Raw genomic sequence first — 57671 nt, forward strand, 5'->3', positions numbered from 1 at the left:
AACATCATCAATGAGTTAAACGATACGTATGGAAACGTTGGTTTTGATACCACGACTAATCAATTCTTCTACTATGATGCCGATGGAAATCCAGTAATACTCGATGGTATGGGATTTGCAGATACGAAAATCAGTAGTTTTGAAGTTGATGAAGCGGCCAATGCGTTGGTAATTACCGATACCAATAACACGCGTTTTACCGTGGGAATCGATGAATTGGGAACGATTATCGCCAAGAACGATGTCTTTGTTACGCAATTGGTAGAAAACCAGGAGTTCATTACCCAGTTGGGGGATAATATAGATTTTATCAATCAAATCACGACCAATGAAGAGTTTATCACCAACATCATCAATGAGTTAAACGATACGTATGGAAACGTTGGTTTTGATACCACGACTAATCAATTCTTCTACTATGATGCCGATGGAAATCCAGTAATACTCGATGGTATGGGATTTGCAGATACGAAAATCAGTAGTTTTGAAGTTGATGAAGCGGCCAATGCGTTGGTAATTACCGATACCAATAACACGCGTTTTACCGTGGGAATCGATGAATTGGGAACGATTATCGCCAAGAACGATGTCTTTGTTACGCAATTGGTAGAAAATCAGGAGTTCATTACCCAGTTGGGAGAGAATATAGATTTTATCAATCAAATCACGACCAATGAAGAGTTTATCACCAACATCATCAATGAGTTAAATGATGTCTACGGAAATGTTGTATATGAAAATAACAATTTCTATGCGATTAAAGAGGTAAACGGCGTGATTCAAAAAGAAATCATAGACTTAACAGTGGTAATTCAGAATAGCGGATCATCGTTAGTAACAGATGGCGTAATTGGAGTTACTGTAGATGGTACATTAGGAATAGAAGCACAGAAAGCAGTACTACAATCCCTCACGTTATCTTTAAATAATGATAAGGTAACGACTACCCATATTAAAGATGGAACAATTTTGCCTATTGATATGGCAGATGGTGAAGCAAATCAAGTTTTGGTAACAGGAGCAAATAAAAAAGCCATGTGGAAAGACCAAGCTAAAGTAGCCCCGAACTTCTTTTATATGCCTGCGGTTATTTTTGACACCTCTAGTTCAGGTACAGCAATGCGAGATTTATATCAGGATTATGTCAATCAATTTACAGGAGGGACTGCAACATCTGCCGCTGCAGTTTCCTATCCGATTTCTCATGGCCCTGCAGGAACAACACCTTTGCTATACCATGGTGGGATTGTTGGAAGTACAGGAGCACCAGAAGACATTGCTGTTTTCTCGAGAGATGAATTGTACTACTATATTACATACTATGATGAAAATGTATTTGAGAACCTCTCGATTACCTCGGAAGGGAAGTTGTCTTATACTGTAAAAACAAGTGCTGAATCAAGCGCTTATATGAATATTGTATTTGTAATTAAATAGGGGATTTTCACTACAAAACAGCAAAAATATGATACATAAAAAATACAATATAGGTCGTATGTTATCGGCGCTAATTGGAGTACTATTTAGTCTTCTTTTGGGGATAGGTACTGCATGGGCCGAAGGATCTAAAGATTTGTTCCCAGCTAATGCAAGGGGGGCACGATCATTACTCTATTTAGGTGAACGAAATGGGGCTGTAGGAAGTATTACAAATCAAATGTATCCTGCGGTTTTCCCCAATACTCGAGGGACTCATTATGTCTATGCGGAAGAAGGGGAGCAAATAGCTCTTGCTACCGATGTTAATTCCATTAATGCTCAACGAATTTTTTTATTTGCACCAGATGGTAGGGAGGTAACCCTCAATGTAATTGCAGGAGCAGGAACTATCTCAAATCGCACCGAGGAGTTAGCAGGGCCAAGACTGCCAGGCCAACCAGAAGGCGACGGAAAGTATTTACCAATTTATTATAGGGTTCCCATGGGGGAAGGAGGAATTTATAAAGTTGAAATGATTGGTTCGATTACTGCGCCTTTTATTCCAGCAACTGCTGTTACCACCACTACAAATGCTCAGGTATGGCCTTCTACTAAAATTATGCAAACGATTATTGCATGGGACATTTCTGTTGCAAAGCAAACGGCGGGAAACTGGAACTGGATTAATGGACGAGTTTTTACAACAGCATTGAATCTTTTTACACCTTATAATACAATGAATGTTTATCCGCCTTTAGATTTCTATGGTACATTTAAAATACTAACTTATGATGGATACGTGTATAATATGGAAAGTAACGGACATTCGGGAACGGTATTTCCTATCACGGCAAATAATTTTGGATTGTCAACAGAAGAAAAGCCCGATGAGCCTCGTTATTCAAGCTATTTTGATGGAAACAAAGCTACAATGGAGCGGCTTTATGGCGACCCTCATGCACCAGACACGAGATATAAAGTATTCTATAAGGTATTCTATACGATGCCAGATAGTGCGATGCCAGAAAAAGCACGCTATGCATTGACAGGTAGAGAAACATGGCTAAGAGTGAAAGAAAAAAATTCGTCAAACGTTATTGTTGACTTTACAATTAAAGAGATTACTTTGACTGAGGGGACACCTGGGATGAATGGAGCTTATATTGTCTATGATAATCCGATGAACAGCACCTATAAAATTGTAATTAAACCGAATGAAAATGCTCCAAGTAATTTTCAAGAACGCGTTTTAGAAGGAACAAGTCATGTTGGGCTAAATCAAATCTATTGGGATGGGAAAGATGGTCTAGGAACTCCCGTTTCTCTTGGAAGTATCACTATAAAATTGGACTTAAATTTTCACTTTGGTGAAATACATATTCCGAGTTTCTGTATTGGGAAAAATCTGAATGGTACCATTATAGAATTGTTGTCAACAGACTTGCAAGCTGTTCGATCTGACAAAGTTTATTGGGAGGATATTCATATGTCGTCAACGTCGATGTCTCCCGCTTACAATGTTTACAAAGGATTGCCCTTAGATGCAAGTCATATCACTATACCTGAAGGTACTTCAAGTCGATTGAATGGACATATTTTTGGACGTACCGCGGGGAATGAAAGAACAATTAATAATAATACAGCATATGATACCTGGGCATTCGCCGAAAGAAGTAGTACGTCAATTGATAAAAGTTATCTAGTTGCTGATTTAGAGGTTGTTTCAATAACTGCAGATAAGGAGAATTTGAGTGTAAATGAGGAGGTAACCTATACAATAAAAACAAAGAACAATGGTCCTAATGATGCGCAAGGTGCTTTGTTTACGTTTTTAATTCCTGAAGGTTTTGAATCAGTACAGACTCAATTTGTGGATAATAGCTGTGGAACAGAATCGAGCGCAATTACTTTTAACAGTGTGAATCACAGCTACGTTTCTAAGTTAGATTTACCGAATGGTTGTGAGGTTGTGTACACCATCAAACTCAAGGCAATTGCACCCGCTTCTGGAGCAATAAAAGTAGAAGCTACCATATTGAGACCTCGTGATATTTACGATCCAGATGCTACGAATACGTTGGGACTTGCCCCTATAGATGCGCATTTTGAGTGTGAAAATAGTGGAGTAAGTATCCCTTGTAACAATATCAAAGAAAACGAAGAGGTAATCTTTAGCAATGCGGGATTTACATTAGTGAAAGACGGTATTTTTAACGACCTCAACCATGATGGGCAGGCACAAGTAGGAGAGACCATAATCTATACCTTACGCCTTACAAATGTTGGAGAAACACCACTGTCAGATATTGTACTGATAGATCCGCTATTCGGAGGAGTAATTTCAGCTGTACCTGTAAAAAGTATAAATTCAGATTCCGTACTGGATATTAATGAAGTGTGGGTCTATACCTTAACCTATGTATTAGAACAAACAGATCTCGAAAGAAAGGGTGTTTATAATCAGGCAAGTGCGACAGGAATGACAAGTATTCGTACAATCGAAACAAAATCTAAACCAACCATACCCATGTTGCCAACGGATCCAGGATATGATCCAACCCGACAGGAACATACATACGTTCCACTACGTGTAAATACGTTACTGATTACTAATCCAATGGTTCGCCAAAGCGTAAAAAAATAGAAAAATGATGAGAGAGAAACAAGTATATAAGGCAATATTGCTTGGTATAGGAATAATTGGGGTTTCTACAACAGCATTTTGTCAAGAGACACCATCGTCAATAGTCAATGAAGGCATTTTATCGGTATCAACAGGGGATTTAGTATCTTTTGAAGGAACGTTTGAAAATACAAGTCAAGGAGAAGTAAGTAATGATGGAACAACAATTTATTACCATGATTTTATTAACCATGGGTATTATGGCTTAACTCCTGGGCAAAACAGTGCAAAGGCAATTTTTTCAAACCTTCACCCCAATCAAATAAAACATATACATGGCGATGCGTTATCCTCTTTTTATGATGTAGAATTTACGAGTGATACGAAAACAGTTGCTTTTGATTTGGGACATACTATTGATGTGTATGGAACCGTAGATTTTCAAAATGGTATAGTTAAGGTAGATTCTACCCTTAATGTAAACACAGGAGTTTCTAAGGGAATGCTTAGCTTTCAACAAGGAGCGAAAGCCAGTAATGTTCGGGATGATTCTCATATAGAAGGAGAGGTAGAAAAAATAGGAAAAGAAGCATTTAACTTTCCTATTGGAGACCAAGGCTTTTATCGTCCTGCTCGTATTTCAGCGCCAAACGACAGTAAAGATACCTTTACAAGTCAATATGTGTTCAATGATCAGGCTTTTTTCGAAGGCCACGCTCGAATTGAATCGAATGAAATAATAGGTATGAATAAGCGAGAGTACTGGATAATAACGAAGGGAAATGATACAAAAAGTGATATTTTATTGACGTTAAGTTGGAATGATATCATTTCTCCCATTCATACAATGCCGCCGGGGGCTGATTTGCAAATTGTTCGTTGGGATATGGTTAAAGAGATGTGGGTTAGTGAAGGAGGTGTCATGGATATGGAGGCAAATGAGATTACGACAATTGTTCCTGTTACAGGTTATGGCTATTTTGCTTTAGCCGCTAGGGTAAGTATGGATCCAGAAAATGAGGAAATGATCATCTATAATTTGGTTACTCCCAACGGCGATGGTAAAAATGATTATTTTCGTATTCAAAACCTTCATTTGTATTTCAATAACAAGGTGGAGATATACAATCGCTGGGGTACGCGTGTTTATGAAATGCGTAATTATGATCCCTATGGCGATGGTAGTACCCAAGTGTTTACGGGCTATAGTGACGGAAATACAACACTTGCTAAAGGAAGTAAACTTCCCAGTGGGACGTATTATTACGTTATTACCTATGAATATATCGATGAAAATGGTAGCCGTATGATTAAAAAGGCAGCCAATTTACATCTGGAAACCGAGTAGTTTTTAATGAAATAAATAATTTTTTCATAATTTCCCTGCTCTTTTTGAGGAGTTAGTAAGACAAAAGAGGCCCGATAAGCCTCTTTTGTTTTTTGAATAGGACGTGTTTTCATTCGGGCTTATTTGGAGAAGGAATACCACTAGTTGAATCAGTTGCTCAACCTTGGATTTACCTATATTAAAACCTTTCAGTCGGATGAGGTTTTACATGTTAGAGTTGATTAGATTAAGAGACATTTGAAACTAGAAAAGAGAAGGAAAAAAGAGCGATAATCCCAAGATTATTGCTCTTTTTTGATGATGTCCGTAAAATAAACCGTAAATTTAAGGTTGCATATATTGAAGACACCTTATTATGATTGACCCTGCTATTTTATTGCGCTATCGCGGTTTTATTAAAGAATTTGACAAGAATGAAACCGTATTCTTACAGGGAGAAGAACCACGCTATTACTATCAAATTGTTCAAGGAAAAGTCAAAATGAACAATTACAATGAAGATGGCAAAGAATTTATTCAAGGCTTATTTGGGGATGGCGAAAGTTTTGGTGAACCCCCGCTATTTTGTGCAGTGAATTATCCTGCTAATGCAGTAACCTTACAAGCCACCCGTATTTTACTAATTAGTAAAAGCGATTTTTATACCCTGTTAGAGCATGAAACATCTAGCTGTTTTACCGTTTTGCAAGCACTGTCTTCTCGTTTGTATTATAAATCGATTATGGCGCCTGATATTTCTTCCAACGATTCAGAAAAGCGTATCTTAACGCTGTTACACTTTATTAAAGAACAAAATCAAGTTGGACAACAGGAATTTTTAGTGGAGCTCACCCGTCAACAAATAGCGGATATGACGGGGTTGCGCGTAGAAACTGTTATTCGAACCATCAAGGAGATGGAGTCCAAAAAACAGATTCGAATCGAGAGAGGGAAGTTGTTTATTTAAAAATTCTTTTTCTTTCCTGTTCTGTATAGCAAGAGAATGGGAAGTAAGGTCCATATTAGTAAAAGGAAAAAGGAGAGGACGCTTCCTGAACTACTGCCAAAAAACTTTTTGAATACCGCCCCCGTATAGCCCAATAAGGCTGAAATATCTAGCTTAAGTAAAATCAAGATGCGCGATAAATCAATGGGGTTTAACAGGGTTCCGATCAGGGAAATGTTTTCCAGCGGATAATCCCCAAAGACCAGTAAAATACTCAGAAAAATACCGTCGTAAATAACAGCAAGAAACAACCAAAGTAAAATAGCCAATCCAAATCCTTTGATTTTATTTTCATTGCGCAAGCCAATATTATAGGCTAAGGCACTAAAAATAAAGGTCAAGAAGCAACCGATGGCTAAGAGCAAGAGGAAGTCAAAGATAATATCAGATTCAAAGAGACCATAACAAATAAATGGAATACCTAAGCCCAAGAGTAAACTCATAGACAAGGATAAAGCAACTCCTAAATATTGGCCAATAAAAATAGAAGAACGCTTGATAGGTAAAGCCAATAGTAGTTCTGTAAATTCTTTGGAGTCATAGTAATACATAATACCAAAAATGGTACTAATTAGAGGGACAAGTACAATGATTATATTCATTAAAGTAATAATGGCTTTACCAATATCGTGATTCAAAAAGAGTAAGACGAATCCCAAAATTAAGTAAAATCCCAAGTAGAAGTAGCTCCATCTACTGCGCATTAAGTCGTAGCAACTATATTTTAGAATTTTAAGCATATCAATCGATTAAAAGATTAGCAATGGCGTGTTCAAATGTGGTTTGTTTCGTGGTTTCTTTGAGTTGATCCACGGTTCCTTTGAAGTATATTTTTCCTTCCAAAATAAAAATAAGTTCATCAGATACTTCCTCGACAAAACTCATAATATGAGAGGTCACCAGAATTGTTTTTCCCTTTTTCTTCTCGTTGAGGATGAGTTGTTTTAGGGTAATCATTGCTGCAGGATCAAGTCCTGTTGTCGGCTCATCGAGAATGAGGATGGGATTGTCAAACATAAAGGTCAGTAAGAGATTGACTTTTTGTTTGGTTCCTCCTGATAATTTATTGAGTTTTTTATGTAAAAATGGAGTGAGTTTAAATAGATTAACCAAGGGTTGGTGGTCTTTGGCTTGATCATGACGTAAATCCTTAATCATTTGAATCAGCTCAATGACAGTTATATTGTTTGGGAAATTGGCTATTTGAGGTAAATAGTCAATATTTTCTCTATATTTCCATTGATTTTTGATGTTTTGTCCCTTAATTTCAATGCTTCCTTGATCTGGGTATACCATAGACAAAATGCATTTGTTTAACGTCGTTTTTCCACTTCCGTTAGGACCTAAAATAGCCAATACGCCTTGGTTAATGGTTAGATTAACCCCTTGAAGGACTTGGTTATCTCCAAATTTCTTGTGTAAATTAGTTATTGTTATCATGTTGAATCGGTTTGATGAATGGTTTTGCATCTACTAAGTTATCAGGCGTAAAAACAGGAGCAACTTTTTCGGAGAAATCGATGATATCGACAAATAAACTGCGCAGAAAAATAATAGATTCAGGCGTTTTATTCACGATATAGGAGAAGAGCTTAATGGGGCGATAAGGAATATCGCCAATGCCATCTTTATCAAGGTCATATCCGGTGTAATTACTCCAATAATTTGAATCAAAATTGTTCTGATTGAGTTGTCCTTGATAGAGTAAATCAAAGGAATTCTGCAAAAAGTTATTGTAGTTAATTTGATTTTGATAATTTGCTCCTCTGGAGTTTACTGCCCAACCATTGCTGATAAAGTCATTATGGGTATAGGTGACGCGATTAGATCCTTCAATATTGATGGCTGTTGTATTATTTTTAAAAATATTAAAGCTGATTTCCGTATCATTTACTTCTTTGAGTAATACCCCATAAGCCGCAGATCCCCAGTTATCGCTGAATAGGTTATGGCTCATTTTCATGGATTTAGAAAACATAATGGCAACACCCGCGCCGTTATTGGTATACGAACAATTGGTGACTATATCGTGGTTAGAAAACATAAAATGTAAACCGTAACGCACATTGTTCTTGCTTATGTTCCGATCAATGGTACAATAGTTGGAAAATTCCAAATAAATACCATCTCTTACTTTTTCTACATAGTTATCTTTAATTTCGATGTTGTTGCAGTACCACAATTGGATGCCATTACCTGAATTAAATTCACTCTTTGCTTTCCCGTAGATTTTATTGGACAATACTTTGCCTTCCTTTGATTTTTCCAGATAAATACCAAAAAAAAGATTTTTGATCGTATTATTTTCAATGATAAAGTGCTTGCTTTCGCGAACTCGAATAGCTGCATAATCTTTAATATAACTACTGCCGACGTTGATAATCGTAAAATCCTTAAGGGTTACATAGTCCGACTGAATACTAAAAATCTCTCCTTTGTTTTCCCCATCAACGATGGCATTTTTACTCAGTAGGGTGAGGGGTTTTGTGATGTGAATCTCCGTTTCTTTATAGGTTCCGGCTTCTACGACAATTAAATCATAATCTTCCGCTAAGGCAATTGCTTGCTTAATGGTAGAAATAGCGGATTGGGGGCGTACCGTAATGGTCTTGGCCTGTATCGATCCAGATAGGAGTAAAATAATAGCGCATAAAAGTTGAAGCGTGTCTTTCATAGGAAGGAGGGATTAGTAGCCCTTGTTGCGTATTAAGGATTAGACAATTGTTGACGGAGAGCAGAAAAAGTGTAGTACGATCCAGTATATTCGGCGATTAATTGTTGAATCTGTGTTTCCGTTTGTGTAGCAGATAGAAAGGCGCCCATGGGGCTTGGAATATTTTTAGAAATGATAAAATGAGCCTGATCTGCAGGGATTAGAGTACCAGGGTTGAGTAAATCGGCCACTAAAACATGTTGATACACTCCAAGAGGTTGATCCGCTTGTTGAAGATAGTGTATCATACACTCTATTGCATCAAATTTATAATTTTTGCCTTTAGTCGTGACTAACTGGGCGGCATGTTTGGCATCCACAATGCCCATTTTACAAAAATCACAATCATCTGTACCGTATTCAATCGGTTGAATTTTAACCGTACAGGAGCTAAACAAGAGGAGTAGCAAAAGATAAGAAATCGGTTTCATATTAATTTTTTTTAGCTGTTCTACCTACTAAATAGGCAATAAAAGTTAGTACTAGCCCCAAGGCCATCAAATAAGCACCGATATGAGGGTACGAATAGGCGTCAAAGTTTAGTATTTTTCGGTGCCCAAATAGAGGAGGTTCGTAAGTTAAAGGGTTTCCTTGTGGATCGACCATCTTCATGATGGCATGTGGATCTAAATCACTGCCGTAATCGAGTAACCATAAATTAAAATCATACATCCCTGCAAGACCTAAGAGTGCCATAACAATCAACCAACCCAAAAAATAAGAGGGTTTAACCTTATTAAAATAGCCCCCAATTCCCAACGCTATTCCGAGAATAGCCATAGAAGCAATGACAAGAGGGAAAACAGTAAATTCCCACATTTGTTCTGGTTTAGGAATAGTTTTCATTCCAATATAATGATTTAGACCGTCAATATTTTGCAGGTCAAATTCTCCTACACCCTTAATCCCATCAATATAAATATTCATTCCCAGGGGAATTGGATATTGTGGAGCTCCAAGTTCAATGTTCCATAGCGGAAAATAGAATAAGGAGAGGAGTAAACAAGAGCCCACTATCATTAAAATAGAGGATTTTTTCATGTTCTTTTTTTTAAAAAGGACAGAATTTTGATCTTCTGTCCTTTTGTGAATTAAGATTAAAAAGCGACTTTAGTGTGTGTATTATTCATCATCGAGTGACCAAGAGAGAGGTAGGGTTGAATCTGCGGGAGATACGCGTACATATCCTTGCATTTCTTGGTGTAAAGCAGAGCAGAAGTCGGTACAATAGAACGGCCAAACACCAACTTGTTTGGGTTCCCAAACAAAGGTTTCTGTTTTACCTGGTGTAACCAGTAATTCAGAAGTATTCGCGCCTAGCATACTGATTCCATGAGGAACGTCAAAATCTTGTTCTAAGTTGGTCACGTGGAAGTATACCTTATCACCTACTTTTATTCCTTCAATATTATCAGGTGTAAAGTGACTTCGGATCATCGTCATGTAAATATGCACTTCTTTTCCATTTCGCGTTACTTTGGTCTCCCCAGGTGATTTTACCGCATAAGGGTGTTTATTCTCCTCTAATTTGTAGATCTGTCTTGATTTATCCTTGATCTTATCTGCCTTGATAGCCGCGGCATAGTGAGGCTCCCCAATGGTTGGAAAATCGAGTAAAAGCTCCATCTTATCACCTGAAATATCATACAGCTGTGCTGAGTGATTTAAGTCAGGACCTACAGGTAAATAGCGGTCTTTGGTAATTTTGTTCATGGCTACCAAATATTTGCCATCTGGTTTTCTGGAGTTACCACCAGGAATCATTAAGTGTCCTACAGAGTAGTACGTTGGTTTGCGGTCGATGATTTCCCAAGTTCCCAATTTCCATTTTACAACTTCTGACGAAATAAAGAAAGTGGTATACGCATTCCCTTTTCCATCAAATTCCGTATGTAGCGGACCTAATCCTGGTTGTTCTACAACACCTGCCAATACATCCTCAAACTTTAGGATAGGTAAGCCATAGGCTTCTCCATCAAACTTTTTATTTTCAATAGCCTCTAACATCTTTGTAAAAGAATGCACGGTTAGATTAGCCGAAAGCTTTCCGTTTCCAATGATGTACTCTCCTGAAGGGTCTACATCACAGCCATGAGGAGATTTGGGTGTTGGTAATAAGTACACTAAATCAGGAAATTCACTAGCATCTAAAATAAGCACCTCTTCTTTCATAGTATGTGTAGCCATATGCGTGGCATTATCAAATTTGTTATGTGCATATTTGACGGGCATTTTCTTCCCTTTTCCTGCTTTGATGTATTCTTCCGCTTTTTTCCAGTTTACGGCGGCAATAAAATCCTTGTCGTTTTGTGAGGCATTTACCTCTAATAAGCTATGGGCTTCCTCCGTATTATAGGTAGTAAAGAAGAACCATCCATGTGATTTTCCTCGTCCAGGATGTGATAAATCGTAGTTAAATCCAGGCATCTGAATTTGAAAAGATAGGTCCATTTCTCCAGACTTCTGATCCACTTTAATAAAGGATAAAGACCCTTTAAAGTTACCTTTGTATTCTTTAATCGGAATATCGCGTTGCGGAATTGGCACGGAGAAGCGCGTTCCTGCTACTACATACTCTGTATTTTCTGTAACAAAAGAAGAACTGTGGTTACCAGCACTATTGGGAATTTCAATAATCTCCGCTGTACTAAAGTCTTCCAAGTCAATACGCGCAATACGCGGGGTATTATTTCCATTGATAAAAATCCATCGACCATCTAATTCTCCATTGGTTTGAGAAATATCGGGGTGATGGGAATCATCCCAAGGAATAAACCCGTGGGAGGTCATTAGCATGGGTTTAGTTTCTTCACTATAACCATATCCTTTTTCGGGATCTTGGGAAAAGACAGGAATCACTTTAAACAAGCGTCCAGAAGGTAATCCATATACCGATAATTGACCACTAAATCCCCCAGAAAAGAATCCATAATATTCGTCGTATTCTCCTGGTGCTACATACACTTTCTCCGCGGCATTGGAAGAAATGGCTCCTTTGTTGTTTTGCTTGGCTTTCCCACAACCAACCAAGGTCAGTCCAGCGAGGCAGCTGAGCAAGGTTAGATTCATATACTTTTTCATACGTTTTATTTTTTTAAGTTATAAGGTTCTAAAATATTCGAGAACCGCACGAGCCTCTTCTTCCGTCAGGTTTTGATTGGCCATGGGAGCTCCATTAAATTCTTTGAGTAGTTCTTGAGCCAATGGATCATTTTCCAACATATTCTCTGGATTTAAGATCATGTTCATCACCCATTCAGGCGTACGTCGTTCTAAGATACCTTTTGGTGCAGGACCAATGAAGCGTTTATCTGTTTTATGGCAAGCAGTACACATGTTTTTGAACACCTCTTGTCCTTTGACAGCCATGGCTTGATCGATATCTCCTAACAGTAAGGTTTTGATAGGACCTTTGCCTTTATTTACTAAATCAATGCGTTCAGAAGCTGGTGCTTTTGCAGCATCGGTTGTGGCTGAACTCGATGGAGTGGGAGCTGTGGTTTCCACTTTTCTCTCATTTGTTGTTACACCACTGTCTGGAGCAGGTTTAGCTTTGTCCCCACAGGATACAAGTGTTAAACAACCTGCAAGTAGCATAATTGATAGCGCTTTTGATTTCATTTTCTTATAGTTTTAGATATTATTTTAACCCAAAGTTACCGCCTTCCTTACCCTGTATTTTATGATTCAAATCACAAAATGCGAAATAAAGATATTTTTGTCCTTTTTATATAAAAAAGAATAGGTTACCTGTATTTTCAAAGGGTTGAGTACTAAAAAAAGGAGGTTTTGTTCAGTTTTACTCGCTTTTCAGTGTATTTTGTTGTTTCCACATATGTTAAAAAAAGTTAATTTTGCTATTTTTTAAAATTTACTTCCTACTTTTTATGTTAAAATAAATGTATTCAGCTATGAGAAGTAAAATAATATTCTTGATTTTGTTGTTGATTCAATTGAATGTAAACGCCCAAAAAGGCATGTTTAAGAAAGGAACGATTCAACCCAGCGTGTACAAAGAACAACTTGCTTATACCTTAGTGAATCAATTAATTTATGTCACAGTAGAAATTGAAGGAAAAGAGTATATTTTTTTAGTAGATACGGGAGCTCCATCAACTATCAGAAAGAATCTAGATGTTGATTTTGTGTTTCTTAAAAAAGAATCGATTATGGATGCTATGCAAAATACACAGGAAGTTGACTATGTTACCTTACCTTCCATAAAAATAGGAAATCTGACGTTTGACAATTTTGTGTTTATGCAAGAGGATTTGACGGTGTTTGAGGATTTGGGTATTGATGGTATTATAGGAGGAAATATAACTGCTAGAGGTGCTTGGGACTTTGATCTTCAGAAAAACAGCATTACAGTTTCCAATACATTGGATCAAGCTTGGTTAAAAGAAGCTAATTTTTCCGCTTTCAAAATGAAAAAGACGGATATAGGAACGCCTTTACTTAGCCTGACTTACTTTGATAGGATTAAAGAAAAAGGAATTTTTTTTGATACAGGGTATTCGGGATTATTTTATTTGAGTGCTTCCATGTTTGATAAGGTAAAGCCCTACGTTTCAGATTATATTACAGGTGAAGGGATATTGAGTAAGAATGCCTTTGGGAATAGTGTTGGAGAAACTGCTCTTTTGCCTTTGAAAATGAAGTTAGGACAACAACATATTCCGATTTTCTTTTCGGACGTTGAAGAAGATGAGGAAAGTAATTTAGGGGTAGAGTGGTTGTCTCACTATCGCGTGATTATTTATAAAAATACATTTTATTTTTCCAATGAAGGACAACGAGGTTTTGAAACAAAATTTGTTGGAAAAGGAATAAAAACAGCCGTTGAAAATGGTGAACTACTTGTCACCTTTGTTTGGCACAATAGTCCAGCGCATAAACAAGGCATTCAGTTAGGGGATAAGATTCAGGCCGTTAATGGACAGCAAGTTGCTGATTTAACTTTGAACGAACAGTTAGAGTTAAAGAAAACGATGGAGACTTCTCCTGAAATTACCGTTGAAATTACTCGATTGAATCACCCTATAGTGCTGAAAGAAGAAGTGCTTTTAACTGGCGAATAGCCTCGAAATAGTATACAGAATGAATTAAAAAAGAAGAAAGACTTTCTTCAAAGAGAGGTATTTCGTACGTGTTATGGCCAAAATCTGGTCTAGCTAAGTTTGTGACATCTGAACCATTAGCATGGTTCAGATGTCTTTTACCTTTGACTCAAAGTAAGGAAATCACGCCGAAAAAAGAGCGCATTATCGCTCATTTGGTTGGGTGAAGCTACTAATTTACCTGTCTTTGAAATAAATTGTAATATATACTTAGCATGAAAACTGTCTTTTTTATGGACTGTATCGTCTCGCTTAGCTCGTCTTTCTTTGTACCTGCTATTGCGGTTGAAACCCCAGCGATGCAGCCTTTGTCTTTTGCGTTTAATGGAAGCAATACTGCTATCTTCCTGCTTGTCATCATGGGGGGATTGATGATGTTGGCCTGTGGATTCTTATATGTTGAAGCAAAACACTTACTCCAAACCTATCAGAAAGGAAAAATAAATTCCCTCCTACAGCATGAGCAACAGCTTCACTGTTTAAAAATCAATCAACTGAAGCAATTGCTCCATCTCTTGCGGTCTCGAAAACAAGGAATTTTGTTGCTATTGGTGGTGTTTTGTCAATCAACTGTTTGGGCACAAACTTCAATGAAATTGGAAGACCGTCCCTTATTTAAAGAACCGGGTATTCTCATTACCATAGGGCTATTGATGATTCCAATTCTCTTTGGCATCGGCATGATGGTGATACAGGTGCGCCAACTAATAAAAAATCAAAAAGACAAAATGGCGAAACGAGAAGTAGATCACTTGGTGCACTACTTTGAAAACTTGTCAGAAGAAGATTTAGAAGTGTTTATGCAGCGAAAAGAGGCGTTGGATTACACGCTTTCTAAAGGAGAATTGACAGGAACAGCACAGCCTGAAGATAAGAGAGGATTAATTACCCTTCAAGAAAAAGCAGGTTTGCCTGTAGTGGCAACGAAGAAAAAAAACACAACCAATTTAGTGATTGACCCCCAACTGTCACGGATCGTTCTGTGGTTTTTAGGTACGGCCAGCTTTTGGTTACTTATTGGAACAACAGTAGGAGAATATTTGGGCATTAAATTTGTTGCTCCCGATATAGATCACAGTAGTTGGCTGAGTTTCGGCCGACTTCGACCAGTGCATACTAATGCGGTATTCTGGGGGTGGTCGTCCTTGGGGATGATTGGTTTAGGATACTATATTGTCCCTCGGGTAAGCAATACAACCCTTGCTAATTATTCATGGGCGTGGTATTCACTCATTCTGATTAATGCTTCTGTTTTACTGGGATCCATCAGTTTAATGGCGGGAATTAACAATGGAGGAGGAGAGTATCGCGAATACATTTGGCCTATTATGTTGCTTTTTGCTTTGGGGTTATGCTTTACCTTGCGCAATTATTTGAAAACCATTGCTCAACGAAAGACAGAAGAAATCTATATTTCCAATTGGTATATTGTTGCTGCTGTTATCTTTATTACGGTAGTCGCTATGGTAGGCTATTTACCTTTTTGGCAAGATGGACTAGGCGAAACCATTGTACAAGGATACTATATGCATCAAGCGGTAGGGATGTGGTTTATGTTGTTTACTTTGGGAATTGTGTACTATTTTGTTCCTCAACAGTTGAATAAACCAATTTATTCCTATAGTTTGGGAATTTTAGCTTTTTGGACGCAAATTTTGTTTTATACCTTGATTGGAACGCATCACTTTGTGTTTAGTGCCATTCCGTGGTGGTTGCAAACAGTTGCTATTGTAGCTAGTGTAGGAATGGTTATTCCCGTGGTGGCAGGAACCACCAATTTCCTCATGACATTTAAAGGAGCTTGGCACAAAGTACGAACGAGCTATACAGTTCCTTTTTTTGTGGTAGGTATCATCTTTTACTTTACGGGATCCTTACAAGGAACAGCAGAATCCTTCCGTTTTACAAACTTGTTGTGGCACTTTACAGATTTTACTGTAGCGCATTCGCATTTAACGATGTATGGGATTATAGCTTTCTTACTTTGGGGAGGAATTTATGCACTTGTTCCACAACTAACGGGAAAAGAAGCCCCTCAAATTACAGTGGGTGCCCATTTTTGGCTCGCCCTTATTGGTTTGCTCTTTTATTCCATTCCCTTGATGTATGGTGGTACGTTGCGTGGTATCCTTTGGATGGGGGAAGCGCCTTTTATTGAAAGTGTAAAGCTTATGATGCCGTACTGGCTTTGGCGCGCAATCGGCGGTACGTTGATGTGGGTTTCGCATCTGTTTTTTGCGTTTAACTTTTATCGCATGGTTAGAGTGGTTCAAACCAAAGAGGTGGAACTTCCCCTCGTTGCATTAGAACAACTCGAGCAACAAATCAAAACAACTACTAATGCTTAATTTTTTACGATGGATATTTTTAATAATCATAAAAAACTATATATCACAGCCAGTGTACTATTTGTCGTCTTGACATTATTTGTGGCGATTGGCCCCGCATTGGATAATCAAGCGAGAATCCAACCTCTACCTGATGCAGTGCCCTTGAGTGAGGCCGCGCGAAGAGGGAAGGAAGTTTTTATTGCCAATGGTTGTGTGGCTTGTCACAGTCAACAAGTGCGCAATGTAGAAATGGATCGCAAATGGGGAGGACGACCTTCGATGGCTGCGGATTATGCGACAAATACAAGAATGGATGTTTGGACCAATACTGCTACTTTAATGGGAACGGAACGCACAGGCCCTGATTTAACGGATATTGGAACGCGTCAGCCTAGTATAGAATGGCACTTGGTGCACTTATATAATCCACGCCTAGTGGTGAAGGAATCCATTATGCCTGCCTATCCTTTTTTGTTTGCATGGACACAAAATGTCAAGGAGAACGATGTGGTTGTTTCTGTTCCTACCTCATCCAATCAAGGACAGCTTATTGCCACCCAAGAAGCGCTAGATTTAGTGGCTTACCTTCAGGAATTAAAACAAGCAAAATTGCCTGAAGCTACCGTAGTTCCTGAATTTTTATATCCGCTAAAAGAAGAAAGTACAGTTCCTAGTGGAAATCAAATAGTAGATTCAGGAGTAGATGGTAAGAATTTGTATATGACGAATTGTGCTTCTTGCCATCAAAGTAATGGTGAAGGGTTAGCAGGTGCTTTTCCTTCCTTGATTAATAGTCCTATTGTTGTAGGGGATAACTTGCAATTGTATGTGGATATTATCATGAATGGTTATGATGCAAGGGGAGAGTATGGAGTGATGCCCGCAGTAGGGACTAACCTTGACTGGACGGCAAATGAGGTTACAGCGATTATCAATTATGAACGAACCAATTGGGGAAATAAAGCCCCTGAAGTAAGTGTAGAAGAAGTGCAAAAAATCATGGATTATATTAACCAAATCAAAACGAAGTAATGAAAGTAAAAAACGTTATGGCAACTCTAGTGATCGGATTACTGATCACCACCAGGGGATATGCTTGTCCTGTTTGTGAACGCAATCAGCCCAAGCTATTAAAAGGCGTGGTACACGGGGCAGGACCTGATAGTCAATGGGATTATCTCATTATTGGGATTATCGCTATTATCGTTGTCTTAACCCTGTTTTTTTCGGTGAAATGGCTGATTAAACCAGGAGAACGCCAACACAATCATATCAAAAGAACTGTTTTAAATGAATCGTGATATGGAGCAAAAAAGTAAAGTATACCTGTTTATTGATGAGGAAGCACAACCGCTTGCGGTATTAGAAACACCCGTGACCTTTGAGTTAGATACCTATAGACTCGTAGATGGGGAACACGTCCTCAAGATTGTGAGTCAAGATTATACTGGAAAAGAAGGGATTCGAAAGATTCCCTTTACGGTAAAAAATGGTCCCTCAATTGAAGTAGAAGGAATTCAAGCCCAAGCAGTCGTGGATGGCGTTGTGGATATTATGATAAATGCCTATGGTAAAGGCGATCCCAAGACCTTTTTAATTACAGGAAGTGAAACACCACAAAGTATCCCCTATTGGGTATGGATTACGATTATTGTAGTCGTGGCGTGGGGAATGTATTATATGGTGCGGTATCTGTAGTTTTTGGCTTTTGGTTTTTGTTTATTCCCAGAGAATAACCTTCAAAAGCCAAGTACCAACCCCAAAAAGGCAAACAACAAAAAAACGCGAGGTACTTACACCTCGCGTTTTTTTACATCTCATCCTTCACCTTTTATAAATCCTTGATAGCGGCTCCAAAGTTAATGTGTAGTACATGTCCATTGGGTAAAACTAGAGCCGGTACAGATTGCACTCCGGCACGTATAGCTTCTTGAATTTTAGCATTTTCTTCGCCTAAGTGGATAATTTCTACGGGATGATCCGCAATTAAGTGTAAAAGATCTTGTTCTGCAATAACGCAAACTGGACAGCCTGCGTGGTAAAAAATTACTTTGTCCATTTTCTTTTTGTATTAAGTTGATATTGTTACTATACTACCCTAAAGGTACTTCCTCCTTGGTAGAAGGGTATGGTACAGTATGGTAATATAGCGATGGTCCAGAAGAGGCTTTTTTTGTGTTTCTTCCCAGAACTGGACCACCTAGAAAATGATAATTCTGTATCAGTGGTAGGAACCAAAGAGGCTGTATGTTTGTAGTGAATTTAAAAGACAGTTGACAGTTGACAGTGCACCGTAAACCGTACACTGCTAACTGTACACTAAAAACCGGTTCTGTGGCTGAGTGGTAGGCCTAGTTACGCAATAACTAGTAGGTTGGTTCGAATCCAACCAGAACCTCAAATTGGTTGACGGTTGACAGTTAGCGGTTGACAGTGTATCGTACACTGTTAACTGTACACTAAAAATCGGTTCTGTGGCTGAGTGGTAGGCCTAGTTACGCAATAACTAGTAGGTTGGTTCGAATCCAACCAGAACCTCAAATTGGTTAACGGTTAACAGTTGACAGTTGACAGGGCACCGTACACCGTAAACCGTACACTTAAAACTCAACTTCCTTTGTGTCATCTGCTGTGTACAATCAACAAGCTGTCATTATTTAGTTGATTACAGCAGATACACTGTGGGATATTTTATTTTTAAATTATAACATACCATGAAATTACATCGAGAAGGACAAGGTCCGATTACATTTGCTAGCTGCATTTTTTTACTGTGTAACGGAGTAGTTTATACGCTGTTGAGTAGTAGATTCTGGTACTTACAGGTATTGATACTAGTACTAACAACAGCCTTGTTGGGACTTGTCATTTTTTTCTTCCGCATTCCAAAGCGAAACGTACAAAAAAAGAATGACAGTATTTTAGCGCCTTGTGATGGAACAGTGGTCGTGATTGAAGAAGTAGAACCCGACGAATATTTTAGTGAAAAACGCTTACAAGTATCCGTTTTCATGAGTGTATTGAATGTACATGTCAATCTAAACCCCATAGAAGGGAAGGTGGTCTATAGTTGTTATCACAAAGGTAAAAATTTGGTGGCTTGGCATCCGAAATCGTCTACAGAAAATGAACGACACAGTGTGGTGTATCAACAGGCGAATGGCAAAGAAGTACTGGCGAAGCAAATTGCAGGAGCTTTAGCAAATCGCATTGTCAACTATTTGAAAGTAGGAGAAGTAGTAGAACAAACCCATGAAATGGGATTTATTAAGTTTGGATCACGCGTAGACTTACTTATACCGCTGGATTGTAACGTAAAGGTACAATTGGGAGAGAAAGTAAAAGGTGGAATCACCACCTTAGCAGATTGGAAATAAGTTAGAAGCTAGGGCATATGCGTTGTTAGACTTTCTCCAAGGATGCGAATACCTTTTTCCAATTCTTCCACTGTAAGCGTTCCAAAACTCAAGCGGAGCCCCCCCGCAGTAGAAGGAGATAAATAGTAGTCATTAGGATGGATCAATTGTACCCCTTTGCTAGCTAAATGAGAAATTAAAGTCGTATAATCAACGGGTTGATTGGGTTTAATCCAAAAGGCTAATCCCCCATCAGGGATAGTAAAGGTTACGCGATCCCCTAAATGACGCTGAATTAATTGGGAGGTAAAGTCTCTTTTCTCCTTGTATAAACTTGTCGCTTTTTTAATATGTTTTCTTATCAGGCCGTCTTCAATTAATTGGAGGACGGCTTGTTCCATAATACGATCGCCCTGAATATCAATAATTGTTCTCAGCTGTGTAATTTTGTCGATTAAGCTTTGGTGACTGGTGACCAAAAATCCCACCCGAAGTGCAGGTGCTACCACCTTACTTAGCGTGCCAATATACACGTAATGTTCAAGTTCGACATAGCTACATAGGGGCAATACAGGTCTGTAGGTATAGTGAAATTCATTGTCATAATCATCTTCAATAACGGTAATACCATATTGATTGGCCAGTTGAATAAGGGCAAGACGACGTTGTAAGCTTAAGGTTACCGTTGTTGGAAATTGGTGGTGTGGCGTAAGGTACACAGCTTTGATATTGGGGTGTTGTTCTAGTTGCTCTTTCATTGTAGTTACGCATATTCCTTCGGCATCCACAGGAATCGGAATCAAAGTAGCACCTGCATGTTCAAAGGCCTTCCATGCCGATTGATATCCTGGGTTTTCAACCAGTATAGCCGCTCCTTTTTGAAGTAAACATTGGGCAATTAAATAAATAGCCATCTGTCCACCACGGGTGATACAAACACAATCTTCTTTGACGTGCATGCCTCGCTGGTGGTTGAGCATATGCGCGATATGTTGAATAAAGCGTGGATCACCCAAGGCATTGCCATAACCCATCATTTGCCATTTGGCATTGCGATTGAAAATCTGACGATATGCACGAGCTAATTCCTTTACAGGTACAATCTTACTATCTGGATATCCATTGTCAAAAACAAGAGGAGCTGGATGTTGTGGATGAGTAAGCTCTGGCTTAACCAAAGAAGAAGACCTTCTTTTGGGTTTAGCCTGTGGTAACGTCTGAGCAATGTAAATCCCTTTTCGTTCCACAGATACGAGCCATTCTTCGTCTAACAATACACTTAAAGCCTTAACAACCGTATTGCGATTGACCGCTAACATTGTGGCTAGTGTTCGCGTACTAGGTAAAATTTCATCTTTTTGCAGCCTTCCTTGTTGGATGGCTTCAATAATAGCATCAGCAATCTGCAAATAAATCGGTTGATCCGCAGCGCTATCTAAGCGAATTTCTAATTTCCAAAGCCTTTTCATGTGGACTACTCTGTAGGGTTTATTAAATAGTATTGTATAGACCAAATATACGGAATATTGCCAAAGATGCAAGGGACAATTGGTTCTTAACAACCGCAAAGGAAGGGTCATTCATCAAAAAAAATAAACCAGTGGTCAAAGAGATTCGCTTACAACTTGAATTTAGAATTGATTTGCATCAAAATTAAAGAAATGAAGATACGTTTAGTTGCAGCTTGTTGTTTTTTCCTTTTAGGGATGACAACCCTGTGGTCCCAAGAAAAGGTGAGAGGAGAATTTAAGGTTGATTACGTTCCGTTCTCCAACTATGTACGGCCCATTGACAGTATGAAAACTCCCGCAAAAACTGATTTTAGAAGGATAGAACTCAATATAGAGCTTCCGTTATCCACAACGATAGATAAGCGAAATAAATCTCGTACTTGGTCTATTGTGGCGCAGGGAGCGTATGCGAAAATGGAACATAAATTGTATGAAGAGGATTTATTTCCTACCGAACTGTTGAATGCACAAATTGGAGTTAAATACTTTCGTTCGATTAGTGATTCATGGTCTTTATTGTTTATGGGAACGGTCGGAATATATACCGATATGGAGGTGATCAATAGCGAGGCTATTTTAGCCCAAGGAGGGGTGTTTTTTATTAAGCACTTCAATAAAAAAGTAGCTTTGGGAGTGGGACCTCTATTGACGAATAGTTTTGGGGTACCTATGGTTTTACCAGGAATTTATTTCAATTGGGAGACATATGGCGACTTTTATGTACGGGTGGCCTTTCCACAAGGGATGGAGTTAGGATATAAAGTCAATGAAGTAGTAGATGTAAAACTCGCTGCTGATATGCAGGGGATGACAGCTGTCATCAAAAAAGACGAGAAGAATATGCTCTTAGGGTTTCAGCAAATTGTAGCGGGAGTAAGACCTGAGTTTACAATCAACGATCATTTGACCTTATCGCTAACAGCGGGTAGTTCGCTCTTGCGTTCCTTTTCCTATAACGAACGCAAGATTAAAAATATTTTTAAAGAGAAAAAAGAAGCAGATCCTCGATTTACCACTACGTTTTACGGCGCGGTGAAATTGCGTTGGGCATTGTAGAAGAAAGGGGCAATTGCTCCTTTTTTATTTACTCAATAAATTTTTATAGATAATATCTTGAAGTAGTGCTTCTTTGCGCAAACGCGCTAAGGGTAAATGGACGCCCTGAACGACTACTTTGTTTCCCACAATTGAACTCATGTGGTTGAGGTTGATTAAATAGGATTTGTGAATACGGAAAAAGTGTTCCTTCGGCAGGAAGTCCTCGATTGCCACCATCGTTTGATGGATGATGTAGTTTTTTGTTGAGGTGTGAATCTTAACGTAATTCTGCATGCCTTCAATATACAAGATAGAAGTCCATTGAATTTTGACAAAGCTATCTTCGTGTTTGATGTACATAGCCCCATCAGCCAGTTTCAACTCCTCTTTGGGTTGATTTTTAAGGTCATACCATTCCTTTGCCTTTAAGGCCGCTTGATAAAAGCGTTTGAAGGCTATGGGCTTAAGTAAATAATCGACAATTTGCAAACGATATCCTTCTAACGCATGTTCGGAATAGGCTGTGGTAAAAATAACCAGCGGAGGCTGCAGGATAGCTTCTAAAAAGTCAATGCCTGATAAATACGGCATATTGATATCGAGAAAGAGTAAATCGTATGTATCCTTGCTCAAGAGCTCTTGCGCCTCCAAAGCCGATCCACAAGAAGCCGTTGCTACTAAAAAATCAACTTGTGCAATAAAGTCAACAATTGCTCGTCTAGCCAAGGGTTCATCGTCAATAACGAGGCATCGGAGAGGGAGGGATGTTTTATTTGGATTCGAGTGCATGGTTTAAATTAATTTGGAGTACAACAGTAAAGGTATCTTCTTTTTGTTCAACAGTAAGGGTATGAGCCTGAGGATATTGGATTTTTAATCGTTCGGTAATATTGAGTAGGCCAATACCACCTTGTTGTTTCTCTCTTTTATAGGTTGCATTATACGAATTTTCAATGACAAGGGTTAAGGTTTCATTTTCCTCTCTACAATCAATGTGTACATAGCCTTTTTGATGGGGTAATCGAGAGACGTGTTTAAAGGCATTTTCGATTAAAGGGACCAACAATAAAGGAGCAATTTGGAGCTGTTTGTTGCTTATGTCCCAGGTACACGTGACCGATAATTCGTCTTGCCAACGTATTTCTTCTATCGCCACTAAATCTTGTAAATATTGAATTTCTTGGAGTAAGAAAACATGGTGTTGATTACACTCATAGAGTTGATACCGCAAAATATCAGAGAACTTCAACAATACCGTTGAAGCTAATTCTACATTCGATTGCATGAGGATGTGAATGTGATTGAGTACATTAAACATCAAATGAGGATTAATCTGATCTTGTAGCAATTTAATCTGCGCTTCGAGGTGTTCTTGTTTTAACTTGGCATTGAGCTGTTCAATTTTGTGGTGCTCTTCATAGAATCGAATCCCACAGGTGGTTGTCACAATGGCCATCGCAGAAGGTAAAGACGCTAATAGTTTGGAGAAAAACAGTTCTTTCCACGTGGTTACATGGGCTTTGGTTAGGGCTTCTAAATCCTGAATAAAATACGGAAATAGTGTAAAACACAAGGAGATAAGCACATCCAACAAGAGGATTCCTATAAAAAATTGAAGGAGGAAACGCTTCATCTTTCCTTCTTTTAGCGCTTTAGGTAGGATACTATCACTCAAATAATGAGCGACACCGATAAAGCAAAGCATGACTGTAAAGGTATGTAAAAACCAATAAAGCAAGTTGTTTAAGACGATATACGGCCAAACTGTAAAGGCGAGTAAGGACCAAAAAAAGATAAAAAAAAGCCGTTTATGTTTGGAAATATTGACTTGCATAAGGATATCAGGTAAAATACAAAGGTAAATAAATGACAATCATTTGATTGAAAATGAAATATTTTGACTAGTGGTTGTTTTCCGTTGACCAGTGGCGGGGAAATAAAAAGAACAGCAGTCGTTGAATAGGCAGTGAATATGGTATGTCATAAAACGTATAATCCACCAACTTTACCGTTTATTTTGTACATTAGTTATACTTGTTGGGCGAACATCAATTCCCTAACCAATTAACAATCTTGAACCAACGGATGAAAAAAGTTATACTATACTGGTTGCTGCTACTATGTAGCTTGAATGTTTTAGCAGAAAAACGTGTAATTAAAGGCGTGGTGCTAGGAGCGGATGGTACTATTTTACCAGGAGCTGTTGTTATGGAAAAAGGAACAGAAAATGGTGTATTTACAGATTTTGATGGAAAATTTAAAATAGAAATAGCAAATAAAAACAGCAAAGTTATTGAGGTTATATATATAGGGTTTCAGACGCAGGAAGTTACGTTTGATGAAAAAGAAGAATTTTACACCATTACTTTATTAGAAATACCCTCAGAGGAAGTAATTATTACTTATGGAGGATTCGAACTTAACCGACCAAGAAGAGGGTGTGCAGGAAATAGAATTTCAATTGAGAATTTGGTCGTAGGAGAGTCGATTCAAAGTTGTAGGGTTACTGAAACACCAGCAGTTGGGGTAACTGTAAATGATCCAGATAAAAAGAACAAGAGAAAGAACAAACAAGCGCAAAAGAAAAAAGAAAGAAATCAACGTTCAAAGACAATTTAGATTCTCGCATGAAAAGTTAAGTGTAGAAGATAGTACAAACCGCGTGAAAAGGTTTTTTGCTCTTTGCTCTTTGTTTTTTGTTCAAACAGTCATTCCTAACAACGATTTTCTTTGAAAAGGTAAACTAATCTCATCAAATCCTCACCCAAATCGGAACGTAGTGTAGATTCATCGAATACCAAAACAAAATATAAACTAGATGAGATAAACCTCACCAAACCTCACCTATCTATCACCCTGAGAGGCACACTGTGAACTGTACACTGTCAACCGTTAACCATCTCCCAATCTTCCACCAAATGATACCAAAGCGCCTTTCCTTCTTGCAAAAGAAATACAGCAGAAGCCGTTCGTTTATTTTGCGCATCTCCTGTGATTTGGATTTCCGTATAAGTAACAACAACATGGTGAGTGGTGGCGTATCCGTTGAGGTTTTCTAGGGTAATCGTTCGCGTGGGAAATTGCCCATAAACTTGTTGTAACCATTGGGTTAGCATGAGGAAGTCGATGGTTTGCCCCTCTCCATTACGGAGAGTAAATGCGGGGTGAAAAGTGTTGATGAGGGCATCATATAACGCCTGTTTGTCGGTTGCAGTACCGTTGAACCATTGTTCAATATGCGTACAAAAATCGCGAACCTGTTGTTGGCCTAGCGCCAAATAATCTATTTTTTGCATTGTGATATGATTTACTTGTTATTTTTTTTGTTGCGGATAAAAAAGGCAAGACCAATAAGCTGTACAGCGCCAATGCCAACAAGAGCAAAAGCCAAAGCAGTTGAAAATCCAGTCTTTGCAGCCAAGGAGAAGAATAGCGTTCCGATAATTGCCCCGCCTAAGACACTACCCACTTGTATAGTGGTACTGACAATGCCAGAAGCTTGACCTGAGTGTTCGGTTGGAATACTGCGTATACTCTCTCGCATCATAACGGGCATGATGATACCATGACCTAGACCTGCAACCAAAAAGAGCAAATGCGTGATTCCATTGGGTTCTCTTAGGCTGTAGAACATTCCCCCTAAAAGGATAAAGGCAACGAATAAGCACCCTAAGGCAAAGGGAATACAAAAGTTTGCAGAACGGTTTATTTTCGCAAAAGCGATAGGGCCAAAGAAAAAACCAATACCATAGGGAATAATCGCCAAACCAGCAGGTAGTACCTCCCAATGCAAATGCGTTTGCAGGTAGTAAGGATAGCAAATAAAGAGTCCGGCTGTAAAATTGTAAAACAAAATTATTGGTAAATGACGTGCAAAGGCTTTGTTTTTGGCGAGTTTCATCGATAAAAGCACGGGTTGATTGTCTTGTTCTCGTTTTGTTTCATACTGTATAAAAAACAAAAATAAAAGGATACTCAAGATCAAACAGACAAAAATCCACCAGGGCCATTGAAACGTACGCCCATAAACCAAAGGCGTAATAAAACCAATAAGGCTGCTGATGATTAGTATGACCCCGAGATAATCTAAGCGTTGTTTGACCCTCGGTTCATTCGGCATATACCGATAAATCCCATAAAGACAAACAGCTGCCACGGGAACATTGACCAAGAAGATAATTTCCCATGTCATTCCCCATAGTGGAAATTTGAGTAAGATTCCTCCGAGTAATTGCCCCACAATAGCGGCTAAACCAAAGACAGAACCAAAAATACCCAAGGCTTTTGGACGTTCTGCTTCCGCGAAGAAGATTCGAATCGAAGCTAATACCTGAGGAGCGAGTAGAGAAGCGCCAATGCCCTGAACAAAGCGAGAGAAAATAAGCCACGAAATGCTTGGCGAAAAGGCACAGGCCAGTGAAGCAAAGAGAAAAATCCACAAGCCCAAGGTAAAGATTCTTTTTCGCCCATAGCTATCCCCTAATTTACCACTGCAAACCACCAGGGCAGCATAGGTTAATCCATAAATGGCGATGACCATTTGCAATTGATTGGCAGTTGCCTGAAAAGCGTGCTGTAGGGAGGGCAGTGCCATATTGACGATGAAGTAATCTAAAGGAGATAAGAACGCTCCGGCTACTAAATAGCGCAAAATAATCCATCGATGTTGATCGGCATTCATATTGATATTTTTTATTTCTTTGCAAAGGAAACACGATAGATACAAAATAAGTTGTACTTAAAAAGGTTTTTGTTGTTTTATTATGAAGCAAAAGAGTAGTATGGATACCCTTTTAGTCCAACAAATACGTTGTGATGAAGAAGCCTTTATCCTACAGTCTAAGGCAGAGTTGACTTTGGTGTATGTGCAAGAAGGGCAGGGGATAACACAGTTTGATGGACAAGTGATTCCCTTTCAGAAAGGAAAACTCTTTCTGATACCTTTTGATACTCGTTATGTATTTCAAAGCGATGGACTTACTCGTTTTTTGGTTGTGGAATGTCCCCAATCGTTTATTACGCAAATTCGCCTAGAAGCAGATCGCATTGAAACCTGCGATAATCTACATAAACTAACCTATATTACCCATCATTTTCACACCAAAGCAGGCTGTGTTTTTCGCAACCCAGAAGATGGGGAATTGGCAGCGCATCTGTTGAAGGCAATCGAAAGAGAATCGGCCAATCCCAATCAAGATTACCTGATTATTCGACAAGGAATGGCTATTTTACTCAATCTTGTGGCTCGTAACCTCATTCAACGTGATTTTGAGCAATTGGAAGCAAGTAAACGAGAACAAGAGGTGATGAAATTGATTACGTATGTGCAACAAAACTGCGCCAATCGGCAGAAAGTGACCATCGAGGCTTTGTCAGAAACCTTTGGAATTGCCAAAAGCTACCTTGGAGAGTACGTTAAGAAACACTTGGGCATCTCCCTCCAAGAGTACATCCTCGATTATAAGTTTCAATTGGCCGAAATTCGATTGAAACACAGTACGATGCGCCTCAAAGAAATCGCTTTCGAATTGGATTTTAACGATGAGAGCCATTTCTCTAAATTGTTTAAAAAATACAAAGGTGTAACACCTTCTAAATACCGAGCGCTCTATCGACAATAATTTGAATTGTGAAAAATGCAATTTTACAAAGGAGGAAATAAAGGCTTTAACTAGAAGCTAAGCTGTAGGTTATGCGAAGTTTAAGCAATAAAATACAGGGTGTAAATCGCTTATTTAGAAGATAAAGAGAATTGGTTATGCAAGAGGAGATTTTCGCTTCTCTAGGCACTCATTTTTTTTAATTGAACGAATAAATTGTTTGATTATGTTTTGTGTTTTTTATTTGTTAAATATATTAAAAATAAGGAATTTTATTTATTTAAATCATACGTATTTTGAATAATATTTAATCTTGATGGGCTGTTTTTAGTATCTTTGTTTAGATAACTAATGTTTAAAAAGAAAATCATGATTAAAAAAATTGCAATTTATTCTTTTGTATTGATTAGCAGCTTGGTAGTAGGAACGAGTTGTAGTAGTGATGACAACAAAAGTGATGGAGGAGAAGGAGTAAAGAAAGGATCGGCATCTGCTACAGTGGCGGGAACCTATAAAGGAGTGTACAGTTCAAGTGAATTTGACAAGCTCCTAATTGTTGAAGATCTTGGAAATAACAAGATTCGAATGAGTGGAAACGACAAAACACCCATAGAAATGGAGGTTCAATTTGTTTCTGAATATACGGATCATCAGGATGTTATGCATAAAACAGGTGAACTAGCTGGAGTGTTGGTCTATTCAGCGGATGCAAAAACACTGACATTTTCTGGAAAAAGAATAATGGAAAATCAAAAGCTTATTTTCTTTAAAGGAACAAAACAATAAGTTTTTTTAGGTGCGGTTTGTTAGAAGCTTATCTTGTTACAAACCGCACTATTTATAAATGTTCCTCTCTTTTATCTCACCTAGTTTATTGTTGTTTGGCTTTTTTGTCATTTGACAATTGCGCTCCAACACAAGCAACCTACTTTTGTTGTTTAATTCTTTAAAATTCGAACAAGATGAGTATGGATATTTTAGTGGGACTCCAATGGGGAGATGAAGGAAAAGGAAAATTTATTGACCATATTTGCAGCCAGTATGACCTCGTAGCTCGTTTTAATGGAGGAGCGAATGCAGGACACAGCATTTACTACAACAACCAAAAAGTAACCTTGAAATTATTGCCGTCGGGGGTGTTTTATCCCAATACGCTCAATGTTATTGGAACGGGGGTTGTGGTTAATCCCATTCAATTAAAACAAGAAATCGAACAGTTGATCGCGTTGGATGCTTCTTTAGCCGTAGAAAAACGCTTGTTACTTTCAGCCAAGGCCCATTTGGTTCTACCTACTTATCCCTATTTTGATCGATACTACGAAGAACATCCACAATTTAGAACCATAGGCACAACTAAAAACGGAATTGCACCCGCTTATGCCAATAAAATACTGCGCCATAATCTTCGGGTAGGTGAGGTATACCGTGCGGCTTTCCCCATTGAATTACAAGCAATTGTAGCGAGACAATATATTGAATTGCAACAACTAGGATGTGAATTGCCTTTGTTGGAAGATATGATGGCTGAATTTTTATCGGCTATTGAATTTTTAAAATCCCTAGCCATTATTGACACAGAACTGTATGTGAATCAGGCCCTAAAAGAAGGCAAAAAAGTTTTGGCAGAAGGCGCGCAAGCAACGATGTTAGATATTGATCACGGTACCTATCCTTATGTGACTTCATCGAATACCATTGCAGGAGGAGCTTGTACTGGATTAGGGGTTTCGCCAAAGAACATAGGAGAAATTTTTGGCGTAACCAAAGCCTATACGACCCGTGTAGGAGAAGGGATTTTTCCAACGGAGTTAGTTGGTGTTGAAGCAGATGAACTGCGCATCAAAGGGGGAGAGTTTGGCTCCAATACCAAACGCCCAAGACGTGTGGGATGGCTGGATATACCTGCGCTGAAGTATGCTGTCATGGTTAATGGCGTAACCCAACTAATTGTAACAAAAGGAGATATTTTATCTGATCGAGAAGAAGTGCCTATTTGTATACAGTACGAAGTAAACGGAAAAAAACAAGCCTATTTTGACGTCAATCAACAGGAAGAAGATATTCAACCCGTGTATCAAATGATGCAAGGATGGAGGGGAGACTTCACGCTCATACAAGACGAAAGTCAAGTACCCACGGCATTCCTTGCCTATATTCACTTCCTAGAACAACAAGTAGAGGTAGCTGTTACTTATCTTTCCACAGGGCCGAATAGAGAAGAAATTATTGAATTGAAACGAAAATAAAAGCGTTATTGCCTAACTTTATAGCACAGGACGACCGAGAGTAAAAAATGCCCACATGGAAGAATTATTTACCTACATTGAAAAATTTGCTACACTAACAGTAAAAGAACGCGAGCGCATTGAGGCAGTATTCACGCCAAAGCGCATTGCCAAAGGAGATTACTTTGTAGAAAGTGGAAAGATAAGTCATACGATTGCCTTTGTAGAATCGGGAGTATTTCGATCTTTGTACTACAATAAAACAGGAGACGATTTTACGCGCTATTTCATTTATGAAGGTCGTTTTGTAGGCGATTTGCACAATTTCTTTATCCAAACTCCTGCCAATGATTATGTGGAAGCCATCACAGATGCAAGTGTTTGGAGTATTGATTATGCCGACTTTCGTCAGTTGGAAAAGGAAATATCAGTTTGGCCTTTGTTGATGGCTAAACTTCATGCTTTTGCGACGGAAAGTAAGTTGAAAACCGCTAATATGATGCTGAACTTAGAAGCAAAAGATCGCTATACGTTCTTTCTTAATCATTACCCCGGACTCGTTAATCGAGTGCCCCTGAATATGCTCGCCTCTTATTTGGGTATTACGTCCTCTTCTTTAAGTCGTATTAGACGAAGTGTTTAGTTGACGGTTGACAGTTTACGGTTTACCTTGACAGTTGATAGTAGATAGTTTACGGTTGACTGGTTCACGCTCATTAGGCATAAAGGATGCAACAGATGCGACTCTTCGTTCCCTCATGGTGAACAGCTAAACAGCAAGATAGAAAGGTTTCATTCTTCATTAATTCAGCCAAATATCAAAAGTACCTCCCAAAAAATACAAGTCCTTTTATCCCATTCTTCCTAATTAGGGCATAAATAACACAAAATACGTATTTTTTTCCTGCCACTATAAATGATAAATAGCACGTGGTCAATTAGTTATAAAAGTTTGGTTTTGGTTTTGTTCGGTAGTTGTTTGGTAATTGCTTGTAAAAACTGCGGTTTTATAAGGTTCTAAGCTACCTTTACCAAACAAAACTAAAACAAACCCCAAACAAACCCCCTAGTAAACTACACTCAAAATCCATTTTCGTGTTTCTTTTTTCTGCTTTTTTGTTTTTTTGTTGGTTGCTTTTTTGTTAATCTAATCAATCACTAGGTTATCTTTTGCAGCCGAAGAAGAAGAAGAACTCTCACCAACCCACACCAACCCACACCAACCCTCACCAACCCTCACCAATCCACACCAAACCTCACCAACCCTCACTAATCCACACCAAACCTCACCAATCCACACCAACCCACCATTCACTAATCACCCTTCACCAAAATCAATTTCTCTGTTGGCAAGTCATCTTCAACCCCAACAAAAAAGCTAGTAAAGCCAAATTTCTCTAGTAATCGTCTAGATGCAGCATTGGCTGGATCAATGATGCCAATAATCGTAGTTGTTGGCGCGTGTTTTTGAGCAAGAGCCAATAATGCCGTACAAATTTGAGTACCATACCCTTTTCCCCAATACATTTCTTTTAGGATGTAGCCAATTTCGAGTTGCGTGCGATCGCGTTTGTTCCATTCCATTTTACCATCGCCCATATAAGTTCCTTCCGCATCGTAGATTTTAAAATAACCAAAAATAGGATCTTGAGCATTCACAGCTAAAATACTATTGAATTTCTTTTGGGCTTGTTCGATGGTTAATCCTTGACCCGAAACATAGCGCATGACGTTATCTTCTTTAACAAGAGAGTAAAAAAGAGTAAAATCAGCAGCAGTATAGCGTTGGAGTTGAATCGTGTTTGTCATTTGTTGTAAAAATTGAAACAAAGATAGGGGGTTATGGACAAAGTTTATCCGGTATTGAGGATTGTTTTATACCTTTAACAGCGTGAAAACAAAAATCCTATGAAACAAGCGAAGATTCTTATTGTGGATGACGAAGATAAGTTGCGCAAGCTATTATCTCGTATTATTGAGTTGGAGGGATTTGAAGTCCATCAAGCAGAGCATATCAAGGCAGCGACAAAGAAGTTAGCTCAATATCCGATTGATGTGGTTTTATGTGATGTAAAATTACCCGATGGGAACGGTGTAGCTTTTGTTGAAGCGATGAAAAAAGACCATCCTTTGGTTGAGGTTATATTACTCACTGCTTATGGCAATATACCCGATGGCGTACAAGCCATTAAAAATGGCGCCTTTGATTATATCACCAAGGGAGATGATAACAATAAGATTTTGCCGTTATTGTATCGCGCATTGGATCGAGTGAAACTCAACCGCAGCTTGCAACCACAGCTGGTAGAACTAGCGGAGCCCATTACTGGATTTGATCAAGTGATTGGTACCTCTTCTGTTTTGATGGAGGCCATTCACCTTGCGAAACGCGTAGCACCCACCAATGCAACCGTTTTATTGACAGGAGAAACAGGAACAGGAAAAGAAGTCTTTGCACAAGCCATTCACCAAGGAAGTCCAAGAGGAAATCAGCACTTTGTGGCGATTAACTGTTCCGCCTTTAGTAAAGATCTGTTGGAGAGTGAATTGTTTGGCCATAAAGCAGGGTCATTTACCAATGCAACCAAGGATCAAAAAGGATTATTTGAAGAAGCCCATCAAGGAACCTTATTCTTGGATGAGATTGGAGAGATGCCCATGGAATTGCAGGCGAAACTACTGCGCGTTTTAGAAACAGGAGAATTTTTAAAAATAGGAGAGACCAAACCTACTAAAGTAGATGTGCGAATTATAGCGGCTACCAATAGGGATTTTGAAACCACAATTAAACAAGGCCTTTTTCGAGAAGATTTGTACTATCGTTTGTCGGTTTTTGAAATTAACCTTCCTCCTTTACGAGATCGTAGAATAGACATTCCTATACTCGCAGCGCGCTTTATCACGCAGTTTGCTAGGGAACAGGCGAGCGAGGTGCAGACCTTATCTCCAGCGGCTTTGGATGCTTTGTTGCCTTATACTTGGCCTGGGAATATTCGCGAGTTACGTAATGCAATGGAACGCGCGACGATTCTGTGTACACAAACCGCTATTCAAGTGAGTGATTTACCGTATGAAATTCAAAAGCAGTACACGCCCTCAGCAGGAACAAGTCTAGCCTTGGATCTTGCTACAGTAGAAAAACAGCACATTCAACGCGTTTTGCAACACACCAACGGCAATAAAACCAAAACAGCCGAACTCTTAGGGATTGCTTTGACTACTTTATATCGAAAAATGACAGAATACAAGATACAATAGTAAAAACGCCTCAGGAGGCGTTTTTTGTTTAGCTAATCGTGACCCTATCATTTTGATAGACTTGCATAATATAAACCCTATCATTTTGATAGGGTTTTGTTTTTTTATAAAAAACATTTGCTTCTAGTGTGCTTGTTTCTAGTTGTTTAGATGAGGTATGGATGAAAGTGGCACGGCATTCGCTTATCTAGTTGTACTAAATCAAAATGAAAAATGATGACTCTTTTTGGCTGTATTGCTTTAGGTATTTTCTGCTTTGTATTGTTTTACAAAGCCCTTGACTTTTTTGAAAACCTTTAATGTTTATCTCTTATGATTGTATTACTAATAATAGCCTTGGCTGTATTTGCCTATCTGTGTTATGTCCTACTCAAACCAGAAAAATTTTAAAACAACCCTCCAGGAACTTGGAGTGATTTGTTTGGTCTTTGTGATGATTTATGGACTTGTCTATCTCATTCACCAACTTTTAGTATTAATTGATTGAAGTAAAAATGAATACAGAACTATTCGGAATTATCGTCACTTTTTTAGTGGCTGTAGGAATTGTGATTCCCTTGGGAAAATATATAGCAAAAGTGTATGCGGGGGAACCCACTTGCTTAGATGGTATCCTGTCGCCTATAGAGCGACTCTTATACAAAAGCAGTGCCATTCAACCAACAGAAAGCATGAATTGGAAGCAACATTTACTTGCGTTGCTCACTATTAATGCGGTTTGGTTTGGGATAGGATTTATCTTATTACTCACTCAGGGAAGTTTACCCCTTAATCCAGATCACAACCTCAGCATGCCACCAGATTTAGCCTTTAATACCATCATTTCTTTCTTGGTGAATTGCAATCTACAGCACTATGCTGGAGAAACGGGCGTAACCTATTTGACGCAACTGTGGTTGATGTTTCTACAATTTGTAAGTGCTGCAACGGGAATGGCTGCTGCTGTGGCCGTATTTGAAGCCTTTAAACATAAAACTACCACGTTATTGGGGAATTTTTACGTGTATTTTGTTCAATCCATTACCCGTATTTTATTGCCTATTAGTTTGGTTGTAGCTGTTATTTTGATTTTTCAGGGTACACCGATGACCTTTAAGGGCAAAGATACTATCATCACGTTGGAAGGGCAACAGCTAGAAGTATCTCGTGGTCCTGCTGCGGCTTTCATTGCTATTAAACACTTGGGAACCAATGGGGGAGGATTCTTCGGTACCAATTCAGCACACCCGTTTGAAAACCCAACCTATTTGACCAATATGACTGAAATGGTGGCTCAGTTGATGATTCCTTTAGCCATGATTTTTGCCTTTGGGTATTATATCAACCGCAAGCGATTTTCTTGGATGATATTTGGTGTGATGACGGTGGGGTTTTTATGTCTCGCTGTACCCAATGTACTTATGGAAGCAAAGGGAAACCCCAATATACTAGCGATGGGAATTGACACTTCTTTAGGGGCAATGGAGGGGAAAGAAGTACGTATAGGAGCTGCAGCATCGGGTTTTTGGAGCATAGTGACAACCGTTATCTCAACGGGATCTGTCAATGCGATGCACGATAGCATGATGCCATTGTCAGGAATGAATCAATTGCTTGCTATGATGATTAACTCATTCTATGGCGGGGTAGGTGTTGGTATTTTAAACTTCTTTGTTTTCATTGTTTTGGCGGTATTTATCAGTGGGTTACTAGTTGGACGAACACCTGAATTATTTGGCAAGAAAATTGAAGCCAAAGAAATGAAAATTGCCATGGTTATTGCGCTAATCCACCCTCTTTTAATTTTGAGTAGTACTGCTTTAGGAGCCGCTTTTCCCGAAATGACAAAGGATACACTAAATAATCCTTCCTTCCATGGATTTAGCGAAATGCTCTATGAATATACCTCTGCTGCGGCTAATAATGGTAGTGGTTTTGAAGGAGTAGGAGACAATACACCGTGGTGGAACTTTTCTACGGGGATAATTCTCTTACTGGGGCGCTTCTTGCCAATTATTGGTCCTGTAGCATTAGCAGGAAGTTTAGCGCAAAAAAAATACGTTCCAGAGAGTGCGGGTACCCTAGCGACAGATACGGCTACATTTGGAACTATTGTACTGACTGTGATTCTTATTGTTGCTGCTTTAGCGTTCTTCCCCGTATTAACTTTAGGACCTATAGCCGATTATTTTACCCTAACTAGTTTATAATATGACAACTCAAAATACTACCGCTCTTTTTCAAAAAAATGCGGTGATTAAAGCAACGAAAGAAGCTTTTATTAAATTAAATCCCCGAACTTTGATTCACAATCCGGTAATGTTTACCGTAGAAATAGGAACCGCTATTATGTTGGGGGTTTGTATTTGGATTGCGATGGGAGAAGCAAGTCAAGGGAGTTTAGGGTATAATTTCACCCTGTTTACCTTATTGTTGGTTACGTTGCTATTTGCCAATTTTGCAGAAGCTATCGCTGAAGCAAGGGGCAAGGCACAAGCGGATAGTTTGCGCAAAACCAGAGAGGAAACCCCAGCTATCTTAGAAGATGGTACACCAGTTTCTTCTTCAGCCTTACAAAAAGGCATGGTGTATTGTTGTGTAGCGGGAGACATAATCCCTGCGGATGGAGAAATTATTGAAGGATTGGCCACCATTGATGAAAGTGCTATTACGGGAGAAAGTGCCCCTGTGATTCGCGAGGCAGGAGGAGACAAGAGCTCAGTAACAGGCGGTACAAAAGTTTTATCCGATCGCATTAAAGTACGCGTAACAGCGCAAGCAGGCGAAAGTTTCCTGGATAAGATGATTGCATTAGTCGAAGGAGCAAATAGACAAAAATCGCCCAATGAAATTGCGTTGACCATTTTATTAGCTGGATTTACGCTAGTATTTACCTTGGTTATTATTACCCTTAAACCCTTTGCTGATTTTGCCAACGTCTCAATTTCTATTGGGGCTTTAATCTCCTTGTATGTATGTTTGATTCCAACGACTATTGGAGGTTTGCTATCTGCGATTGGTATTGCGGGAATGGATCGTGCCTTGCGTGCAAATGTCATCACCAAAAGTGGAAAGGCGGTTGAAACGGCAGGAGATATTGACGTCTTGTTGTTGGACAAAACAGGAACTATAACCATTGGAAATCGCAAGGCAACGCATTTTTATCCAGCTGAAGGAATAGATCAAGTAATATTGATTAAAGCCTGTGTAATGAGTTCATTACAGGATGATACTCCAGAAGGAAAATCTATTATTGAATTAGCTCAAGCTGATCCAAACGACTTTGTGGTGTCCAATCCTCGCTTTATTTCCTTTACTGCAGAGACGAGAAGTTCGGGAGTTGATTATGAGGGGATACGCATTCGAAAAGGAGCCGTAGATGCGATGAAAAATAGCTGTATTCAGGCAGGACATGCTTTTCCTCAAGACGTGGAAGATTGTGTGAAACGAATTGCAGAAAATGGAGGAACGCCTCTAGTGGTGACGCAAAATGAAGTTGCTTTGGGGGTTATTGAATTGCAAGACATCATCAAGCCGGGTATTCAAGAGCGCTTTGCCCGTTTGAGAAAAATGGGGATTAAAACGGTCATGGTAACGGGTGATAATCCGATGACTGCGCAATATATCGCGACAAAAGCAGGAGTAGATGATTTTATTGCAGAAGCTAAACCCGAAGATAAAATGAATTACATCAAGCAAGAACAAGCAGAAGGGCGTTTAGTGGCGATGATGGGAGACGGAACCAATGATGCGCCTGCTTTAGCTCAGGCTAATGTAGGAGTAGCGATGAATAGCGGGACACAAGCCGCTAAAGAAGCTGGAAATATGGTCGATTTAGACAATGATCCCACCAAGTTAATTGAAGTGGTCGAAATAGGCAAACAGCTGTTGATGACTAGAGGAACCCTCACCACCTTCAGTATTGCCAATGATGTAGCCAAGTATTTCGCGATTATTCCTGCTTTGTTTATCACAGCGATTCCCGCGTTGGAAGGAATGAATATCATGCAGCTCCACAGTCCGCAAACCGCCATATTATCTGCCGTTATTTTTAATGCGATTATCATTCCATTCCTAATTCCCTTGGCGTTAAAAGGCGTGGCGTATAAGCCCATTGGTGCCAGTGCTTTGTTGCGTCGCAATTTATTGATTTATGGATTGGGAGGTGTACTAGTTCCTTTTTTTGGCATTAAATTAATTGATCTTTTTGTTTCACTTTTTATTTCGTAAACACATGAAAACAAATTTATTACCATCGATTATTTTAACTACAGCTTTACTTGTTTTGTTGATGGGGATTTACCCCTTGACGCTATGGGGAATTGCACAATTGGCTCCCAATAAAGGAGGAGGAGTTATCATAGAAAGTGAGAAGGGAAAACAATATACAACTATTGGACAAGCATTTATTGCTGATCACTATTTTTGGTCTCGTCCTTCCGCAGTTGATTACGATGCAGCAGGATCAGGGGCGAGTAATAAAGCCACGACTAGTGCTGCTTATTTAGCAGAAGTAGAACAACGTATAGCGGCATTTAAAGCAAAGAACCCAACGGTCCAAACAGCAGAAATTCCCGTGGATTTAGTAACAGCTAGTGGTAGTGGATTAGATCCGAATATCTCGGTACAAGCGGCTTACGTACAAATTGCGCGCATTGCACAGGCTAGGAGTATGACAGCGAAACGCTTGGAGCAATTGGTGGCCACACATATTCAATCGCCTTTATTGGGCGTGTTTGGACCTCAAAAAATCAATGTGTTGGAATTGAATATGGCATTAGATGCTTTAGAATAGCCAATGGAAAGAGAAACACGACAAAGCGCAGAAGATTTCCTTGCACTCATCCGTCGTTCCAAACGCGGAAAGTTTAAGGTATACATCGGTATGAGTGCTGGAGTAGGAAAAACCTATCGCATGCTAATGGAAGCAAGAGATTTGATGCAAAAGGGCATTGATGTAAAGCTAGGGTATATTGAAACCCACAATCGAAAAGAAACCCATGCACTCTTGGAAGGATTGCCGATGATTCCTAGGAAAGAAGTGTTCTACAAAGGCAAGCGGGTAGAGGAGCTAGACTTAGAGGCGATTTTACAAGATTGTCCAGAAATTGTTATTATTGATGAACTCGCGCATTCCAATATCGCAGGTAGTAAAAATGCAAAGCGTTGGCAAGATGTTCTCGAAATACTTGAGGCGGGTATTCACGTTATCTCCGCGTTGAACATTCAACATATCGAAAGTTTACACCAGGCAGTGCAAGAGATTACTGCTATCGATGTAACAGAGCGTGTCCCTGATAAAGTGATACAAGAAGCGGATGAAGTGGTCAATATCGATTTAACCGCTGATGATTTGATTGAGCGCCTAAAAGGGGGAAATATTTATCCTCAAGATAAAATTCCCGTGGCTTTACAGCATTTTTTTACTTCGTCTAATATCTTACAACTGCGGGAATTGGCCTTAAAGGAAGTCGCTTTACACGTAGAGAACAAAGTTGCTACAGAGGTGAGTATGTCGATTTCAGCTAAACCCAGTCGCTTCCTGGCGTGTATCAGTTCCAATGATAAGAATGCCAAGAATGTCATTCGAAGAACGGCACGTTTGGCAAGCTATCTCAATTCGAAATGGTATGTCCTCTATGTGCAAACCCCAAAAGAGCACCCCAATAAAATTGCTTTAGATAAACAGCGCCATTTGATTAATAATTTTAAATTAGCTACAGAATTAGGAGCGGAAATTGTGAAGAGTGAACATGCCAATATTGCGAAAGCTATTCTAGAACAAGTAGAACAACGACAGATTACTACCATTTGCATTGGTAAACCTCGTCTGCGCTTGTATCAGATTATCTTAGCTACGAATGTATTCAATCAGTTGTTAAAAAAATTGACCTCACTACCTATTGACCTTATAATTTTTTCAAAATGAGAATCAAAACAAAACTAACCTTGGGCTTGGGCCTCTTGTTCATCCTAATTGTTTTTTTGGGTGGGATAGGAACGATTTATATTCATTTCCTCAAGCAAGATACCCGTAATATTTTACACGATAATTATAATTCCCTTTTGTATGCTAAGAGTATGTTGCGTGCCTTAGATCAAAAGGGAGATCGCCATTTGGTTCAGTTTGAGGAACAGTTGAAAAATCAGGAGCAGAATGCAACCGAAGTAGGAGAAAAAGAAATGAATGCTACCTTGCGGAGCTATTTTGAATCCTACAAGTTGAATGGACAGCAAGCGACTGATTTAGTACAAATAAGAGAATGGTTGATTGAGGTAATGGAGATGAATATGAAAGCCATTGAGTTCAAAAGCGAATTAGCAAATAAAACAGCAGTACAAGCAACGATTTGGCTTGCTATTGCTGGAGGAGCCTGTTTTGTTATTGCTTTGATTTTACTGATGAATCTCCCCTCCAATATTGCAGATCCTATTCAAAAGTTAACCGCTAGTATTAAGCAAATTGCCAGTAGTAATTACAAAGAACGCGTGTTCTTAGATCAACAGGATGAATTTGGAGAATTAGCTCAATCGTTTAATACGATGGCTCAAAAGCTAGAAGAATACAACAGCAGCCACCTAGCTAAATTAATGCGTCAAAAGAAGCGAATAGAAGCATTGATCAACAGCATGTCTGATGTGGTGATTGGGCTGGATGAAAATATGCAGGTCATCTTCGTCAATGAGGAGGCATGCAAAGTACTGGGACTTTCAGAAGAGGAAATGGTGGGTAAAAGCAGCAAAGATATTGCCATTTACAATGATTTAATGCGCCTGTTATTAAAAGAAATTAGTGTACCTCAGACGGAAAAAGAACCTTTTAAAATCATACACAATGACAAGGAGAATTACTTTGACCAGCAATTCTTACACATTGAAATTACCCCAACGGGGGAAGATGCTAAAGAATTGGTTGGGCACGTAATTATGCTAAAAAACATTACGGAGTTCAAGGAATTGGATGCGGCTAAGACGCGTTTTATTGCTACGGTTTCTCATGAATTTAAAACACCGATATCAGCCATGAAAATGAGTTTGCAGTTGCTGAAAAATGATCGCATTGGTGAGTTGAATGAAGAACAACATATCTTGATTGACAGTATCCAAGATGATGTTGGACGTTTGCTAAAAATTACGGCTGAACTGCTGAACTTAACGCAAATTGAAAGTGGGAAAATTATGATGAATATGAAGCCAACAAACGTACAGCAGATTGTGCAATACGCGTTGGAGGCTAACCATATGCAAGCGGAACAAAAAAAGATTGACGTTTTGTTGGAACTGCCTGAACGTTTGAACGCTATCCAAGTGGATGTGGAAAAGACAACTTGGGTGTTAACCAATCTACTTGCTAATGCACTTAATTACTCCCATGAATCTTCTCAAGTTGAGGTTAAAATCACGCAAGATGCTAGTAAAACGACGATTACAGTAAAAGATAAAGGTATTGGTATTCCTCCAGAATATCTACATCGCGTTTTTGACCGCTACTTTCGGGTTCCTGGTACGCACCGAGAAGGGACGGGCTTAGGGTTGTCAATTAGCAAAGAATTTATTGAAGCCCAACGAGGAACGATTGCGGTTCACAGTGAATATGGAGCAGGAAGTGAATTTTCAATTACAGTACCCTCTGTTCAGGAAGGAGTAGTAAAAAACTAGAAAAACAGGCCTCTGTTTTTTTTGAGAGGCTTGTTTAAAAGAATACTAGCTAGTTGCCGTGATTTTATAGACACAACGCTGTCCTTCCACGAGTAAGTGAGCAATGCGTTTCACTTGATAGTCTGTGCCGAGCAATGAGCTGAAATTGCGTAATTCAGCCCGACAAAATCCTTGACAAGCAGTAGCTGCTGCACAAATAGGGCAGTGGTTTTCAATGAGAAAATAAACGCCTTCTTTTTCCTCCCAATGCGCCATATAGCCCTCTTCTGTTCGGATTTGCGTGAGTAAATCTAGCTTTTGTTCTAAGCTAACTGCCGAGGCTAGTCGTTTTTCATAACGCGCATATACTTTTTTTTCGCGCTCACCAATCAGTAAATCCAGTGCATTCTCTCCCAACAATGTTTTAACTGAATGAAGAAGTTCTACAGTTACCTCTGCATGGGCGTCTGGTAGCCTGGCAATTCCCTTTTCACTCAGGGTGTAATAGGTGATAGGACGTCCTACACCTTCCCTTTTTGACGTGCTAATAATCAAGCCTTCCTCCACGAGTTTCAACAGGTTTTGTCTAGCTCCTTCTTTCGTGAGGCTTAATTCTTCAGCAAGCGCAGCTGCTGTTATTTCACTAGTAAGTCGGATAAACTTCAAGATGTGATCAACTAAGGATTTTTTCATTTGACAACTAAACATTGTTTTATTGGGCGACTAAGTTAAGTAAATTCGCCCAAATGACAAGAATATTGAATAAGGTAAGGTGGTAAATACAATGCATGCTTAATAAAACAATAAAAAATTGTTTTATTAGTTTTTATCCGTAGTTTTGTGTTTAATTAGAAAGTAAGAAGATGTCATCAGAACCTTTTGTAAACAAAGTTGAAGCATCAGGAATTATAGCATTTGACCTGGTGGATTATCGCCCAGCAATTGAGATTGTTGGATTTGATATCAAGCAATTGCTCTTTATGGAAATGATTATCAAAGAAAAAGAATTTCGCGCGGCTTTAGCTGCAATTGATTTTACTCTTTATACGAACAAAGCAGTTGCTATTTACTGTTCGGTGGATACCATTATCCCTTCGTGGGTATACATGGTTATCGCTAGTAAGTTGCACAATTGTGCAGTTCACTTTGATTTTAAAGATAAAGCAGCATTGGAATTAGATCTCTGGCGATCTAACGTTGAAGCGGTTGATCTAACTCCTTATCAGAATCAGAAAGTAGTTGTTCGAGCTCGCCCTCAAATTCCACCAAGCTTATATTTATTGGCTACAGACCGCCTAAAGCCTTTAGTAAAAACCTTGATGTATGGTGAAATTGGAATGCCAAAAGTAATCGCTAAATAAAGAGTTGTTTTTGTTGTTGTCACCCTCTAAAAGCTCAAAAAGCCACTAGCTTTTTTGAGCTTTTTTTATGCCTGTATAGCGTGGAGTACCAGAAGTAGTTCGCTGTTAGGGCCAGTAGCTCCTCGTCTCTTAGAGATTTTTTTTAAACGGAATATCAATTACTTTTTTGGTTTTGTGTAAGTGAAAAGAATGAATAATGGGTCTAGCTTGTTTATTTTTAATTTATCGATATAAAATGTAGAGTATACACACAGTTAGAGGATTGTTTCTACATTTTTATACACAATTTTGTTTTTTTTATGTTGTTTTCTTGCTAATTAGATAATTTAATGCAAACAGGCTTGTATCTAAGCTATAGCCTACTATGACAGAAAGAATACATGTTCTATTTTGAATTTTTTTTAGATATAATTCGCATTTTGTATACTTTTTGTTCTATTATAAGTAAGAAAGTTAGATTATTCTTACTTAAAAAGAAAAAAGAACAGTATCGCGATAAAATGTTCAAATGAGAATTAAAGATAAAAGAGAAGGAAGAAGGACATTCATTTAAAAAACTTATTTCTTCCAGACTGAAGGTTAAGTTTCCTTACGAGATAGGGAAACTAGAAAGAAGAGTAAAAACGCTAAAATCAAAAAAATGAGAGATATTTTTTGGATCATTGTGATTCTTTTACTGTTAGGATGGGGAGTTGGTTTTTTTGCCTTTGGGCAATTAATCGGAGAGGCTATACACATTTTACTGTTAGTTGCTTTAATTATGCTTGTCATACGTCTTGTTCAAGGAACAAAGAGTAAAGTATAAGACCTAAATTCCCACTTGAAAAAGCATATAGACAAAAGGAAAAAAAATTGTAAAAATGTTGCTACATCAAGTGTATTAATTAAAAAAAGTACGTTATGAAAAAAGATGAATTTTACAAGTATGGAAAAATCCTTTGTTGTGTGGCTGCAGGTTTAACTGTAGTAGCTTTTGTGTTAAAGAAAACAATACATCATGCGGAGGAATGTTTAGAAGCGTGTTCTAACACTGAAGAGAAATAGAACACCAATTGATAATAAAATTAAATAATAACCATAAAAAACATAAACCTATGAATAAGTTAGAATTAGAAGGAAAATGGAAAAGAGTTAAAGGAGCAGTCAAACAAAAATATGGCGAATGGTTTGACAACGACGCTGTTTTTGCCGAAGGAAAATGGGATGAAGTGGTAGGAAAAATGCAAGAGAAAAGCGGTAAAACACGAGAAGAACTGGAAGATGTAATTCGTAATTGGAAGGAGGAGTAACAATATTCTGTTTTAGTTCATTATACTAAAAACGAAAGAAGAGAGAAGTACGAAACAAGTATATTCCTTGACTAGGCTTCTCTTTTCTTTACTCAAACTGGTTGAAATAGGATCAGGAATACCCTCGATTTGCTTGAGTTTTTGATTCAAGTCTCGAGATAATTGAAGCTATGAAAAAGGAAAAAACCCTGTATACGAGTTATATAGGGTTTTTTTGTTGTTTGGCTTTTGTTTTTCGTTGTTCGCCTTCGTTTTGAATAGAATATTGTAGTAAAACGATCAATTGAACTAAACGCCAAACGCCAAATCCCAAATCCCAAACACCAACCCCCCGAATATAACGTGAAATAGTAGGGGATAAAAAGACAAAGAGGAAACTTGATTCAAGCTTCCTCTTTGTTTACAGAAAATAACGAAATATAAATTGGAATGAACTAATCATTGTATCGACTTCCAAAACCGTAGCGTCTTGATCTGCGGTTGTTGTAGGATTGGTCATCGGTAAAGATCGAATCTCTTGATGTATCCATAGTATCGTACTGATGAGAGGTTCTTCCTAACGTATTGCGAGAACGATTGTTTCTCCCGCTTTGCGAGGAATTATACCCCTGGTTGTATGATTGATTTTGCCCGTAGTTTTGCTTTTGATGGCCATATTCTCTTGGTGAGTTCATACGATAAGGATGGTCATACTCTTGATCATATCGATTATCAAACGCTTCATTGTACCCATAGTAATCGTCGTTGCCTTCATAACTATTGTCATTATAATTAGGATGGTCTGAGTAATAATCATTTCTCGCGTAGATTTCTTGGTTGTAATCTCTTTGACGATTCATTGGGTGCTCCAAGTTTCTATCATAGCTATCCATGTAGTTGGAACGCTGATTGGGATGATACTCATTATCGTTGAAATACCCATCATTTTCATAATCTACGTGGCTGTCGTATTGAGGATTTCTTGAATTATTGAATCGATAGTCCTCTCTATCATTTGTGTTGTGATTATAATCGTCAAAACGATAATTATCTTGAAATTGATTCTCGTTGTAGTTATCGTAATTTCTTGGATGACCAGAGTTATTCATAGTACTTCTCTGACGATTTGATCTTGCTCTGTTGTTATTGCGATTATTCATATTCTTGAAGTTTTTTGATTAATAAAAAGTAGTGACAGCTAGTATTTATTATTTCATTGCTTCAATAGTGCTTAAACTAAATCAAAAGTCATGCTAAACTTAAATATGCAATTATTTAAATTACTTATGGCTATTTGTTTTAAAAAGCAAAAGAGGAAAAACAGGGGAAGCATAGTGTTTTTTTAGTTCAAAAGAGTGTTTATTATGTTGTTATTTTATACAATGGATAAAAAAATAGAGTGATTTTGTAGTGCCTTTATCTACATTTTGTAGAATTATTGCCCGTAGATTCTACATTTTATTTTTCAAAGTAGCGTAAAATGAAAGCAGAAGAGAGAGAAAAAGGAAATTGCACGGTTTTCGTTTTACTTTAAACAACCAAAAAAAGTAAAAAAATGAAAAAAGAGAAAAAACAAAGCCCTCCAGGAAGTGAGCATCGCATGGAAAATTATCCCGACCATGGTGAATATACGTATAAAGGGCATGCATTATTTGCGGGTAAAACAGTACTTGTTACCGGAGGAGATTCGGGGATAGGAAAAGCCATTTCCATTGCTTTTGCTCGAGAAGGAGCTAATGTAGTATTGGTTTATTTATCCGAAGAAGAACAGGAAGACGCCAAAGATACGCTACAATGGATAGAACAAGCTGGTGTAAAAGGACTGGCTATTCAGGCGGATATCAAACAGGCGGACAACTGCAAAAAGATAGTAGCTACTACAGTTGAAATTTTTGGGCAAATAGATGTCTTAATTAACAATGCTGCTTTTCAGAAAGAACACAAAGCGTTTGTAGCTATTACGGAAGAAGATTTAAAAATGACGTATGAAACCAATGTGTACGCCTTATTTTATATGACGAAGTATAGCTTAGACCATATCCCAAAAGGAGGAAGTATTATCCATACAACTTCAGTTAATGTGTATGATCCCAACCCTGATTTATTGATGTATGCATCCTCTAAAGCAGCCATTCAAAATTTGACCGCTAGTATGAGTAAGATGTTCTTAGAACAGGGAAAGGGTATTCGTGTAAATGCCGTTGCGCCAGGGCCAGTATGGACACCTTTGATTCCGACAACTCTTTCCGATATCGACACTTTTGGACAAAATACACCATTGAAACGACCTGCACAACCGAGTGAAATTGCTCCTGCCTATATTTTTCTTGCTAGTGAGGCAGCCAGCTATATTTCGGGTACTATTATTTCTGCTACAGGGGGACGCATTACATTATAGGTGTTTAATATCTACACTTTCTTGAAATAATTTCTTCAAAGGTTGTATTCCTTTTGACAAAAAAGGTCTACGACCTTTGATTTTTTTTATACCTTACTACGGCAATTAAAAGTCTAGGGATATCCCTTCTTCTTGTCCTACTGTTGTATTTACTCAATCAAGACGAGGGCTCAATAAGTCATAGCATTGCATCTACTATAAAAAGTGTTATTAAATTGCTATACTTTTTGAAAATATGTACATTTGTTGTTGAAATAGTGCTATTTAAAAAATTTAAATCGAATATAAATAATAGAAGTGGTATATATGAAGTGTTTTCATATGCGTCACTTTCGTTTTTTGGTATAATTTGGACAAGAAATTCATCCTTTTTGTTTCATTTGATTCAGGTATGTTGGTATTAAAGGTAAAAAGGAGATAGGAAAAGGTCTAAAATAGATAAGTGAACTATCTTTTAGCAGCGCATGAGGGTGACCAATTAAATTTATTAGGTAGTGAAACTAGTGGAGAGTATTTTGAAAATCAATAAAAGAACTAATAGTATCCCATGTCCATTACAATCAGCAAAGAAAGACTAAAGGCTTTAATTGAAGCACTAGAGGAATTATCCAACGGAAATTATGCTAAACGCCTTAATCCAAAAATGGAGCAAGATTGTTTCTCTCATGCTGAATTTTTGTTTAATATTTTGGCGGGGAATTATGAAAGTAAGTTTAAGTATTTTATTTCTTTACAACCAACCTTCGGATACGAATTCGTTACCACAAGTATTGTCAAAATTAGTGCTCAAGGACAAATTTTAGATTTATCGCTTATTCAAGATAATCAACAGTCTTTCGATGAAACGGTATTTGTTAATCGCAATGTAATTGATTTTTTAGAAGAAGAACAGCAAGAAAAGTGGATGAAGCATTTTTTGATGTTTTTACAAGCTCCTGCGGCTAAAAACTCCTTTTCTTTGCAGTTGAGCGTTGATGGGCAAAGGCTCAATGGGTACTGTGGTTTTCACTATATGGACAAGTCACATGATATTTGGATGAGCTTTGCTTTGGTAAATCCTATCATTCAGGAAAATCATCAAACTAGTCCAGCTGCATTTAAAAAAATGCGAAAAATGAATGAAACAGAGCGCGATAAAATTCAACGTATCCACGCCTTACTAGGGACTAAAGATTATGAGAAAATTTATACCATAGACGAACTTTGTCAGGCGTTTGATTTAAGTAAAAGTACCTTTCAGAAAGGATTTAAATTACTATATAATCAAACTTTTTATACGTATTATTTAACTCAGCGTATTGAATATGCGCAACAATTATTGGCATATTCGGAGTGGTCTATCCAGGCAATTGCAGAAAAATGTGGTTTTTCGGATTATTCTAGTTTCTTCCGCAATTTTCAAAAGGTAGTCCAGTGTAGTCCAGCGCACTATCGAAAACAGAATTACAAAGGATTGAAGATTGACGATTTCTTGGTAAAATAAACCGCCTAAATTGAAAGAGATTTAGGCGGTTAGAAAAAAAAATAAAAGCTTAAAATGTTGCTATTTTAGTTGTTTATTTTGGATAAAAGTTGCGGCTTCTAAATGGGAACGTACTTCTTGTAAAGTCTCATTCAATTGATTTCTCATATTTTGGTTGTCAATTTTATTAATAGCATCAATCAAGACATCTGCAGCTTGGTTGTGTTTTGAAATAACAATTTCTAGCCATTTTTTATCAAAGTTCTTCGCTTTGGTTTGTTCTAAGTCTTGTATTTCTTCCCATTGTTTATCCGATAGATTATGAGGTACTGCATAGTGGAAGTCAGCTGCCAAAACATTGAGTTTTTGTAGTCTTTTTTCATGGTGTTTCTCTAATTCAGCAGCAAAATCACGGATATTTTCATTGGTTGATTTTTGCTTGCCCAATTTGCCCAATTCAATCTCAAAAAGTTGATCGTGAACAATATCGACCAAATAGGTGGAGTAATCGACTACTTTTTTGTGGGTTACTTGATGCTGTTGATTGGCTTGGTTTTGCTCTTTTGCTATTTTTTCAGGCGCCTTGGCTTTGGGTTGATCCTTGCACGAAGTGACAAGTGCAAACAAAAAAATGACGAATAATAGGGGTTTTTTATATGTTTTCATAATTTCTATATTGGTTAAATATCATGTAATAAGTTAACGCCTTGGTCAATACGCAATTCGATTTCTTGTATTAACTTGCTGTAAAACGTTTGTAAATCAGCGTTTTTAGTGCTTTTTTTTAGATACCAAAGTACCTCGCGAATGCTAAATTGTAACTTAATAGTTTCATCTAGAAAGTCGCGGTCGTAGGTAGAGAGGTTTGGTGTTTCTAATTTCGGTAGAAGGAGTTTCGTTCCTCTTCGAAATAAAAGTTCCTCTTGTTTTTCTCTGCTAATCAGACTTTCCATCTCTTGGAGAGCATGCTCATATTCAAGCAAAACACGTTCTGCAAATTCTTGAATCTGTGGTTGTTGACTTTGCGTTATTGCAATTTTGGTATAGTATAACTGGGTAGCCAATAAATCACTGAATCGCTTTTGTAGCGTCTCCTGATCGGTGGTGTCATACTGGTCATCATACGAAAATGGAGCCGTGTGTACTGGTTTTGGTACACTTTCTTCCTTGTATAAGTATTGTTCTGAATTGGATTTGTTCTTACAAGAAACAAATAAAAAAAAGACAAAAAACAGGACGGTAAAGAGGATAACAAAAAGTTTGTAAGTAACGGATACTCCCATAAATAGATGTGTTTAAGTGAATAAAAGTGGCTTACCAGGGTCAGTAATTTTTCGAGTATGAGTGACTATGGAAATAACCCTGAATAAGCCACTTGATTTTCAAAAATCTAGCAATTTTATTGAGTAGAATAAAACTATTTTTTTAGTTTAGTTTCTTTATCTTTAGTAGCGCTAGCGCTGTTTCGTTTTGTACTGCTTGAAGAATTTTTTTCCTCCTCTTTCTCTTCATTTTCTTGAGTATGACTTTCTTCTTCACTGGCTTGTAGGTTAATGTGACATTCTCCTATTTGGGTAAGCTCAAAGTCTGTATCTTCTTCTTCTTCAAGGGTTTGTTCAAGTAAGTTGGCAATTTCATACGCCTCGATGGCTAAAGCAAATTGAATTAACCCACCATAAGTAGCAATTTCATAATGCTCGATTTGTTGGGCTACTACAATCAGTCCTGCATCCCTTACCATACTGTTATCCGGGGTAACCTTAATTATTTTTTGTGTGATAGCTTCAAAGGTTTCCATCACTGCACAGCTTTGTTTTTCCACAGTAAGATCTAATTTTCTGAAGATGCGCTCTAAGCGCATGATTTGTCTTTTGGTGACAAGTTCATGATCTTGGAAGCTCTCTTTTAATTCCTGTGTCGTAGCGGCTTGTATAAGCGTAGGTAGTGCATCTACAATAGCATGCTCGGTATTGTAGATCCCTTTCAGTAGCTTGATAAATAAGGTCTTAAATGCCGGACTTGTTTCCGATATATCAGTTGAATTTTTCATATTTTTTCTTTTTTTATAAAAGAAGGAGAAGAATCTCCTTCTTTTAATTGATATGGGTCTAGCAGTTAATTATCTTCTAGCGCCACTTGTTGAACGTCCGCCACCATGGGATGCACGACCACCCATTCTTGCTATTTCAGTTCGCTTAGCTTTGCTCATTGAGGCGAAACCTCGACGGCTAGTCCCATTATTTGAACCGTTTGCTGAATGTGAACGGTTTGAATTATTCGAAGAAGAATAGGATCTTCCTCTCGAAGTAGCTCGTCCATCACGAGAAGTACTACTAGAACTTCTGCTTCCTGAACCTTGCCCCATATTTCTTGATGAATTATTGGATCTACCTCTGGAAGATGAACCATACGATCTACTAGAGCGTTGATTATCATAATGACCTGAACTTTGAGTTCTCCCGCTTCTTGATTTTGAGGTGAATCGACCTTGTGCATCACGAGGATGATCGCCTTCATTAAAGTTTGAATATGGATCTTGATTATCATCTTCATCATAATCGAAGTCCTCTTCATCAAAGAAGTATTCTAAATCTTCTTGATCCATTTCATCATTGTAACGCTCATCATCTGCACCATCGTCATACCCATGTTCATACCCGAGTTGGTAAATCTCTTCTGCCATATGATAAAAAGCAGATTGTCTGTTGTCTTGAGACGGACTGTTTCTTGAATTTTGGTGATTCATAATTTTGTTTTTTTAAAGGGTTTATATACACTGTGATACTAGCTGTCCTAAATAATTTTCACAGGTATTAAGTAAGGTTCAATTTTCATGCACAAAAAGAAATAATGAAATTTTTAGTTAATTTTCATTAGGTATTAGTAGATAGTGTTAAAAAAATAGAATACAGATGCTATTCTAGCGATAATGCGGGATAGAAGCAACAAAGGCTTTGTTTTACTATAAAAATTATTAATTGTATTTTTTAACTAAAAAATGTGTTTATTGTAAATTAAAAGGAGTTAAAAGTGTTTTTTATATTTTTATATTCTGTTAAAAAAAGAAGTTAAAGAATTAATTGGTGCTTAAAATAATGTAAGTTATTGATTAATAGCTGTTTATGTCTTTTTGAATTTTTTTGTTTTATTCTTTTATTTTCTAGTTATCTTTAAGTAAAATGGGTTTAAAATACACAAAGTGTGGTTTTAATTCCCGATTTTTCTACATTTTATTTGAGGCATTTTTTATTTATGTCATTTATTTCAATGGTAAATTAAAATAATAACAATAAAAATAGGAAGAAATAGCGGTGTAAGAAATACTAGCGTTGAAAAGGCATTTTAAGCGCGTAGTTGTTGGGTCATGCTTTCTTATAAGTGGTAGTGAAACAGGAAGAGAGATGCTGAAATGAGTTTTAATTCAGCACGAATAAGTTAGAGAAACACATGGATTTTAGCTCAATTTAGGAGTAGAATAGGAGCAAAGAAGAGGTAATTAAATCAAGTAGACCGTAGGAAAACCATTGAAATAGTCTAATTTTGTTGCAAAGAGTAAGAAAGAATACGCGCATGAAAGACGAAAAGCAATCTCGAAAGAAATTACACGAACGCAATAAGCACCAAAAAGGGTATGATTTTAATCGATTGAAGGCAGTCGTACCTGAACTGGAAGCTTTTATACAAAAGAATCCATCAGGTAGAGATACCATTGATTTTTCACTTCCGGAAGCGGTTGTACTGCTCAATAAGGCTATCCTCATGAGCGCGTATAAAATTACGTATTGGGAAATGCCGAAGACCAATCTTTGTCCTCCTATTCCTGGACGCGCTGATTACATCCACTATATCGCCGATCTATTAGCTGAAGACAATGGAGGTAAAATTCCAACGGGTAGTGGAGTAAAAGTATTAGACTTAGGCGTTGGAGCCAATGTCATTTATCCGATTCTAGGTGTAGCAGAATACGGATGGGAATTTGTTGGATCTGAAGTGGATGTCGTATCGATGAAGACGGCTAGTCATATTATAGCGAATAACCCACATTTAAAACAGAAAGTGACCCTCCGCCAGCAAATGAGCAAGCGCAATGTATTGAAAAATATCATCGGTGAAAAAGAGTATTTCGATGCTGTCATTTGCAACCCGCCTTTCTTTTCCTCTCGGGAAGAGGTATTGGCGAAAACTACACAAAAGTTGAAGAACTTAGGAAAAGAAGTAATTGGAAAACCCGTACAGAACTTTAGTGGTCAGCATAACGAATTGTGGTGTGAAGGTGGAGAAAAAGTCTTTATTACGAATTATATTTATGAGAGTAAACACTTTAAAAGACAGGCGGTTTGGTTTACGAGCTTAGTGTCCAATAAAGACAATCTTAAAGGCCTACAATCCTTACTTAAAAGAGCAGAAGCAGCAGAAGTTCGTGTCATTCAGATGGAGCAAGGAAATAAGATCAGCCGTATTTTGGCCTGGAGGTATTAAGTCAAACAATAAAATATAGAAAAGCACAAACAATTGTTTGTGTTTTTTTTTGCATTAAAAGTAAAATTATTTGTTTTAAGAGGTTGTTTTTGAAATAAGTATATATTTGTGTTAGCTTATAATTAAGATTTAATTATAGAAATATTCACTTTTTAAAAATATAGATTATGCTTAAAAAAATACTACGTACTACCCTACTCACAGTATTGCCTTTTGCTTTATTTGCCCAAGAGGTGACAGAGGAATATGAATTGAGAGGAAACGAAAAAATGGGATGGATTATCAACAAGGACGGCAAGAAAATAGAAGGCGTGGTAAAGTTGATGGGAACAGATGAAACCCCTTGGATAAACCAAGCCAAGGTTAAGTTTATTGCCTTAGATGAAATTGATCACGATAAAAAGAGACAAAAGTTAAAAACGCTAAAAGCAGATGAGTTAACTGCCTATGCTGCTTATGATGAAGGTGTGTTACGGGAATTTGAATTGATTAAATACAAGAACCTACGAGAGTCTTCGACTAGCGATAAAGGTGGAATTGCGGGCAAAGTAAAATTGATTAAAAATTTAGCTACCTCTGAATATATGGTAGAGGTTTTAGTACAAGGTGCCATTAAAGTATATCGATTGTACGGTTTACCTTCTTCTGTGGCTTTTGGAGAGAAAGAAATTAGAGAGCAAGAGCAGGATATTAAACAGATTATTGACTATCCCACACTTTTAGTGGTGAAAAATGGAGGTAAGATTGAAGAATTAAATAGCAGCGATTTTAAAAAATTGACTGAAGATTGTTCGTCTGTGCGTACCAAGATGCTAAACAACGAATATCCGAGTTATAATCCAGAAAAGGAAGAGAAGAAAAAATCGAAATTAGGAGCTTTGATTAAGAGCGAGGTTGAGCTTAATGCGCCGAAAGTACAGCGTATGGCATTGGAAATTTTTCCAGAATACAATGAAAATTGTGGAAAGTAGTAAGTAAAGGATACAAGAGCAATAAGTAATAAAAGAAAAGCGAAGAGGTAAATCTCTTCGCTTTTTTCATTTCTTCGATGAGTATAGAAAATACGATATAAATTAAAAAACGTCTCCATGTATCTGTGCACTACCTTTTTTCACGATAGCTGGAAACAGTCTTAAAAAACTAAAAGTTATATCTGTAAGTAATGGGGTGTAAAGAGAGGCGCGGTTGATTTGTTTCGCAGTCCAAATACGCTTTGAAAACGTGTGGTAATACGCCTTCGTATACTGTTTTTCCATCTCAGCCCATGTAGATTGCTGTTTTAGATAAGGTAATAAACATTCATATGCCAGTTTAGCTGATTGCAAGGCCATACTCATTCCATTGCCACTTAAAGGAGCAATATTTCCAGCAGCATCCCCCAACAGGAGTAGATGGTCTCTTGTTGTATTTTTCATCCCAAAGTACAGATGGGAAATCGTCAGAGGCTTATCAAAAAGAAATGTACCTCGTTCCAAATACTGTTTTAAATGAGGGTTTTTAGACAGGATTGTTTTTTCCATTTGTGGAATACTTCCTGCTTTTTTCAAGTTTTGAACTTTGCTGATGTAGCTCATATTTACTTTGTTGTCCTCAATGGCAGATAGTCCGCAATATCCGCCAGAGAAGTTGTGCATCTCTACTTGGGTACGATCAAAGAAATCAGCGTAGATATGATACTTAACCGCAATATAGAGGTTACTTTGTTTTGTAGCGCGAAACGTTCGCTTGAGTTGCACATCAATATTGGTATTTTTTCCAAATGCCCCAACAGCAGTTCGGGCATAAAAACGCTCATTAGCTGTACAAACTTCAAATAAGTTATTGTCGAATTTTACCTGTTCTACTTTGGTTTTGGTGTGCACATCCACGTCTTGATTTACTGCAATAGCATAGAGTTGAGCATCTAACTCATAGCGTGACAGTCCAGTACCCCCTATAGATAAAGGACATCGAATCGAAATTCCAGAAGGAGAAGTTAACAGTAACTTGTCAATGTCTGGTAGGGCTTGTTTACTGAAATTAATACCTAAGGAAGTGAGAAAAGGAATACTTTCATTAGAAATGTATTCTCCACAAACTTTGTGAAAAGGAAATTGTTCTTTTTCAAACAGGATGACTTTTTGGTTGGATTGCGCTAGGAGTATGGCTAGCGATAGTCCTGCAACGCCGCCGCCAATGATGGCACAATCATAGGGTGTAGTGTCCATAAGGTTAATGACTTACGTTCCAACTAAATAAAACAACTACAACAACAAGTGTGGCATAAGCGCCAATCTTTAACCAACGCGGAACTTTCATTCCATTCTTTTTTATCTCTTCTATGGCGTCCTGTTCATTTTTGCAGTTGATGTTGTCAATGACTTTTTTATACTCCTTGACAATTACTAACCAGCCTACAGTAAATAAACCGATAGATAAATAGAGGTATTCTGCCACCTGATTTTGATAGAAGGCATAGGCAAATAAAAGTTGAATCACTACTCCAGAAAAAATCACGAGTTGAAAGGCAAAGTTGAGTGATCGATGGAGTCCCAATTTAATGATAATAGTATTGAGGCCACTGGCTTTATCTTCTGTATAATCTTCAGCTGTATTTAGCATAATGATACCCATTTGGTGTAAGCCGTAAAAACAAAATAGAGCCAAGGACACCAGCTCAGGAAAACCATGAGTGATGATTGCTGTGTATAGCATAGGTCCAACAAAAATAATCAGCCAGAGACAGAGTAATTGTAAGAGACCTTGGGATTTAAATTTAAAGGGCGGAATAGAGTATTGGAGGCCGATGAAAACACCCACTACGGTTAAGGGTATTAAATAAAACTGATTCGTATCAATGGCAATATAACAGGTTAGTATGAGGGCAAGAATACCTGAAAGTATAAGCTGTACTTTTACATTTTTTTTTCCTAACTCATAGACTGCATTAGATAAGTGACTTTTATAAATAGCATCTAGTTTGTAATCCGCATAACAGTTAATCATATCCCCAATATTAAACAACAGAATAATGGCAGCTAGACCAAGATAAAGCGTTGGAGCTAGAAAGTCGTTCCACGATTGTATGCTAATCAGCAAAGGGATAAGAAAAATGGGTAATTCAGCAACAAAAAACTCCTTTCGTCTAATGGTTAGGCAATTGGAAATAAAACGTTGAATAGAAAAACCTTTTGGACGGTGTAGGATATTGATGCGCTGTATATAACGCTCGTTTGGTTTAGTAAAAGCTTCCCTGCCGTGTAGTAGGGTATGATTGTCTGCTAATACAATATCTCCGTTTTCCCAACGGTGGGTGTAGAGATAGTCCGGATGATATAGTTTTTCCTTCATTTCCAGAATAAATTCATCGGCTGTTTTGTTTTCTAATCCTGAGATAGTTAGTGTGACAGGGTTGAGATCATCAACAGGTTCTGCATATCGCAACACTTCGATAGGTTCAACTTCGTGTTTTTGCGTCAGTTTTTGTTTGATTTTTCCCCCATAGTGAACGATTTTCTTCGTTGTATAGGTAATCGAAATTTTGTCCCATTCTTTTTGATCTTTTGCTGAACGATTAGCTATTATCTTCTGCGTATGACAAAAAGTGGTTCCTCCGCCATCTTCCTTTTGGGGGGCTGTAATACACTGAAAAAGGATGATGTAGGGAATTTTTCCTACAAAAGCCCCGTCCCAATGCATAGGAACCTCGTGATCAGTAAAAATATAGTTTTCTGTTTTTGGCTTTACTTGTAAATCGTTAATTGCTCCAAAGACCCATTGTAGGGGTTTACCTAGTCTTTGAGCAAAAAGAGCCAACTCTTGTTTGGGCAACGTTTGATAGCCCTTAAATACAATTAATTTGTGTTGGACAATCCATTCGTTAAGCTGTTCGGTAGAGAATTGTTCAATGGAGTTTGAACCCGTCTGATGTCGAATTTGGATACCAAAGGGATGAAGATGTTCTACTGTATAATTCATTGTTCTGCAAGTAAAGTATAATAGTACGGTTGGTTGTGTTCTGTTACTAGGCGTGCCCCTTTCTGTTCTGCTTCACTTTTTTTCATTAAAATGTATCCGTCAGTGTCTAATACCAGTACACCATGCCAAGGTGTAATCCAGTTATTTGTTGCTTTGGTCAGTTGAATTCCTATTTTGTCATTATGAGAATTATAGGGATGTATAGATAGGCGAATAGCATTCGGATAAATATATAATAAAAACCTCGTCCAAGCATTGCTGTGCTGGATGACTTGTAAGGCAATTGTTTTGGATTCTTTTTTAATCTGACTCATCGTGCTATCTGGAGCTACCGCTTTCCTGTCCTCTGAAATAAAGCGGTGAATACCATTAAAAAGATGTTGAAATTCAGGATTTACCTTTCTTCTATGTTGCAAATCTTCCAAAGGTTCCGCATATTTTTCGAGTAATTCTTTTCGTTGTACATCAAACGAATTACCAGTGGTTAAATCCTCTAAGTTAACAATAGTAATATGCTGTAGCTTGAGCTTGACAATAAGATCTTTTATTCTTTTTACATATTGCGTAATTTGTGCATCCGTCACCCCAACTAATTCAGAGAAAATTCGACCATCAGAACAAATGGTTAGTGTAGCACCAGGAGTGTAAATACTACTTATTTCTTTACACATATTTTCCAATGTCATTAAGGCAATCTCCTCACCTAAGTCGGGCAAAGAACCCAATACTTTTTCAGGGTTAGGTGATTTAGCTGGAAAGGCGGGTAAGATAAAATGTAAAGGTAGATTTTGACTGGTAAAATAATTGATTTTTGTTTCGTGAATAGCAAAGCACTCCCCGCAGAAGTCGGCGGTACATCCGTTGTCTAACGTGCTTATTTTACGATTGTTTGCGATGATATTAAATAACTCTCGGTTTAGCGAATGATTTAAAGGAAGATTGGTATGAATAAACTCTTCGGTCCACAGGCTGATATCATTGATTAGCGGAAACAAATGGAGTGCAAATGAAAATCGATTGGCTTTTTTTAATGTTTTTGCCATTAAACGAATAGAGGTTATTGTCTTTTCTTTTTTTCCCGTTTTGAGGTAAACGAATAAGATACCCCAATGAAGTGTATAGAGAATGGAAGGAAGGTCTACTATCTTCTTCTGCAGGGTGTTACTATCCGTAGCACCCTTTAGGATGTCGTTTATAATCTGAATACCTAAAGCTCTGATGTGTGAGGTTTGTGGTGCGTGAACCGAAACTTTAGAATCTGATAGTAAAATAGGAATCATCTGACTCAATACGTCCTTATAATCTTCCAGTAACGTGATTTTGGTCAGTAGTGCAGCTTCAAAACGGTCCGCTAGTTTTTCTTGTGTAAGAGCATGAACAGCAAGCTGCCAATCGTTGTTAATACTGTGGTAGAGGTAAAGGATAATATCTTCTTTCGATCCAAAATAGAGGTAAACATCGGCTTCATTCAAATTCACCGCCTTAGCAATGCTTTCCAGGGTCACCTTTTCAAATCCTTCCGATGAAAAGAACTGCATGGCTGTTTGACAAATAGTGTATTTCGTGAGATGATGATTCATTTTTATTGTATTAACTTTCTTAA

Annotated in this window: 54 protein-coding genes and 2 tRNA genes; 33 read left to right on the plus strand and 23 right to left on the minus strand. The window is 38.0% G+C overall.

The genetic code is table 11. The annotated features are described in order from the left end of the window. The 4 genes from ACLJX0_RS13885 to ACLJX0_RS13900 all read left to right on the plus strand — a co-directional run. On the plus strand, window positions 1-1437 hold a 1437-nt coding region (locus ACLJX0_RS13885; protein WP_410881212.1), incomplete at its 5' end, for a hypothetical protein. Between the two features lie 28 nt (window positions 1438-1465). Then, entirely contained in the window at window positions 1466-4063 is a 2598-nt protein-coding gene (locus ACLJX0_RS13890; RefSeq protein WP_410881214.1) for a hypothetical protein, read from the plus strand. Between the two features lie 4 nt (window positions 4064-4067). Next, a complete protein-coding gene (locus ACLJX0_RS13895; protein WP_410881216.1) occupies window positions 4068-5390 on the plus strand; it encodes a gliding motility-associated C-terminal domain-containing protein in 1323 nt (440 codons plus the stop codon). Window positions 5391-5745: 355 nt separating this feature from the next. Continuing rightward, window positions 5746-6336 carry a Crp/Fnr family transcriptional regulator gene (locus ACLJX0_RS13900; RefSeq protein ID WP_410881218.1) on the plus strand — a complete coding sequence of 197 codons (591 nt, stop codon included), beginning with the start codon at window positions 5746-5748 and terminating at the stop codon, window positions 6334-6336. Here ACLJX0_RS13900 and ACLJX0_RS13905 read toward each other — a convergent pair. The 7 genes from ACLJX0_RS13905 to ACLJX0_RS13935 all read right to left on the minus strand — a co-directional run bounded on the left by ACLJX0_RS13905 (window position 6333) and on the right by ACLJX0_RS13935 (window position 12709). Continuing rightward, window positions 6333-7115 carry an ABC-2 transporter permease gene (locus ACLJX0_RS13905; RefSeq protein ID WP_410881220.1) on the minus strand — a complete coding sequence of 261 codons (783 nt, stop codon included), beginning with the start codon at window positions 7113-7115 and terminating at the stop codon, window positions 6333-6335. The genes ACLJX0_RS13900 and ACLJX0_RS13905 overlap by 4 nt on opposite strands. A 1-nt stretch (window position 7116) precedes the next feature. Continuing rightward, entirely contained in the window at window positions 7117-7815 is a 699-nt protein-coding gene (locus ACLJX0_RS13910) for an ABC transporter ATP-binding protein (RefSeq protein WP_410881222.1), read from the minus strand. Next, a complete protein-coding gene (gene nosD / locus ACLJX0_RS13915) occupies window positions 7799-9049 on the minus strand; it encodes a nitrous oxide reductase family maturation protein NosD (protein ID WP_410881224.1) in 1251 nt (416 codons plus the stop codon). The genes ACLJX0_RS13910 and nosD overlap by 17 nt, the downstream gene beginning before the upstream one ends. A gap of 32 nt (window positions 9050-9081) precedes the next feature. Further along, window positions 9082-9519 carry a nitrous oxide reductase accessory protein NosL gene (locus ACLJX0_RS13920; RefSeq protein ID WP_410881226.1) on the minus strand — a complete coding sequence of 146 codons (438 nt, stop codon included), beginning with the start codon at window positions 9517-9519 and terminating at the stop codon, window positions 9082-9084. Window position 9520: 1 nt separating this feature from the next. Further along, complete coding sequence (locus ACLJX0_RS13925) at window positions 9521-10129, minus strand: hypothetical protein (protein ID WP_410881228.1); 609 nt, start codon at window positions 10127-10129, stop codon at window positions 9521-9523. Window positions 10130-10210: 81 nt separating this feature from the next. Then, window positions 10211-12169, minus strand: a complete 1959-nt coding sequence (gene nosZ, locus ACLJX0_RS13930; RefSeq protein ID WP_410881230.1) for a Sec-dependent nitrous-oxide reductase — start codon at window positions 12167-12169, stop codon at window positions 10211-10213. Between the two features lie 18 nt (window positions 12170-12187). Further along, window positions 12188-12709 carry a c-type cytochrome gene (locus tag ACLJX0_RS13935; protein ID WP_410881232.1) on the minus strand — a complete coding sequence of 174 codons (522 nt, stop codon included), beginning with the start codon at window positions 12707-12709 and terminating at the stop codon, window positions 12188-12190. Window positions 12710-12999: 290 nt separating this feature from the next. Here ACLJX0_RS13935 and ACLJX0_RS13940 point away from each other — a divergent pair, with 290 nt between their 5' ends. The 5 genes from ACLJX0_RS13940 (at window position 13000) to ACLJX0_RS13960 (ending at window position 18236) form a co-directional block, all read left to right on the plus strand. Next, window positions 13000-14169 carry a PDZ domain-containing protein gene (locus ACLJX0_RS13940; RefSeq protein WP_410881234.1) on the plus strand — a complete coding sequence of 390 codons (1170 nt, stop codon included), beginning with the start codon at window positions 13000-13002 and terminating at the stop codon, window positions 14167-14169. Between the two features lie 254 nt (window positions 14170-14423). Further along, window positions 14424-16556 carry a cbb3-type cytochrome c oxidase subunit I gene (locus tag ACLJX0_RS13945; protein WP_410881236.1) on the plus strand — a complete coding sequence of 711 codons (2133 nt, stop codon included), beginning with the start codon at window positions 14424-14426 and terminating at the stop codon, window positions 16554-16556. A 9-nt stretch (window positions 16557-16565) separates the two neighbouring features. Continuing rightward, window positions 16566-17570 (plus strand): cbb3-type cytochrome c oxidase subunit II, encoded by a 1005-nt coding sequence (locus tag ACLJX0_RS13950; protein WP_410881238.1) that lies wholly within the window; start codon window positions 16566-16568, stop codon window positions 17568-17570. Between the two features lie 17 nt (window positions 17571-17587). Beyond that, window positions 17588-17839, plus strand: coding sequence for a hypothetical protein (locus tag ACLJX0_RS13955; RefSeq protein WP_410881240.1), 252 nt, complete (start codon window positions 17588-17590; stop codon window positions 17837-17839). A gap of 1 nt (window position 17840) precedes the next feature. Then, a complete protein-coding gene (locus ACLJX0_RS13960) occupies window positions 17841-18236 on the plus strand; it encodes a cytochrome C (RefSeq protein WP_410881242.1) in 396 nt (131 codons plus the stop codon). A 133-nt stretch (window positions 18237-18369) separates the two neighbouring features. On the opposite strand, the gene ACLJX0_RS13965 is transcribed toward ACLJX0_RS13960, so the two are convergent. After that, window positions 18370-18597: a thioredoxin family protein gene (locus ACLJX0_RS13965; protein ID WP_410881244.1), complete on the minus strand. Its 228-nt coding sequence runs from the start codon at window positions 18595-18597 to the stop codon at window positions 18370-18372. Between the two features lie 269 nt (window positions 18598-18866). Here ACLJX0_RS13965 and ACLJX0_RS13970 point away from each other — a divergent pair. From ACLJX0_RS13970 to ACLJX0_RS13980, 3 genes are all read left to right on the plus strand, one after another. Next, window positions 18867-18936 (plus strand) — tRNA-Ala (locus tag ACLJX0_RS13970). 70 nt (window positions 18937-19006) lie between these two features. Next, window positions 19007-19076: transfer RNA gene (locus ACLJX0_RS13975), tRNA-Ala, on the plus strand. A 176-nt stretch (window positions 19077-19252) separates the two neighbouring features. Next, window positions 19253-19915: a phosphatidylserine decarboxylase family protein gene (locus ACLJX0_RS13980; protein ID WP_410881245.1), complete on the plus strand. Its 663-nt coding sequence runs from the start codon at window positions 19253-19255 to the stop codon at window positions 19913-19915. Window positions 19916-19923: 8 nt separating this feature from the next. Here the strand turns inward: ACLJX0_RS13980 and ACLJX0_RS13985 are convergent, their stop codons facing one another. Further along, window positions 19924-21363 (minus strand): PLP-dependent aminotransferase family protein, encoded by a 1440-nt coding sequence (locus ACLJX0_RS13985; protein WP_410881247.1) that lies wholly within the window; start codon window positions 21361-21363, stop codon window positions 19924-19926. A 192-nt stretch (window positions 21364-21555) separates the two neighbouring features. On the opposite strand from ACLJX0_RS13985, the gene ACLJX0_RS13990 reads away from it, so the two are divergent. After that, window positions 21556-22461 carry a DUF6268 family outer membrane beta-barrel protein gene (locus ACLJX0_RS13990; protein ID WP_410881249.1) on the plus strand — a complete coding sequence of 302 codons (906 nt, stop codon included), beginning with the start codon at window positions 21556-21558 and terminating at the stop codon, window positions 22459-22461. 24 nt (window positions 22462-22485) lie between these two features. On the opposite strand, the gene ACLJX0_RS13995 is transcribed toward ACLJX0_RS13990, so the two are convergent. Further along, window positions 22486-23232 (minus strand): LytR/AlgR family response regulator transcription factor, encoded by a 747-nt coding sequence (locus ACLJX0_RS13995; RefSeq protein ID WP_410881251.1) that lies wholly within the window; start codon window positions 23230-23232, stop codon window positions 22486-22488. After that, complete coding sequence (locus tag ACLJX0_RS14000; protein ID WP_410881253.1) at window positions 23213-24277, minus strand: sensor histidine kinase; 1065 nt, start codon at window positions 24275-24277, stop codon at window positions 23213-23215. The genes ACLJX0_RS13995 and ACLJX0_RS14000 overlap by 20 nt, the downstream gene beginning before the upstream one ends. A gap of 251 nt (window positions 24278-24528) precedes the next feature. Between ACLJX0_RS14000 and ACLJX0_RS14005 the strand changes: the two genes are divergently transcribed. Next, entirely contained in the window at window positions 24529-25062 is a 534-nt protein-coding gene (locus tag ACLJX0_RS14005) for a carboxypeptidase-like regulatory domain-containing protein (RefSeq protein WP_410881255.1), read from the plus strand. A gap of 266 nt (window positions 25063-25328) precedes the next feature. On the opposite strand, the gene ACLJX0_RS14010 is transcribed toward ACLJX0_RS14005, so the two are convergent. After that, the gene (locus ACLJX0_RS14010) at window positions 25329-25739 is read right to left on the minus strand and encodes a hypothetical protein (RefSeq protein ID WP_410881257.1); all 411 of its coding nucleotides are present in this window, start codon (window positions 25737-25739) and stop codon (window positions 25329-25331) included. An 11-nt stretch (window positions 25740-25750) separates the two neighbouring features. Next, on the minus strand, window positions 25751-27124 hold the full coding sequence (locus ACLJX0_RS14015; RefSeq protein WP_410881259.1) for an MFS transporter: 1374 nt from the start codon (window positions 27122-27124) through the stop codon (window positions 25751-25753). An 82-nt stretch (window positions 27125-27206) separates the two neighbouring features. Between ACLJX0_RS14015 and ACLJX0_RS14020 the strand changes: the two genes are divergently transcribed. The 4 genes from ACLJX0_RS14020 to ACLJX0_RS14035 all read left to right on the plus strand — a co-directional run bounded on the left by ACLJX0_RS14020 (window position 27207) and on the right by ACLJX0_RS14035 (window position 30911). Continuing rightward, entirely contained in the window at window positions 27207-28064 is an 858-nt protein-coding gene (locus ACLJX0_RS14020) for a helix-turn-helix domain-containing protein (protein WP_410881261.1), read from the plus strand. A gap of 348 nt (window positions 28065-28412) precedes the next feature. Beyond that, complete coding sequence (locus tag ACLJX0_RS14025) at window positions 28413-28829, plus strand: hypothetical protein (RefSeq protein WP_410881263.1); 417 nt, start codon at window positions 28413-28415, stop codon at window positions 28827-28829. A 176-nt stretch (window positions 28830-29005) separates the two neighbouring features. Next, entirely contained in the window at window positions 29006-30289 is a 1284-nt protein-coding gene (locus ACLJX0_RS14030; RefSeq protein ID WP_410881265.1) for an adenylosuccinate synthase, read from the plus strand. Window positions 30290-30344: 55 nt separating this feature from the next. Further along, entirely contained in the window at window positions 30345-30911 is a 567-nt protein-coding gene (locus ACLJX0_RS14035; protein ID WP_410881266.1) for a Crp/Fnr family transcriptional regulator, read from the plus strand. Window positions 30912-31582: 671 nt separating this feature from the next. On the opposite strand, the gene ACLJX0_RS14040 is transcribed toward ACLJX0_RS14035, so the two are convergent. After that, window positions 31583-32077 (minus strand): GNAT family N-acetyltransferase, encoded by a 495-nt coding sequence (locus ACLJX0_RS14040; RefSeq protein WP_410881268.1) that lies wholly within the window; start codon window positions 32075-32077, stop codon window positions 31583-31585. A gap of 99 nt (window positions 32078-32176) precedes the next feature. Between ACLJX0_RS14040 and ACLJX0_RS14045 the strand changes: the two genes are divergently transcribed. From ACLJX0_RS14045 to ACLJX0_RS14075, 7 genes are all read left to right on the plus strand, one after another. After that, complete coding sequence (locus ACLJX0_RS14045; RefSeq protein WP_410881270.1) at window positions 32177-33526, plus strand: sigma-54-dependent transcriptional regulator; 1350 nt, start codon at window positions 32177-32179, stop codon at window positions 33524-33526. A 312-nt stretch (window positions 33527-33838) separates the two neighbouring features. Continuing rightward, window positions 33839-33916: a K(+)-transporting ATPase subunit F gene (kdpF, locus tag ACLJX0_RS14050; RefSeq protein ID WP_182646779.1), complete on the plus strand. Its 78-nt coding sequence runs from the start codon at window positions 33839-33841 to the stop codon at window positions 33914-33916. Window positions 33917-34020: 104 nt separating this feature from the next. After that, window positions 34021-35715, plus strand: a complete 1695-nt coding sequence (gene kdpA, locus ACLJX0_RS14055) for a potassium-transporting ATPase subunit KdpA (RefSeq protein ID WP_410881272.1) — start codon at window positions 34021-34023, stop codon at window positions 35713-35715. A gap of 1 nt (window position 35716) precedes the next feature. Next, complete coding sequence (gene kdpB / locus ACLJX0_RS14060; protein WP_410881273.1) at window positions 35717-37735, plus strand: potassium-transporting ATPase subunit KdpB; 2019 nt, start codon at window positions 35717-35719, stop codon at window positions 37733-37735. A 4-nt stretch (window positions 37736-37739) separates the two neighbouring features. Then, complete coding sequence (gene kdpC, locus ACLJX0_RS14065) at window positions 37740-38300, plus strand: potassium-transporting ATPase subunit KdpC (protein ID WP_410881275.1); 561 nt, start codon at window positions 37740-37742, stop codon at window positions 38298-38300. 3 nt (window positions 38301-38303) lie between these two features. Continuing rightward, complete coding sequence (locus ACLJX0_RS14070; protein ID WP_410881277.1) at window positions 38304-39434, plus strand: sensor protein KdpD; 1131 nt, start codon at window positions 38304-38306, stop codon at window positions 39432-39434. Beyond that, window positions 39431-41164: an ATP-binding protein gene (locus ACLJX0_RS14075; RefSeq protein WP_410881279.1), complete on the plus strand. Its 1734-nt coding sequence runs from the start codon at window positions 39431-39433 to the stop codon at window positions 41162-41164. The genes ACLJX0_RS14070 and ACLJX0_RS14075 overlap by 4 nt, the downstream gene beginning before the upstream one ends. A 45-nt stretch (window positions 41165-41209) precedes the next feature. On the opposite strand, the gene ACLJX0_RS14080 is transcribed toward ACLJX0_RS14075, so the two are convergent. Further along, a complete protein-coding gene (locus ACLJX0_RS14080) occupies window positions 41210-41836 on the minus strand; it encodes a helix-turn-helix transcriptional regulator (protein ID WP_410881281.1) in 627 nt (208 codons plus the stop codon). Between the two features lie 170 nt (window positions 41837-42006). Here ACLJX0_RS14080 and ACLJX0_RS14085 point away from each other — a divergent pair, with 170 nt between their 5' ends. The 4 genes from ACLJX0_RS14085 to ACLJX0_RS14100 all read left to right on the plus strand — a co-directional run bounded on the left by ACLJX0_RS14085 (window position 42007) and on the right by ACLJX0_RS14100 (window position 43793). Further along, window positions 42007-42504: a DUF2480 family protein gene (locus ACLJX0_RS14085; protein WP_410881283.1), complete on the plus strand. Its 498-nt coding sequence runs from the start codon at window positions 42007-42009 to the stop codon at window positions 42502-42504. Window positions 42505-43144: 640 nt separating this feature from the next. Continuing rightward, window positions 43145-43309: a lmo0937 family membrane protein gene (locus tag ACLJX0_RS14090; RefSeq protein WP_410881285.1), complete on the plus strand. Its 165-nt coding sequence runs from the start codon at window positions 43145-43147 to the stop codon at window positions 43307-43309. A 95-nt stretch (window positions 43310-43404) separates the two neighbouring features. After that, window positions 43405-43548, plus strand: coding sequence for a hypothetical protein (locus tag ACLJX0_RS14095; protein ID WP_410881287.1), 144 nt, complete (start codon window positions 43405-43407; stop codon window positions 43546-43548). A 50-nt stretch (window positions 43549-43598) separates the two neighbouring features. Further along, on the plus strand, window positions 43599-43793 hold the full coding sequence (locus ACLJX0_RS14100) for a CsbD family protein (protein ID WP_410881289.1): 195 nt from the start codon (window positions 43599-43601) through the stop codon (window positions 43791-43793). Between the two features lie 434 nt (window positions 43794-44227). Here ACLJX0_RS14100 and ACLJX0_RS14105 read toward each other — a convergent pair whose 3' ends face one another. Next, window positions 44228-44932, minus strand: coding sequence for a hypothetical protein (locus ACLJX0_RS14105; protein WP_410881291.1), 705 nt, complete (start codon window positions 44930-44932; stop codon window positions 44228-44230). 395 nt (window positions 44933-45327) lie between these two features. Between ACLJX0_RS14105 and ACLJX0_RS14110 the strand changes: the two genes are divergently transcribed. Both ACLJX0_RS14110 and ACLJX0_RS14115 read left to right on the plus strand, forming a co-directional pair. Next, a complete protein-coding gene (locus tag ACLJX0_RS14110) occupies window positions 45328-46170 on the plus strand; it encodes an SDR family oxidoreductase (RefSeq protein ID WP_410881293.1) in 843 nt (280 codons plus the stop codon). A 547-nt stretch (window positions 46171-46717) separates the two neighbouring features. Next, entirely contained in the window at window positions 46718-47653 is a 936-nt protein-coding gene (locus ACLJX0_RS14115) for a helix-turn-helix domain-containing protein (protein WP_410881295.1), read from the plus strand. A gap of 60 nt (window positions 47654-47713) precedes the next feature. Here ACLJX0_RS14115 and ACLJX0_RS14120 read toward each other — a convergent pair whose 3' ends face one another. The 4 genes from ACLJX0_RS14120 to ACLJX0_RS14135 all read right to left on the minus strand — a co-directional run bounded on the left by ACLJX0_RS14120 (window position 47714) and on the right by ACLJX0_RS14135 (window position 50378). Next, window positions 47714-48298 carry a DUF4142 domain-containing protein gene (locus tag ACLJX0_RS14120; protein WP_410881297.1) on the minus strand — a complete coding sequence of 195 codons (585 nt, stop codon included), beginning with the start codon at window positions 48296-48298 and terminating at the stop codon, window positions 47714-47716. A gap of 14 nt (window positions 48299-48312) precedes the next feature. Beyond that, window positions 48313-48915 (minus strand): DUF4142 domain-containing protein, encoded by a 603-nt coding sequence (locus ACLJX0_RS14125; RefSeq protein ID WP_410881299.1) that lies wholly within the window; start codon window positions 48913-48915, stop codon window positions 48313-48315. A gap of 134 nt (window positions 48916-49049) precedes the next feature. After that, a complete protein-coding gene (locus tag ACLJX0_RS14130; RefSeq protein WP_410881301.1) occupies window positions 49050-49682 on the minus strand; it encodes a ferritin-like domain-containing protein in 633 nt (210 codons plus the stop codon). Window positions 49683-49751: 69 nt separating this feature from the next. Further along, entirely contained in the window at window positions 49752-50378 is a 627-nt protein-coding gene (locus ACLJX0_RS14135) for a KGG domain-containing protein (protein ID WP_410881303.1), read from the minus strand. Between the two features lie 824 nt (window positions 50379-51202). On the opposite strand from ACLJX0_RS14135, the gene rlmF reads away from it, so the two are divergent. Beyond that, a complete protein-coding gene (gene rlmF / locus ACLJX0_RS14140) occupies window positions 51203-52111 on the plus strand; it encodes a 23S rRNA (adenine(1618)-N(6))-methyltransferase RlmF (RefSeq protein WP_410881305.1) in 909 nt (302 codons plus the stop codon). A gap of 167 nt (window positions 52112-52278) precedes the next feature. Continuing rightward, on the plus strand, window positions 52279-53082 hold the full coding sequence (locus ACLJX0_RS14145) for a hypothetical protein (protein WP_410881307.1): 804 nt from the start codon (window positions 52279-52281) through the stop codon (window positions 53080-53082). Between the two features lie 102 nt (window positions 53083-53184). Here the strand turns inward: ACLJX0_RS14145 and ACLJX0_RS14150 are convergent, their stop codons facing one another. The 3 genes from ACLJX0_RS14150 to ACLJX0_RS14160 are packed head-to-tail and all read right to left on the minus strand — an operon-like array spanning window position 53185 to window position 57648. Then, a complete protein-coding gene (locus tag ACLJX0_RS14150) occupies window positions 53185-54318 on the minus strand; it encodes an NAD(P)/FAD-dependent oxidoreductase (RefSeq protein ID WP_410881309.1) in 1134 nt (377 codons plus the stop codon). Between the two features lie 4 nt (window positions 54319-54322). Next, window positions 54323-56068 carry a TauD/TfdA family dioxygenase gene (locus ACLJX0_RS14155; protein ID WP_410881311.1) on the minus strand — a complete coding sequence of 582 codons (1746 nt, stop codon included), beginning with the start codon at window positions 56066-56068 and terminating at the stop codon, window positions 54323-54325. Then, window positions 56065-57648, minus strand: a complete 1584-nt coding sequence (locus ACLJX0_RS14160) for an L-tyrosine/L-tryptophan isonitrile synthase family protein (RefSeq protein ID WP_410881313.1) — start codon at window positions 57646-57648, stop codon at window positions 56065-56067. Before ACLJX0_RS14160 ends, ACLJX0_RS14155 begins: the two co-directional genes overlap by 4 nt. Window positions 57649-57671 lie beyond the last annotated feature (23 nt).

The sequence above is a fragment of the Myroides sp. DW712 genome (assembly GCF_046557355.1).
Taxonomy (GTDB): Bacteria; Bacteroidota; Bacteroidia; order Flavobacteriales; family Flavobacteriaceae; genus Flavobacterium.

Coding starts and splice junctions, on each gene's coding strand:
- ACLJX0_RS13890 (WP_410881214.1), top strand. CDS start 1,466: ATGATACATAAAAAATACAATATAGGTCGTATGTTATCGGCGCTAATT.
- ACLJX0_RS13895 (WP_410881216.1), top strand. CDS start 4,068: ATGATGAGAGAGAAACAAGTATATAAGGCAATATTGCTTGGTATAGGA.
- ACLJX0_RS13900 (WP_410881218.1), top strand. CDS start 5,746: ATGATTGACCCTGCTATTTTATTGCGCTATCGCGGTTTTATTAAAGAA.
- ACLJX0_RS13905 (WP_410881220.1), bottom strand. CDS start 7,115: ATGCTTAAAATTCTAAAATATAGTTGCTACGACTTAATGCGCAGTAGA.
- ACLJX0_RS13910 (WP_410881222.1), bottom strand. CDS start 7,815: ATGATAACAATAACTAATTTACACAAGAAATTTGGAGATAACCAAGTC.
- nosD (WP_410881224.1), bottom strand. CDS start 9,049: ATGAAAGACACGCTTCAACTTTTATGCGCTATTATTTTACTCCTATCT.
- ACLJX0_RS13920 (WP_410881226.1), bottom strand. CDS start 9,519: ATGAAACCGATTTCTTATCTTTTGCTACTCCTCTTGTTTAGCTCCTGT.
- ACLJX0_RS13925 (WP_410881228.1), bottom strand. CDS start 10,129: ATGAAAAAATCCTCTATTTTAATGATAGTGGGCTCTTGTTTACTCCTC.
- nosZ (WP_410881230.1), bottom strand. CDS start 12,169: ATGAAAAAGTATATGAATCTAACCTTGCTCAGCTGCCTCGCTGGACTG.
- ACLJX0_RS13935 (WP_410881232.1), bottom strand. CDS start 12,709: ATGAAATCAAAAGCGCTATCAATTATGCTACTTGCAGGTTGTTTAACA.
- ACLJX0_RS13940 (WP_410881234.1), top strand. CDS start 13,000: ATGAGAAGTAAAATAATATTCTTGATTTTGTTGTTGATTCAATTGAAT.
- ACLJX0_RS13945 (WP_410881236.1), top strand. CDS start 14,424: ATGAAAACTGTCTTTTTTATGGACTGTATCGTCTCGCTTAGCTCGTCT.
- ACLJX0_RS13950 (WP_410881238.1), top strand. CDS start 16,566: ATGGATATTTTTAATAATCATAAAAAACTATATATCACAGCCAGTGTA.
- ACLJX0_RS13955 (WP_410881240.1), top strand. CDS start 17,588: ATGGCAACTCTAGTGATCGGATTACTGATCACCACCAGGGGATATGCT.
- ACLJX0_RS13960 (WP_410881242.1), top strand. CDS start 17,841: ATGGAGCAAAAAAGTAAAGTATACCTGTTTATTGATGAGGAAGCACAA.
- ACLJX0_RS13965 (WP_410881244.1), bottom strand. CDS start 18,597: ATGGACAAAGTAATTTTTTACCACGCAGGCTGTCCAGTTTGCGTTATT.
- ACLJX0_RS13980 (WP_410881245.1), top strand. CDS start 19,253: ATGAAATTACATCGAGAAGGACAAGGTCCGATTACATTTGCTAGCTGC.
- ACLJX0_RS13985 (WP_410881247.1), bottom strand. CDS start 21,363: ATGAAAAGGCTTTGGAAATTAGAAATTCGCTTAGATAGCGCTGCGGAT.
- ACLJX0_RS13990 (WP_410881249.1), top strand. CDS start 21,556: ATGAAGATACGTTTAGTTGCAGCTTGTTGTTTTTTCCTTTTAGGGATG.
- ACLJX0_RS13995 (WP_410881251.1), bottom strand. CDS start 23,232: ATGCACTCGAATCCAAATAAAACATCCCTCCCTCTCCGATGCCTCGTT.
- ACLJX0_RS14000 (WP_410881253.1), bottom strand. CDS start 24,277: ATGCAAGTCAATATTTCCAAACATAAACGGCTTTTTTTTATCTTTTTT.
- ACLJX0_RS14005 (WP_410881255.1), top strand. CDS start 24,529: ATGAAAAAAGTTATACTATACTGGTTGCTGCTACTATGTAGCTTGAAT.
- ACLJX0_RS14010 (WP_410881257.1), bottom strand. CDS start 25,739: ATGCAAAAAATAGATTATTTGGCGCTAGGCCAACAACAGGTTCGCGAT.
- ACLJX0_RS14015 (WP_410881259.1), bottom strand. CDS start 27,124: ATGAATGCCGATCAACATCGATGGATTATTTTGCGCTATTTAGTAGCC.
- ACLJX0_RS14020 (WP_410881261.1), top strand. CDS start 27,207: ATGAAGCAAAAGAGTAGTATGGATACCCTTTTAGTCCAACAAATACGT.
- ACLJX0_RS14025 (WP_410881263.1), top strand. CDS start 28,413: ATGATTAAAAAAATTGCAATTTATTCTTTTGTATTGATTAGCAGCTTG.
- ACLJX0_RS14030 (WP_410881265.1), top strand. CDS start 29,006: ATGAGTATGGATATTTTAGTGGGACTCCAATGGGGAGATGAAGGAAAA.
- ACLJX0_RS14035 (WP_410881266.1), top strand. CDS start 30,345: ATGGAAGAATTATTTACCTACATTGAAAAATTTGCTACACTAACAGTA.
- ACLJX0_RS14040 (WP_410881268.1), bottom strand. CDS start 32,077: ATGACAAACACGATTCAACTCCAACGCTATACTGCTGCTGATTTTACT.
- ACLJX0_RS14045 (WP_410881270.1), top strand. CDS start 32,177: ATGAAACAAGCGAAGATTCTTATTGTGGATGACGAAGATAAGTTGCGC.
- kdpF (WP_182646779.1), top strand. CDS start 33,839: ATGATTGTATTACTAATAATAGCCTTGGCTGTATTTGCCTATCTGTGT.
- kdpA (WP_410881272.1), top strand. CDS start 34,021: ATGAATACAGAACTATTCGGAATTATCGTCACTTTTTTAGTGGCTGTA.
- kdpB (WP_410881273.1), top strand. CDS start 35,717: ATGACAACTCAAAATACTACCGCTCTTTTTCAAAAAAATGCGGTGATT.
- kdpC (WP_410881275.1), top strand. CDS start 37,740: ATGAAAACAAATTTATTACCATCGATTATTTTAACTACAGCTTTACTT.
- ACLJX0_RS14070 (WP_410881277.1), top strand. CDS start 38,304: ATGGAAAGAGAAACACGACAAAGCGCAGAAGATTTCCTTGCACTCATC.
- ACLJX0_RS14075 (WP_410881279.1), top strand. CDS start 39,431: ATGAGAATCAAAACAAAACTAACCTTGGGCTTGGGCCTCTTGTTCATC.
- ACLJX0_RS14080 (WP_410881281.1), bottom strand. CDS start 41,836: ATGAAAAAATCCTTAGTTGATCACATCTTGAAGTTTATCCGACTTACT.
- ACLJX0_RS14085 (WP_410881283.1), top strand. CDS start 42,007: ATGTCATCAGAACCTTTTGTAAACAAAGTTGAAGCATCAGGAATTATA.
- ACLJX0_RS14090 (WP_410881285.1), top strand. CDS start 43,145: ATGAGAGATATTTTTTGGATCATTGTGATTCTTTTACTGTTAGGATGG.
- ACLJX0_RS14095 (WP_410881287.1), top strand. CDS start 43,405: ATGAAAAAAGATGAATTTTACAAGTATGGAAAAATCCTTTGTTGTGTG.
- ACLJX0_RS14100 (WP_410881289.1), top strand. CDS start 43,599: ATGAATAAGTTAGAATTAGAAGGAAAATGGAAAAGAGTTAAAGGAGCA.
- ACLJX0_RS14105 (WP_410881291.1), bottom strand. CDS start 44,932: ATGAATAATCGCAATAACAACAGAGCAAGATCAAATCGTCAGAGAAGT.
- ACLJX0_RS14110 (WP_410881293.1), top strand. CDS start 45,328: ATGAAAAAAGAGAAAAAACAAAGCCCTCCAGGAAGTGAGCATCGCATG.
- ACLJX0_RS14115 (WP_410881295.1), top strand. CDS start 46,718: ATGTCCATTACAATCAGCAAAGAAAGACTAAAGGCTTTAATTGAAGCA.
- ACLJX0_RS14120 (WP_410881297.1), bottom strand. CDS start 48,298: ATGAAAACATATAAAAAACCCCTATTATTCGTCATTTTTTTGTTTGCA.
- ACLJX0_RS14125 (WP_410881299.1), bottom strand. CDS start 48,915: ATGGGAGTATCCGTTACTTACAAACTTTTTGTTATCCTCTTTACCGTC.
- ACLJX0_RS14130 (WP_410881301.1), bottom strand. CDS start 49,682: ATGAAAAATTCAACTGATATATCGGAAACAAGTCCGGCATTTAAGACC.
- ACLJX0_RS14135 (WP_410881303.1), bottom strand. CDS start 50,378: ATGAATCACCAAAATTCAAGAAACAGTCCGTCTCAAGACAACAGACAA.
- rlmF (WP_410881305.1), top strand. CDS start 51,203: ATGAAAGACGAAAAGCAATCTCGAAAGAAATTACACGAACGCAATAAG.
- ACLJX0_RS14145 (WP_410881307.1), top strand. CDS start 52,279: ATGCTTAAAAAAATACTACGTACTACCCTACTCACAGTATTGCCTTTT.
- ACLJX0_RS14150 (WP_410881309.1), bottom strand. CDS start 54,318: ATGGACACTACACCCTATGATTGTGCCATCATTGGCGGCGGCGTTGCA.
- ACLJX0_RS14155 (WP_410881311.1), bottom strand. CDS start 56,068: ATGAATTATACAGTAGAACATCTTCATCCCTTTGGTATCCAAATTCGA.
- ACLJX0_RS14160 (WP_410881313.1), bottom strand. CDS start 57,648: ATGAATCATCATCTCACGAAATACACTATTTGTCAAACAGCCATGCAG.